The organism is Streptomyces sp. NPDC093111 (assembly GCF_040683955.1).
GTDB lineage: Bacteria > Actinomycetota > Actinomycetes > Streptomycetales > Streptomycetaceae > Streptomyces.
The window spans coordinates 1-57,671 of record NZ_JBFBNW010000002.1; the positions used below are offsets into that span (position 1 = coordinate 1).

Sequence of the window (57,671 nt, forward strand, 5' to 3'; positions counted from 1 at the left end):
CAGGGGGGACCCTGTGGGAGAGTAGGACGCCGCCGAACAATCATTGTGGGAAAGCCCCGCACCTTATGGTGCGGGGCTTTTCTGCGTTTACGGGCAGTTTTCTCGACCCATGACCCACCGCGTCCCTGTCCCTGTCCCTGTTCACGTACCCCTGTGGGGCTCCGTGAGCCCGGACCCCACAGGGGTGTGTCAGAGGCGGCCGGCGGCCTTCAGGGCCAGGTAGGCGTCCGCGAGGGCGGGGGCCAGGTCGTCCGGCGTCGCGTCCACGACCGTGACCCCGTGCCGCCGAAGCTGGTCCGCGGTCCGCAGACGCTGAGCCTGGTCCTGCGTGGCCGCCGCGGCCTCGTAGACGCCCTCGACCGTGCCACGGGCGCCGGCCATGCGGGCGACGTGCGGATCGGCGACGGAGGCCACCAGCACCGTGTGGCGCTGGGTGAGCTGCGGCAGGACGGGCAGGAGGCCCTCCTCGATCGGGGCCGCGTCCAGACCGGTCAGCAGGACGATCAGGGACCGGCGGGGAGCGCGCGCGAGTGCCGTGGCCGCCAGGCCGCGGGCGTCGGTCTCGACGAGCTCGGCTTCGAGCGGCGCCAGAGCGTCGACCACGGCCGGCAGCACGTCGCTCGCGGAACGGCCCTGGACCTGGGCGCGGAGGCGGCGGTCGTAGGCCAGGAGGTCCACGCGGTCGCCGGCACGGGAGGCCAGGGCGGTCAGCAGGAGCGCGGCGTCCATCGAGGCGTCGAGCCGGGGGACGTCGCCGACGCGACCGGCCGACGTACGGCCGGTGTCTAGGACGATCAGGATGTGCCGGTCCCGCTCGGGACGCCAGGTGCGGACGGCGACCGTCGTCCGGCGGGCGGTGGCCCGCCAGTCGATCGAGCGGGTGTCGTCCCCGGGGACGTACTCGCGGAGGCTGTCGAACTCCGTGCCCTCACCCCGCGTCAGAACACTGGTGCGGCCGTCCAGTTCACGCAGCCGGGCCAGGCGCGACGGCAGGTGCTTGCGGCTGGCGAACGGCGGCAGGACCCGGACCGTCCACGGCACCTCGTGGTTGCCCTGACGGGCGGCCAGGCCGAGCGGGCCGTACGAACGCACGGTGACGCGCTCGGCGCGGTGGTCGCCGCGGCGGCTGGGTCGCAGGGCCGTGGCGAAGCGGCGGCGCTCACCGGCCGGGACCGTCAACTCCTGGCGCGCGGGAGCCTGGGTGCTGCTCGGGGGCCAGGCGTCGCGGAGTCGGGCCCGCAGGCGGCGGCGGGACCGGTTGGTGACCGTGAGCAGGACGTCCGCGCCGTCACCAAGTCGAACGCTTGTGTCACCACTTCGAGTGAACTGGAGCGTTCTCACTGGCGCGGCCAGCGCGTAGTCGCACAGAATTGCTAGCGAGAGGGGCGCGTTCACGGCGAGCATCCCCGTCCAACTGGGGGCGAGGAGACCGACGGGAAGCGATCCGAGGGCGGCGAGCAGCGCGGTGCGTCCGGTGAGGGCCATGGGGCGCCGTTCTCAGCGGGGTACGGGGACGTGGGCGAGGATCGAGTTGATGACGGAGTCGGAGCCGACTCCCTCCATCTCGGCCTCGGGCCGCAGTTGGACGCGGTGACGGAGGGTCGGCAGGGCCAGGGCCTTCACATCGTCCGGGGTGACGTAGTCCCGGCCGGTGAGCCAGGCCCAGGCGCGGGCCGTGGAGAGCAGGGCGGTGGCTCCTCGGGGGGAGACGCCGAGAGTGAGCGAGGGGGATTCACGCGTGGCACGGCAGATATCGACGACATAGCCGGCGATCTCGGGGGAGACCGCCACCTTGGCGACCGCCTCGCGGGCGGCCTCGAGTTCGGCGGGGCCGGCGACCGGGCGGACACCGGCGGCCTTCAGGTCACGAGGGTCGAAGCCCTCGGCGTGACGGGTCAGGACGCTGATCTCGTCCTCGCGTGAAGGCAGCGGGACCGTCAGCTTGAGCAGGAAACGGTCGAGCTGGGCCTCGGGCAGCGGATAGGTGCCCTCGTACTCGACCGGGTTCTGGGTCGCGGCGACCAGGAACGGCTCGGGCAGCAGCCGGGGTTGACCGTCCACGGTGACCTGACGCTCCTCCATGGCCTCCAGGAGCGAGGACTGGGTCTTCGGGGGGGTGCGGTTGATCTCGTCGGCGAGCAGCAGGTTGGTGAAGACCGGGCCGGGCTGGAAGGAGAACTCGGCGGTCCTGCTGTCGTACACGAGCGATCCCGTGATGTCGGCCGGCATCAGGTCGGGGGTGAACTGGACGCGCTTCGTGTCGAGTTCGAGAGCGGAGGCGAGCGCCCGGACGAGGAGGGTCTTCGCGACACCGGGCACGCCTTCGAGGAGGACGTGCCCCCGGCAGAGCAGGGCGACGACGAGACCGGTGACGGCGGGGTCCTGGCCGACCACGGCCTTGCCGATCTCGGTGCGCAGGGCCTCCAGGGAGGCGCGGGCGCTGTCCGAGGTCGTGACGGTCTCGGGGGTCGGGGCGCTCATGAAGTGCGTACCTCTCTTTCGAGGGCGTCGAGTTGGTCCGCCAGGCGGACGAGGGCGGCGTCGTCGGCGGGAGCCGTGCCGAAGAGAAGGTCCCGGTGGTCCGCGGCGGCGGCCGGGACACGGGTGGAGAGTGCGGGAAGGAGGAGTTCGGCCGTGTGGGCGTCCTGGACGGGGACGCCGAGGAGCGGCGCGAGCCGGAGGCGGGTCGCGGTCCGCAGCACGGTCGCGGCGCGGTCGCGGGCGTCGGTCTTGCGGTAGAGGCGGGCGCGGCCCTCGGTGGCCTCGGAGGCGCGGACGGCGACCGGGAGGCGTTCGGCCACGAGGGGGCCGAGCCGGCGGGCCCGCCAGACGGCGGCGAGCAGGGCCGCGACGGCGAGCTGCAGGGTGCCCCACAGCCAGCCGGACGGGATCAGGTCGAGGAAACCGGTGCCGGTGTCCTCGGACCCGGCGTCGGCCGGGACATCGGCCAGTGAGGGGAGGTACCAGACGAGATGGGGCCGGGAGCCGAGGAGTTGCAGCGCGAGGGAGGCGTTGCCCCGCTGGTCGAGCCGCTTGTTGGAGAGGAGTTCGGGGGAGCCGAGCAGCACGGTGTCGGCGGTGCCCTGGCCGGGGACGCGGACCAGGGTCGGCAGGCCGTCCGCGTAGTAGCAGCTGTCGGCGGTCGTGCGGCCGGTGACGTAGCGCTCGCCGCCGAGGTCGACGCTGCCGGCGCGGGTCGCGGCCGTCAGGGTGCAGGCGGGTTCCAGGGCGCCCACCGGGGCGTCGCCGCTGGTGGTGAGGCCGGGGACCAGGGTGCCGAGGGACGGGGTGCCGGCGCCCAGCAGGACGGTGCGGGCTGCCGAGCCCTTCATCGCCGCATGCAGGGTGGACCGCTGGGTGCCGGTGAGCAGGTCCGGTGCCGTGACGAGGAGCGTGGTGTCCGCGCCGGTGGCGGCGGTGGCCCCGGCGAGGGTGGTGGTCACCTCGACGGTGACGCCCTGTGCCTTGAGGAGTTCGGCGAGGGCGCGGCTGCCGGACGGGTCGGCCGAGCGCGGGTCGAGGATGCCGTGGTGGTCGGACGAGTGCATCGTCGCGAGGACGAGGCCGCCGGTCAGGACCAGGGCGAGGAGCAGCAGGGCGCCGCGCGCGCGGGCCCAGAGCTGGCGGGGGGTGAGCGAGGTCGAGGTGGTGGCGGCGGCCGGCCGGCTCATCGGGGGGCCTCCGTGAAGGCGGTGGCGAAGGCGGCCGGTTCGAGGGACGGCCTGGTCCGTTCCACGGCGGTGTCCAGCTGCTCGACGCGCCGGTACGCGGGCTCGTCGGCGGTACGGCCGCCGTACGTCACGTCGTCGAAGGCGCGGGCGGCGGAGCGCAGGCCGTCGGCGTGGGCGGGCAGCGACCGGCCGGCCTCCGCGGCGGCCTCGTCGGCGGTGCGGCCGGGGCGCGGGTCGAGCAGGGCGCGCTCTTCGAGGGAGCGGACGATGGCGCGCATCCGCTCCTGGACGGCCTGGTTCCACTGGCCGGCGGCGGCGTGCCGGGTGGCGGCCGCGCGGTGTTCGGCGGCGGTCCGGGGGCCGTCGTCGAAGAGGGAGTCGCCGCCGCCGGTGGCGGCGGGCGAGCGGCGGGGGGTGCCGAGGCGCCACCACAGGGCGCCGATCACGGCGAGCACGACGACGACGATGGCCACGACGCCGACCACGCCCCCGGGGGTGACCCCGGAGGCCGAGTCGAAGAGGCGTCCGACCCAGTCCCAGAAGCGGTCGAGGCCGCGCTGGAGCAGGTTGGGATCGTTCTCGTGGTACATCGGTTTGGACAGTTCCCGCTCCGCCGCCTCCTGGGCGGGGACGCGGGGGATGTCCACCGGTACGTCGCCGGCCGTGCCCCCCGTGAGCGTCACGCCATCAGCCCTCGTAGCCGGGCAGACCGGCGGCCCGGGCGAGCTCCAGGTCGAGGGCCTCCCGGCGGATGCGCTGGTCGACGTAGAGGAGCGCGGTGACGCCGGCCGAGATCGGGTAGGTGATCGCGTTGACGATCACTCCGCCGATGCCCGTGATGATCAGGAACGACCAGCTGTTCTCGGGCGTGGTGCCCGAGAGGAGGCCGCTGAAGCCGGCGTCGCTGGTGCCTACGGCGATGGCCGCGACGGGGATCGTGATGATCATCGCGACGAGGAAGATCAGCAGCTGGGTGAGGATCGTGATGCCGAAGATGCGCCACCAGGAGCCCTGGACCAGCTTGGCCGAGCGCTTCAGCGACGTGAGCACGCCCTGGCGCTCCAGCATCAGGGCGGGGGAGGCGAGACTGAAGCGGATCGTCAGCCAGACGACCGCCGCGAAGGCCGCGAGCCCGCCGAGGCCGGAGAGGGCCGCGCCGCCCGCCCCGCCGAGGAGCAGCCCCGGCAGCAGGCCGACGAACACGAGGCCGGCGCTCATCACGACGATCAGCAGGGTCAGCCCGAGCAGCGGGAGCAGCCGAGGCCGCGCCTCCCGCCAGGCGGTGCCGAGGGTGACGGGCCGGCCCAGGACGGCGCGGCTGATCACCACGGTGAGCAGGGCGGCGCACACCAGGGTGGCCACCAGCATGATCAGGTAGGCCGGGCCCATGCCGATCAGGCTGTTCTGCATGGCGTCGGCCGACTGCTGAAGCTGCTCCGACGGGCTCGCGTCCGGGTTCACGGCCGGGGCGGCGGGCACGAGATAGCGCTGCGCGAGGATGTCGGCGACCTGGCCGATCACGGCGACCGTGACCGAGATGGTCAGCACCGTCTGCCAGTAGCGGCGCATCGTCGTGACGGCGCCGTCGAGGATCTCGCCCATGGTGAGCGGGCGCAGCGGGATCACTCCCGGCTTCGCGGCCGGCGGCCGGCCCCACTGGTTGTACGGCGGCTGCGGGCCGCCCCGGCCGGGGCCGGACTGCGCCCGGGCCGGCGTCGGGACGCCGGGGGCCGGGGCGGTCGGCGGCTGCCACTGGCCGGCCGGCGGCTGGTCCTTGGACCACTGGGGGGCGGAGCCGTTCACGTCGCCGGGCGAGGCGGGCCGGGGAACACCGGAGCCGTCCTGGCCGTCGGAGGGAGCAGATCCGGGCGAGGTCCAGCCCGGAGTGTCGTTCACGGTCGTCCACCTCGAGGAATGGTCGCGGGGCCGGATCGGCGAACCGGCTCGGTCACTGCGGCCTCCCGCCTGGTACGGCGACGGGCCGGGAGCCATCGTGCCACGCGTGACCCGCCCGCGGGCGGGCCCTGTCCCACCTGGTGCCCTCCGCCCCGGGCGCCGGGAGGCCCGCCGCGCGCGGGAGGCCGGTCGTAGCGTCTCCGCACCATGGGGGAGGGCGGCTGTCGCGCGAAGGGGGCGGAGCACCCGCTCCCGGTCGCCGCGTCGGACGATCTTCGGCGGCTGGCGTGCGGGACGACGGTGTCGGCGTCGGCACGAGCCGTGACGACCGAGGCACGACCGGCAGCGGTCCCGCCTCCTCGGCTATGGGCCGCGGCGGGCGCCGCAAGGTACGGTTCTGGGCGACCACGGGGGTCACGGGCTGGCATGCGTGTCTGACATCAGCACCCACGGACACCGGCGGTTCACGGACGGCGAAGTCGGACGTCGCCGCAGGTCGGTGAGGTATCTCACCAGTCGCCTTGAGACTGATACGGAAATGGGATGTTGTCGGAGCGACCGACGGCGACGGCCCCTCCACCAGCGGGTATCCGCGAGCGAAGGGGCCGTGACATCCATCTCTGACATCAGTTGAGGATTTCGGAGTCCGTGACCGAGTCGGCGAGCCGCCGGAGCGCGGCCGGCTGACGCAACAGCCGGTCGAGCTGACCGACGGCGGCGATCACATCCGGGTCGAGCGCCTCCGCGTAGATGTCGAGCGTTGTCGCGATCCGGCTGTGCCGCAAGATCGAGGCCGTGTCCTCGCCGGCGAGAACGTACTCGTGGGTGCTTCGACCGCGAGGGGCGGGGGCCAGTCGAGTGACCGTCCGGGGGTGGCAGGAGACAGGCTTCGGGGCGTGACGCTCTCTGGTGCGCGTGATGGCGCGGCGGATACGGTTGAGCACGCTGATCAGCTCCTATCGCTGATGGCCGGGTCCCCGGACATCGCCCGTCGCGGGGACCACCTTGCGTACGATGGCCCATAGGGTGCGGCCGCCAAGGCTGGTGGCGAGGAGCCCGAACCGGTCTGCCTGCGCCACCACTTCCAGGACCTCCCGCCATGTCTCGGCCGGGAGGGATTCCGGCACCTCCGCTTCGATCGACGTGTGTCTGACGTGCTGCTCCACGCGTGCGGTGAGTCCGATGGCGGACAGCCGGGCAGCGAGGGCCTCCGCGCGTACTTCTGGAGCAGGCACAGGGCAGCCTCCGTCACCGGCGATCACTTTCAGTGAAGCTAGTTAACTAGATTAGAGCTAGTGGACTAGATTTTCCATATGCCTGAGCAGCCGCCTTACTTGCGCATCGCCGACGAACTCCGCAGGCGGATCGCGGAGCGCGAGTGGACGCCCGGAGACCGGCTTCCTTCCCGTGCTCAGATCGGCCAGGAGTGCGGGGTCGGTGAGAACGTCGTTCGCCGCGCGCAGGAGCTCTTGATCTCCCAGGGCGTGCTGGAGGGGCGGGCCGGGTCGGGGACGTACGTGGCCGAGCCCCGGCAGCGGGTGCGGATGGTTCGGTCCGCAGCTCGCGAGCAGCCCGACGGGTCGCCGTTCCGGGCGGACATGAAGGCCCTGGGGAAGCGGAGCGGCTGGGAGAGCCGGACCGATGCCAAGGTGCCTGCGCCGGCGGAGATCGCTGCTCGGCTCGGGATCGGCGAGGGCGACTTGTGTGTCCGGACCGCTTACGAGTTCCTTGCCGATGGGCGGCCCGTGCAGCTGTCGACGAGCTGGGAACCGTACGACCTCACCGCGGGCACTCTCATCGTGCTTCCCGAAGGCGGGCCCCACGCGGGGGCCGGGGTCGTGAACCGGATGGCCGCGATCGGTGTCACGATCGGCCATGCCGTCGAGCAGCCGGAGCCCCGGCAGGCGACGGCCGAGGAGGCCTCGCTGCTCGGGATTCAGAAGGCTGCTCTCGTCACGCACATCCGGCGGACGTACTACAGCGACGAGGGTCGGCCTGTGGAGACGGCCGACATCGTCGTGCCCGCAGCGCTCTGCGAGATCGTCTACGAGGTGCCGGTCGGGCGGTAGGGCGACGACAGTCGCCTCCGCCCGTGTGGCCGACTCGCTGTAGCGTCTCCGCACAACCAGGGGAGGGGTGGCATGGCGGGTGATCTCCAGTTCAGCTGGGAACTGAGTGGTTCGGGCTGGGCTACATGCCGTGTTGCTGATCGCGATGCCGAGCGGGTGGACGTGGTCAGCTACCTCACGGACGCACTCGGCGACATGCTTCGCGGTGTCGCGGGTCTCTACGGGCCGGCGGCGGTCCAGCGGGTGTCCTTCGAGCTTGAGCCGGCCGAGGTGCGATGGGTTCTCCGGGGGCGAGGCTCCCACGTGGAGATCGCGATCTACGAGTTCCCGGACATGATGGCGAGCTGGAACGCGCCTGACGAGCAAGGCACTCTTGTGTGGAGATCCACGCAGTCCCGCCGCGAGCTTGGCCATGCCGTTGTGGAGGCCGCGCAGGCAGTGCTCTCGCGTCACGGGGAAGGCGGCTATCGAGCGAAGTGGGTGGAGCACCCCTTCCCCGTGGCCGCGCTGAATGATCTTCGGCGGCTGCACGTGAGTGGCGACCGGTGTCAGCTCCGGCATGGGACCTGACGGCCGGGCCGGCGGTCGTCGGGTTCCCTGGCTATGGGTTGTGGTCGGCGCCGCAAGGTACGGTTCGGGGCGACCACGGGGGTTACGGGGCTGACATCCAAGTTGACATCAACACCCACAGACACCGGCGGTAAACGGTGGGCAATCGGGGACGTCGCCGCAGGTCAGTGAGCTATCTCACCAGCCGCTTTGATACTGATACGGAAATGGGATGATGTCGATATGAAGGGACGCGTTCTTGTCGTCGATGACGACACCGCACTGGCCGAGATGCTCGGGATCGTGCTGCGTGGTGAGGGTTTCGAGCCGTCGTTCGTTGCGGACGGTGACAAGGCACTCGCCGCTTTTCGGGAGGCCAAGCCGGATCTCGTGCTGCTCGATCTGATGCTGCCCGGTCGGGACGGTATCGAGGTCTGCCGCCTGATCAGGGCCGAGTCCGGGGTGCCGATCGTCATGCTCACGGCCAAGAGCGACACGGTCGACGTCGTGGTGGGCCTGGAGTCCGGGGCCGACGACTACATCGTCAAGCCGTTCAAGCCGAAGGAGCTCGTCGCCCGGATCCGGGCGCGGCTGCGGAGGTCCGAGGAGCCCGCGCCGGAGCAGCTGGCCATCGGTGACCTGGTCATCGACGTGGCCGGGCACTCGGTGAAGCGGGACGGGCTGGCGATCGCGCTGACGCCGCTCGAGTTCGATCTGCTGGTGGCGCTGGCGCGCAAGCCGTGGCAGGTGTTCACCCGTGAGGTCCTGCTGGAACAGGTCTGGGGCTACCGGCACGCGGCCGACACCCGGCTGGTGAACGTGCACGTGCAGCGGCTGCGCTCGAAGGTCGAGAAGGATCCGGAGCGCCCCGAGATCGTCGTGACCGTCCGCGGTGTCGGTTACAAGGCAGGACCGAGCTGAGATGAGCGCAGGCAGTACTGCTCCGAAGCCCGGGGATCCGGGAGTCCGTACGGGGCGGGCTGCCGGACCGGGGCGGGGGGGCTCGCGTTTCGGCCGTCTGCTCCAGGACGGTGCGTCGGGCGGGCCCGCGTTCCGGCTCGTCGCGCGCTGGGTGCGCCGGCCGCTGCTGCCCGCCGTACGGCTGTGGCGGCGCAACCTCCAGGTGAGGGTGGTCGCGGGCACCCTGCTCATGTCGCTCGGCGTCGTGCTCCTGCTCGGCCTGGTCGTCATCGGCCAGGTGCGCAACGGGTTGCTCGACGCCAAGGAGAGGGCCGCCCAGAGCCAGGCCGCCGGTGGTTTCTCGGCCGCCCAGGACAAGGCGGCGACCACGCCGTCCGCGCCGGGCGCGCAGGACGGCGGTCGCACCGGAGCGTCGGTGAACTGGCGCTCGACGCTGGTCGAGCAGCTGGCGAGCGGCGGCCAGAGCGCGTTCAACGTGGTCGCGCTGTCGCTGGAGACCGGGAACACGGCCAGCCGGGGCGCCCGCGCCTCCGGTGAGGTCGATCCGACCACCAGCATCCCCGCCGAGCTGCGGCACAACGTCGCGCAGGGCACCAGCACCTTCCAGCAGCCCGCGCGGATCCACTACACCAGCGGCAAGGAGTCCGAGCCCGGCCTGGTGATCGGCAAGCGGCTCAACGACGCCGACGGCACGCCGTACGAGCTGTACTACCTCTTTCCGCTGACCCAGGAGGAGGACTCCCTCTCCCTGGTCAAGACCACCCTCGCGACCGCCGGACTGTTCGTCGTGGTGCTCCTCGGCGCCATCGCCTGGCTGGTGGTGCGCCAGGTCGTCACCCCCGTACGGATGGCCGCCGCGGTCGCCGAGCGGCTGTCGGCCAGCGGGCTCCAGGAACGCATGAAGGTCACCGGCGAGGACGACATCGCGCGCCTCGGCGAGGCCTTCAACAAGATGGCGCAGACCCTCCAGCTCAAGATCCAGCAGATGGAGGACCTGTCGCGGATGCAGCGGCGCTTCGTCTCGGACGTCTCGCACGAGCTGCGCACCCCGCTGACGACGGTCCGGATGGCGGCCGACGTCATCCACGAGGCCCGGGTCGACTTCGACCCGATCACCGCGCGCTCCGCCGAGCTCCTCGGGGACCAGCTCGACCGGTTCGAGTCGCTGCTGTCGGACCTGCTGGAGATCAGCCGCTTCGACGCGGGCGCCGCGGCCCTGGAGGCCGAGCCGATAGACCTGCGCCAGGTCGTGCGCCGGGTCATCGGCGGCGCCGAGCCGCTGGCCGAGCGCAAGGGCAGCCGGATCGTCGTCATCGGCGACGAGCAGCCCGTGGTGGCCGAGGCGGACGCCCGCCGGGTCGAGCGGGTGCTGCGCAACCTGGTCGTGAACGCCGTCGAGCACGGCGAGGGCCGGGACGTGACCGTGCGGCTGGCCGCCGCCGGCGGGGCCGTGGCCGTCGCCGTGCGCGACTACGGCATCGGGCTCAAGCCCGGCGAGGCGACCCGGGTCTTCAGCCGGTTCTGGCGGGCCGACCCGTCCCGCGCGCGCACCACCGGCGGTACGGGCCTCGGCCTGTCGATCGCCGTCGAGGACGCGCGGCTGCACGGCGGCTGGCTCCAGGCCTGGGGCGAGCCCGGTGGCGGCTCGCAGTTCCGGCTGACCCTGCCGCGCACCGCGGACGAGCCGCTGCGCGGTTCGCCGATCCCGCTGGAGCCGGAGGACTCGCGGCGCAACCGCGAGCAGGCGGCGGCCGGGGCACGCCTGACGGCGGTGCCCGCGCAGCCCGCCGGGGAGCACCCGGCGCTGTCCGTGCCGCCGCGGGGACCGGCCGTGCCGCGCGGGACGGTGGATCCGACGGCGCTGCCGGGCAGCGGCGCGCGGGTGGTCCCGCGGCCCGCGGCGGGTGGAGACGAGGAAGCGGGTGCCGGGGGCGAGCCGATGGCGTCGTCGCGCGCCGAGCAGGAGGGCGGGACACGTGGGCGCTGACCTTCGAGGGACGCGGGAGGCCCTGGGGCGGGGACGGTCGGTGCGCGGGGTGGTGCTGCTGGCCTGCGGCTCGCTGCTGGCGGCCGGCTGCGCGAGCATGCCCGACAGCGGGGACGTACGGGCGGTGAAGGCGTCCAACGCGGGCGACTCGCAGGTGCGGGTGTACGCGGTCGCGCCCCGGGACAACGCCGACCCGGAGGAGATCGTCGACGGCTTCCTGGAGGCCATGACGAGTGACGACCCCGGCTTCTCGACGGCGCGGAAGTACCTGACCCGGCAGGCGGCGCGCACGTGGCGGCCGGAGGCGAGCATCACCGTGCTCACCAACGCGCCCGACCGCGACCAGGCCGACCGGATGGCCGACACGGAGAACCAGGGGCGGTCGTACCCGATCTCCGGGCGGCGGATCGCGAAGGTCGACGCCCGGCACGCGTACCGGCCGGAGGTGCCGGCCGAGTTCAACGAGTCGATCCACGTGGTGCAGCAGCCCTCGCCGGACGGCAAGGGCAAGGAGTGGCGCATCGACAGCCTGCCCTCGGGCCTGGTGCTCGGTGAGGCGGACTTCCTGCGCAACTACCGCTCGGTCAACAAGTACTACTTCGCCTCCGGGGAGAACTGGGTCGTCGCCGACCCGGTCTACATCCGGCAGCGGCAGGACCCGGTCACCCGGATGGATCCGGTGACGCAGACGGTGAAGGCGCTCCTGGAGGGCCCGACGGGCTGGCTCGGGCCGGCCGTCGACTCGCGCTTCCCCTCCGGCACGGAGCTGAAGAAGGGCGTCACGACCCTCACGACCGACGACCAGTCGACGCTGAAGGTCCCGCTCAACGCCAAGGCCGACCACGTCAGCGCCCTGGTGTGCAAGGGCATGGCGGCGCAACTGCTCTTCACCCTCGGCGACCTGACGTCGGCACGGGTGGAGCAGGTGGAGCTCCAGGGCAGCGACGGCAACCGGATCTGCATGCTCGGCAAGGGGCAGGCCATCGAGGAGTACTCGGCGGTGCGCGACCCGGGCCGGGGCGAGAACCCCTTCTTCGTCGACGAGCACGGCAAGCTGATGATGCTGTCGGTCGCCTCGAAGCAGCTGGACAAGCCGGTGGAGGTGCCCGGGCCGTTCGGCCGGGGCACGCTGCCGCTGACGTACGTGGCGGTGGACCGCGAGGAGAACCGGGCGGCCGGGGTCGTGCAGGAGGGCCGCGCGCTGCGGGTCGCGTCGATCACCTCCGACGAGGAGCCGGCCGCGCCGATCGTGACCAGCGCCGGACTGCGGCGCGAGGACCGTCTGTCGGCGCCGAGCTGGGACGGCCACGGCGACCTGTGGGTCGCCGACCGCAACCGGGCCAAGCCGCGCCTGTGGATGGTGCCCGGCGGCCAGGGCGATCCGGTCGAGGTCAGCACGCCGTGGCTGAAGGACGGCGCGCGGATCGAGTCGCTGCGGGTCTCCGCCGACGGGGTGCGGATCGCGCTGCTCGTGACGAAGGACGACCGCACGACCCTCCAGATCGGCCGGGTGGAGCGCACCCGCAGCGAGGGGCACGAGAGCGTCTCCGTCGAGTCCCCGCAGCGCGCGGCGCCGCGCCTGGAGTCCGTCACCGCCGTGTCCTGGGCCGGACCGAGCCGCCTGGTCGTGGTCGGTACGGAGGCCGGCGGGGTGCAGCAGGTGCGGTACGTGCAGACGGACGGGTCGACGTCGGCGACCTCGGTCCTGCCGGGCCTGAACGGGGTCACGGCGGTCGCCGCGCCGCACGGCGAACAGTCGCCGGTGGTCGCGGACTCCGACAACGACGGCATCGTGCGGCTGGTGCCCGGGGCGAACTGGCAGCCCATCGTCAAGGCGGGCCGGCAGCCGGTCTATCCGGGCTGACGGCGGTTTTCCACAGGGGTGGCCGCGGGGGCTCCGCGGGAGGACAGTGGAGCCATGCGGGGGTGGTGGCGCGAGATCGCCGGGCTGGTGCTGCCGGTCGCCTGCGGAGGCTGCGGGAGGCCCCGTACGGCGCTGTGCCCGCGCTGCGGGACCGGGCTGACCGGCGCCGGTCCCCGCAGGGTGCGCCCGTGGCCCGAGCCCCCGGGGCTGCCGGTCGTCCATGCCGCCGCGCCGTACGAGGGTGCCGTGCGCGCGCTGCTCCTCGCCCACAAGGAGCGCGGGGCGCTGCCCCTCGCCGGAGCCCTCGGCGCCGCGCTGGCGGGGGCCGTGGAGGCCGCTGCCGGGCCCTCTGAGGCGTTCGGGGGCGGACCGCTGCTCCTGGTACCGGTGCCTTCCTCGCGGCGCTCCGTGCGCGCGCGTGGCCACGATCCGACCCGGCGGATCGCGCTGGCCGCGGCGGCCCGGCTGCGCCGTACGGGACGGGCCGCGCGGGTCCTGCCGGTGCTGCGCCAGGGCAGGGCGGTCGCCGACCAGACGGGGCTCGGGGCGCGCGGGCGGTTCGCCAACCTGGCGGGGGCACTGGAGGTCGCCCCGGCCGGCGTACGGCTCCTGGACGAGGCCGCGCGCAAGGCCGCGCGATGCGTTCTCGTGGACGACCTGATGACCACGGGGGCTTCGCTCGCGGAAGCGGCGAGGGCACTGAGTGCCGCACTCACTCACGTACACCCGTTGTTCATTCCCGGATTACCGGACAGCCCGAAGAGACGAGGGACGGAAAGCCTTTTCGAACAGCCCGCGGCGGCTGTGGTCGCATCCTCTCCGGCTTCGTTCGAAATAAACCGGAACTCCCGGGGAACTTGCATCGTTGCAGGTGGTGAGAGGTAAGAACACCCGAATGGAGGTAAGTCCCGTCAGCGGGTGACGACACCCGTCCGAACGAGCTATGTTCGGTTGTGAGGAATGGCGAAGGCTACGCCTCACGCTCATGCACGGGTGCGCCTACAGGACAGGAGTTCAGGGCGAATTAACCTCTTGCTCGATGGGGTGGGGTGCTTGTCGACTGGGGAGGAGAGGGGCGAAGTCGCCAAGTCCGAGACCCCGGCAATCGCCGGAGTCTGGTGCAAAGGGAGATGCTCGACGGCCAAGGAGCCGTAGTGAGCGATCCGGGAACGGAGTTCTGCGTGGACATCGTCGTCAAGGGCCGCAAGACCGAGGTGCCCGAGCGGTTCCGTAAGCACGTGGCCGAGAAGCTGAAGCTGGAGAAGATCCAGAAGCTCGACGGCAAGGTGATCAGCCTCGACGTCGAGGTGTCCAAGGAGCACAACCCGCGGCAGGCCGACCGGTCCGACCGCGTGGAGATCACCCTCCACTCCCGAGGCCCGGTGATCCGGGCGGAGGCGGCGGCAGGCGACCCGTACGCAGCGCTCGACCTCGCCAGCGACAAGCTGGAGGCCCGACTGCGCAAGCAGCACGACAAGAGGTTCACCCGCCGTGGCAACGGCAGGCTTTCGGCGGCGGAGGTCGCCGACGTGGTGCCGGGCGTCGCGTCGCTGAACGGCAACGGCGAGGTGGTGCCGGAGAAGACCGGCACCGTCCCCACCACGATGATGGGTTCGATCGAGGTCCAGGGCGAAGGACCGCTGGTGGTCCGCGAGAAGACCCACAAGGCCGCCCCCATGACGCTCGACCAGGCGCTCTACGAGATGGAGCTGGTCGGGCACGACTTCTACCTCTTCGTCGACTCCGACACGAAGCAGCCGAGTGTCGTCTACCGGCGGCACGCCTACGACTACGGCGTCATCCACCTGGAGAGCGACCCGCTCGCGGGTGAGGACCTCGGTGGTGCGGGCGGTGCGCTCGGCGGCTGATCCGGCCCGCCCGAGCCCGCTCGTCGGCCGAGCCGCGGTCGCGGTTCCGACCTGGTGCCCCTGGAGCGCCCCCCGCGCTCCCAGGGGCACCCCTGTGCGACCGGAAGTGACGGAATGCGACCGCGTGCGACCACGCGTTCACCGCGAGGGCGCCGAGGCATGAAATCATGTCGTGCACGCCAACCGGAGCTCCCCGAGCAGCGGTTGGAGGGCCGAAAGCGATGCAGTAAACAACTTCAGGCCACGGCCTTCAGGGGGAGGAACGATGGCGGACAGCTTCGGGCCGGTGCACGGCGGGCGAGAGTCTCTGGGCACGGTGAACCCGGAGGGATCGGATTCGGCCGTCGGCGCGTCACGCGACGAGCCGATCCGGGTCCTCGTCGTTGACGATCACGCCCTTTTCCGCCGCGGTCTGGAGATCGTCCTCGCGCAGGAGGAGGACATCCAGGTCGTCGGCGAGGCCGGGGACGGGGCGGAGGCCGTCGACAAGGCGGCCGATCTGCTGCCCGACATCGTGCTGATGGACGTGCGGATGCCCAAGCGCGGCGGGATCGAGGCCTGCACCTCCATCAAGGAGGTCGCCCCCAGCGCGAAGATCATCATGCTGACGATCAGCGACGAGGAGGCCGACCTCTACGACGCGATCAAGGCGGGCGCCACCGGCTATCTCCTGAAGGAGATCTCCACCGACGAGGTCGCCACCGCGATCCGGGCCGTCGCCGACGGCCAGTCGCAGATCAGCCCGTCGATGGCGTCGAAGCTGCTCACCGAGTTCAAGTCGATGATCCAGCGCACCGACGAGCGCCGCCTGGTGCCCGCGCCCCGGCTGACCGACCGCGAGCTGGAGGTCCTCAAGCTGGTCGCGACCGGGATGAACAACCGGGACATCGCCAAGCAGCTGTTCATCTCCGAGAACACTGTGAAGAACCACGTGCGGAACATCCTGGAGAAGCTCCAGCTGCACTCCCGGATGGAAGCCGTGGTCTACGCGATGCGGGAGAAGATCCTCGAGATCCGCTGACGGACCGGCCCCGGCACCACCGACGGACCGGCCCCGGCGGCCCCTCTCAGCCGAGCGACTTGACGAGCTCTGCCGTGAGTTCCGGAGCATCCACGCGCTCCACCGCCACCGCGTCGCAGCCCACCCACTCGGCCGCCTCGCGCAGCGCCCGTGCCACCGCGGGCACCGCCTTCGGGCCCTCCAGGGACACCTGCCGGGCGACCAGCGTCCCGCCCTCACGCGCCGGGTCCACCCGGCCGACCAGCCGGCCGCCGGACAGCACCGGCATGGCGAAGTAGCCGTACACCCGCTTCGGCTTCGGCACGTACGCCTCCAGGCGGTGCGTGAAGCCGAAGATGCGCTCGGTGCGGGCCCGCTCCCAGATCAGCGAGTCGAAGGGCGACAGCAGCGTCGTCCGGTGCCGCCCGCGCGGCTCGCTCGCGAGCGCCGCCGGATCCGCCCAGGCCGGCTTCCCCCAGCCCGCCACGGTCACCGGGACGAGCCCCGAGTCCGCCACCACCGCGTCGAACGCCTCGCCCTTGATCCGGTGGTAGTCGGCGAGGTCCGCGCGGGTGCCGACGCCCAGCGCCTCGCCCGCCTGCCGCACGAGCCGCCGCAGGCACTCCGTGTCGTCCAGGTCGTCGTGGAGCAGCGCCGCCGGGACGGCGCGCTCGGCCAGGTCGTAGACCCGCTTCCAGCCGCGCCGCTCGGTGACCACCACCTCGCCGTACATCAGCGCCCGCTCGACGGCGATCTTCGCGTCGGACCAGTCCCACCACTCGCCCTTGTTCTTCGCGCCGCCGAGCTCGGTCGCCGTCCGCGGGCCCTCGTCCCGCAGCTGCCGGATCACGGCCTCGTACGCCCCCTCCGACAGCTCATGGCCCCAGTGCGGGCGGTCGCGGTAGGCGCGGCGGCGGAACGCGAAGAGCGGCCACTCCTCGATCGGCAGGATGCAGGCGGCGTGCGACCAGTACTCGAAGGCGTGGCCCTCGGTCCAGTACGCGTCCTCGACCGTGGTGCGGCCGACGGCGCCCAGACGCGCGTACGGGATGAGCTCGTGCGAGCGGGCCAGCACGGAGATGGTGTCCAGCTGGACCTGCCCCAGGTGGCGCAGCACCCCGCGCACCCCGGCCCGGCGGTCGGGGGAGCCGAGGAAGCCCTGGGCCCGCAGGGCGATCCGGCGGGCGTCGTCGGCGGACAGTTCGGCGGCGGGGCGCGGGGCGGTCGTCATGATCCGACCCTAGAGGGCGGCACCGACAACGACCGGGCCCGCCGTCAGCCGCCGTGCCGGAGGTACGGCAGCTTCGACGGCAGGCCCAGGTCGGACGGGAGCAGCGAGCCGATCCAGGAGTCGCGGACCGTGCCCTTGTTGACCAGGCCCGCCCGCTCGACGCCCTCCACGGTGAAGCCGGCCCGCTCGGCCACGGCCCGCGAGGGGGCGTTGCCGACCTCGGCGCGCCACAGCAGGCGGTGACAGCCGAGCGCGGTGAAGGCCCAGTGGGCCACGGCGCGGACGGTCTCGGTCATGTAGCCGTGGCCGCGGTGCTCCTCGGCCAGCCAGTAGCCGACCTCCAGGACGCCCTCCCCGCGGGTCATCAGACCGGTCGCGGCCAGCAGCGGCCCGCCCTGGACCGGCTCGACGGCGAAGGTGTACTCCCGGTCGGTGCTCCAGCCCTCCGGCACCAGACGGGTGACGAAGAACTCGGCGTCGTGACGCGTGTACGGCGAGGGGACCGTGGTCCAGCGCTGGATGGCGGGGTTCTGGCAGGCGGCGTGGACCGCGTCGGCGTCCTCGGGGGTGAAGAGGCGCAGACGCAGTCGTTCCGTGGTCAGCGTGATGGGCTCCATGACGGAATTGTGGTGACCCGCCCGACCCGATGCGAACACTTTTCGGTAAGGGGGCGGCACCTTACGGTGGCCTCGTGCGTTCTCTCTGAGGGAGGCCTCACGGGCGGTAGCGGGGCTTCGGCACAGCGGGCCTCCCTCCGCGAGGGCGGTCTCGCTTACGATGGCCGTTGCGGTGGGGACCACCTGCCGTGCCCGCGCCCGAGTCATGACAAGACCCAGTGCCAGGCCCGACCGGCAAGGAGACCAGCCTCAGTGTCCGTCTTCAACAAGCTCATGCGTGCAGGCGAAGGCAAGATCCTGCGCAAACTGCACCGCATCGCGGACCAGGTCAGCTCCATCGAAGAGGACTTCCAGAACCTCTCCGACGCCGAGTTGCGGGCGCTCACGGACGAGTACAAGCAGCGCTACGCCGACGGCGAGAGCCTCGACGACCTGCTCCCGGAGGCCTTCGCCACCGTCCGCGAGGCCGCCAAGCGCGTCCTCGGTCAGCGCCACTACGACGTCCAGATCATGGGCGGCGCCGCCCTCCACCTCGGTTACGTCGCCGAGATGAAGACCGGTGAGGGCAAGACCCTCGTCGGTACCCTCCCGGCGTATCTGAACGCGCTGTCCGGCAAGGGCGTGCACCTGATCACGGTGAACGACTACCTGGCCGAGCGCGACTCCGAGATGATGGGCCGGGTGCACAAGTTCCTCGGCCTGGAGGTCGGCTGCATCCTGGCCAACATGACGCCGGCCCAGCGTCGTGAGCAGTACGCCGCCGACATCACGTACGGCACGAACAACGAGTTCGGCTTCGACTACCTCCGCGACAACATGGCGTGGTCCCAGGACGAGCTCGTCCAGCGCGGCCACAACTACGCCTGTGTCGACGAGGTCGACTCGATCCTCGTCGACGAGGCCCGTACGCCGCTGATCATCTCCGGCCCGGCCGACCAGGCCACCAAGTGGTACGGCGACTTCGCCAAGCTGGTCACCCGCCTCGCCAAGGGCGAGCCCGGCAACCCGCTGAAGGGCATCGAGGAGACCGGCGACTACGAGGTCGACGAGAAGAAGCGCACCGTCGCCATCCACGAGGCCGGTGTCGCCAAGGTCGAGGACTGGCTGGGCATCGACAACCTCTACGAGTCGGTGAACACCCCGCTCGTCGGTTACCTGAACAACGCCATCAAGGCGAAGGAACTGTTCAAGAAGGACAAGGACTACGTCGTCATCGACGGCGAAGTCATGATCGTCGACGAGCACACCGGCCGTATCCTCGCCGGCCGCCGCTACAACGAGGGCATGCACCAGGCGATCGAGGCGAAGGAAGGGGTGGACATCAAGGACGAGAACCAGACGCTCGCCACGATCACCCTCCAGAACTTCTTCCGCCTCTACGACAAGCTCTCCGGCATGACCGGTACGGCCATGACCGAGGCCGCCGAGTTCCACCAGATCTACAAGCTGGGCGTCGTGCCGATCCCGACGAACAAGCCCATGCAGCGCAAGGACCAGCCGGACCTGATCTACCGGACCGAGGTCGCCAAGTTCGCCGCCGTCGTCGACGACATCGCGGAGAAGCACGAGAAGGGCCAGCCGGTCCTCGTCGGCACCACCTCGGTCGAGAAGTCCGAGTACCTGTCGCAGCAGCTCAGCAAGCGCGGCATCCAGCACGAGGTGCTGAACGCCAAGCACCACGAGCGCGAGGCCGTGATCGTCGCGCAGGCCGGCCGCAAGGGCGCCGTCACCGTCGCCACCAACATGGCCGGCCGTGGTACCGACATCAAGCTGGGCGGCAACCCGGACGACCTCGCCGAGGCCGAGCTGCGCCAGTCCGGCCTGGACCCGGTCGAGCACGTCGAGGAGTGGGCCGCGGCCCTGCCGGGCGCCCTGGAGCGTGCCGCGAAGGCCGTGAAGGCGGAGTTCGAGGAGGTCAAGGACCTCGGTGGGCTGTACGTCCTGGGCACCGAGCGCCACGAGTCCCGCCGTATCGACAACCAGCTCCGCGGCCGTTCCGGCCGTCAGGGCGACCCGGGCGAGTCCCGCTTCTACCTGTCGCTCGGCGACGACCTGATGCGCCTGTTCAAGGCCGCCATGGTCGAGCGCGTGATGGCGATGGCGAACGTGCCGGACGACGTGCCGATCGAGAACAAGATGGTCACCCGCGCCATCGCCTCCGCGCAGGGCCAGGTCGAGAGCCAGAACTTCGAGACCCGCAAGAACGTCCTGAAGTACGACGAGGTGCTCAACCGCCAGCGCGAGGTCATCTACGGCGAGCGCCGCCGCGTCCTGGAGGGCGAGGACCTCCAGGAGCAGGTCGGCCACTTCATGGACGACACGATCGACGACTACATCCGCCAGGAGACCGCCGACGGCTTCGCCGAGGAGTGGGACCTGGACCGGCTGTGGAACGCCTTCAAGCAGCTCTACCCGGCCAAGGTCACGGTCGACGAGCTGGAGGAGGCGGCCGGGGACCGGGCGGGCATCACCGCCGAGTTCATCGGCGAGTCCGTCAAGGACGACATCCACGAGCAGTACAACGCCCGTGAGACCCAGCTCGGCTCGGACATCATGCGCGAGCTGGAGCGGCGCGTGGTCCTCTCCGTGCTCGACCGCAAGTGGCGCGAGCACCTCTACGAGATGGACTACCTGCAGGAGGGCATCGGCCTGCGGGCGATGGCCCAGAAGGACCCGCTGGTCGAGTACCAGCGCGAGGGCTTCGACATGTTCTCCGCGATGATGGAGGGCATCAAGGAGGAGTCCGTCGGCTACCTGTTCAACCTGGAGGTCCAGGTCGAGCAGCAGGTCGAGGAGGTCCCGGTGCAGGACGCGCCGTCCCTGGACAAGAAGGACGCCGTCCCGGCCGGCGCCGGCCGCCCGGAGATCCGCGCCAAGGGCCTGGACGCCCCGCAGCGCCCGGACCGGCTGCACTTCTCCGCGCCCAAGGTCGACGGTGACGGCTCGGTCGTCGAGGGCGACTTCGCCTCCGACGGCGGCGAGGCCGCCGGTGACGGGCTGACCCGCGCGGAGCGCCGCAAGGCCCAGAAGAACGCGGGCGGGCGTCGCCGCAAGAAGTAGGCGGCAGTACGCGACGGAGGGGCCGGTCACCGCATGCGGTGACCGGCCCCTCCGCGTCGTCCACGGCTACGCGGCCAGGCCGTCCAGCTCCACCGCGGCGCAGCGCCAGCGGTGGTCCCGGCCGCGCTCCAGACGGAAGGCCATGGCCCGGACCCGCTCGCCGGTCGCGATCGTCGCGCAGGCCTCGACCGCGTCCGGTCCCGGCGGGCGGGCCGAGCAGTGGCGCAGCACGGGGCGGGGGCCGCAGGAGCGCAGCGGGGTCGCCGGGGCGAGCCGGACGAGCTGCTCGTACGCCTCGCCGATGGTGTGGCCGAGCATCCAGTGCACCGGGCGCTCCCCGCTGAGCACGGCGAGCAGTTTCTCGGCGAAGAGGACGTGCGGCGGCATGCGGCGCGGGCCGGTGCCCGCCCGGCCGCGGGGGCCGGTGCCGGCGGGGCCGCCGGGGCCGGGGCCGCCGGGGCGGGAGTGCGTGGGGGCGTGGTGGTGGGTGTGCGTCGTCATGCCGGTCCCCGTTCGTCGCGCTGAGTCATCGAGCCGTACCAGTCGGTAACTACTGGGGATCTTGTACGGGGACGGCGCCCGCCCGGGCAAGGGGCGCGCACCCGTGTGCGGGCGCACGGGGAGGTTCACCTATCAGGGTGACGCGGGGGCTCCTGGGGCCTGCGGGGCCTGGGGGGCGTGCTCCCCGGGGTGACGGGGCGAGGGGCTGGGTCGGGGGCCCCGAAGGGGGACTCCGCACGTATCCTGAGGGCGTCTCCGACTACGAAAGCGGCCAGCCATGCGCGTCTACGTCCCCCTGACCCTTCCCGGTCTCGCACAGGCGCACAAGGCGGGCGAGCTCGGGCCCGGGCCCCTCACCGCCTACGCCGTCACCCCCGCCCTGCGCGAGTGGTACGTCTCCGACGACATCGAGGAGCTGGAGTACGCGGCCCTCAACCGCGCCGCCGCCGCCTCGCTGCGGCTGCTCGCCGGTGACCCCGGGGCCGCGCGGCGCCGGATCGTCGTCGCCGTGGACGTCGCCGACAAGGACGCGGCCGTCGACCCCGACCGGGGGCTCGACGCGGGCGCGCTCGGCGAGGTGCGGATCGCCGGAGCCGTACGGCTGGCCAAGGCCGCGGCCGTGCACGCCGACGCCGACGACGCCCGGGCCGACGTCTCGGCCGCCGCGGACGCGCTCGGGGCGGCGGACCAGGGCGACGACGACGCCCAGTTCGTCGTGGACGGCGCCGAGGACCACGAGCTGCTCTGGTACGGGGTGCAGGAGATTCCGGGCCTGCTCGACTGAGCCCGCGACCGGTACCGTGTTCCCCCATGGGGAAGCGTGAGAAGCACGGAAAACACCTGGTCTGGGACTGGAACGGCACCCTGCTCGACGACATCGGGGCGGTGATCGGAGCGACCAACGCGGCCTTCGCCGAGCTGGGGCTCGACCAGATCACCCTGGACCAGTACCGCGAGCTGTACACGGTGCCGGTGCCGAAGTTCTACGAGCGGCTGATGGGGCGGCTGCCCACCGCCGACGAGTGGACCGTCATGGACGGCGCCTTCCACCGGCACTACTGGCAGCGCGCCGAGGGCTGCGGGCTCACCGCGGGGGCCGCGGAGCTGCTGGCGGCGCGGCAGGCGTCCGGGTTCACCCAGTCGCTGCTGTCGCTCGCGCCGCACGAGGAGCTGGTACCGCTGGTGCGGCGGCACGGGATCGCGGAGCGGTTCCTGCGGGTCGACGGGCGGGTGGACCGGGCCTCCACGGACGGAAAGTCCGGGCACATGGTGCGGCACCTCGCGGCGCTGGAAGGGGTGCCGGCGGAGCGGGTCGTCGTCATCGGGGACGCGGCGGACGACGCGGTGGCGGCGTTGCACGTGGGGGCGCGGGCCGTGCTGTACACCGGGGGGTCGCACAGTCGGGCTTCGCTGGAGCGGGTGGGGGTGCCGGTGGTCGACTCGCTCGCGGAGGCGGTCGCCGTGGCGGAGGAGCTGGTCTAGGCGGGTTCCCGGCGCGGTGCCGCGCGGTGGGGCTGCGCCCGGCCTCCGGCCGGGCTGGGGTTCCCACCCGCACCACCCGTGCAGCTCGGACGACGCCTGCGGGCCTCCCCGTGGGGGCGGGACACCGCCGGCGGCTGCGGCTGCACGGGCGGGTGGGCGGGCGGGAGAGCGGGCACCTGCCGGCGGCTAGGCGTTCGCCTCCCGGCGGCTGTGCGGGCGTTCCCGCCCGGCTGGGCGTCGGCCTCCCGCCGGTCACGCCTTCGCCCCCCCGGGGCGACGATGCGGGCGCCCCTGCCGGCTGTGTGGGCGCCTCCCGGCGGCTAGGCGGGGCCTCCCGCCCGGTTACGCCTTCGCCTCCCGCAGGACCTTCAGGAACTCGCGCATCCAGCTCGGGTGGTCGGGCCAGGCTCGGGAGGAGACGAGGGTGCCGTCCACTACGGCGGCGGTGTCCTGGAAGGTGGCGCCCGCGGCCTGCATGTCGAGTTCCAGGGCCGGGTACGCGGTCACCTGGCGGCCCTCCAGGCTGCCGGTCGCCGCGGTCAGCAGGGGGCCGTGGCAGATCTGGGCGACCGGCTTGTCCGCGTCGAAGAAGGACTTCAGGATCTTGCGCAGCTCCGGGTCGTTGCGCAGGTACTCCGGCGCCCGGCCGCCCGGGATGACCACGGCCACGTACGCGCCCGGGTCGACCTCGGAGAAGGCCAGGTCGGCGGGCCAGGTGTAGCCCGGCTTCTCGGTGTACGTGTCGTAGCCCGGCTCGAAGTCGTGGACCACGAAGCGGAGCTGCTTGCGGGCGGGCGCGGCGATGTCGACCTCGTAGCCCTCCTCCAGCAGGCGCTGGTACGGGTACATGACCTCCAGCGACTCCGCCGCGTCCCCGGTCACGATCAAGATCTTCGCCACTGCGTCTCCCCAAGCACTCTCGTCGGTATGCCCCGGGTAACCATTCGTCGCTGTCCACAGTGTCAAACTTCCCCCCCTGGTTTTGTACACATAAGGACCATGACGACGCGGGGGGCAACAGCGATAGGCTTTTCCCGTGATCAGCGCGATACGCCGAGGGGGCAGTGCAGCCCCCGGCTTCCGCCCGGCTCGCCACAGCGACCGGGCCGATGGCGCGTTCGCCGATCCGTTCCGTCCGGGCGCGACGGCCCGAGTGGCCGATATGCACCCGGACATCTCTCATCGCGGCATAACGTCGACCCTGACCGGTACCACCGCGTCGTGGCGTTGTGCCCTTTCTTCCACCGACGTCACGCAATGGCGCGCGACAGGAGTCAGAGGACATGCAGACCAAGCTGGACGAAGCCAAGGCCGAGCTGCTCGATCGGGCCGCCCGGGTAGCTGAGAACAGCCCGGTCGGGGGGCGACTTCCGACAGGGCCGGAGAACGGGGAGCGTCCGGACCGTGACACCCTGCTCGACTACCTCCAGCGCTACTACCTGCACACGGCGCCAGAAGACCTGACGGACCGCGACCCCGTCGACGTCTTCGGTGCCGCGCTCTCGCACTACCGCCTCGCGGAGAACCGCCCCCAGGGCACCGCGAGCGTCCGCGTCCACACGCCGACGGTGGAGGAGAACGGCTGGACCTGCAGCCACTCCGTCGTCGAGGTGGTCACCGACGACATGCCGTTCCTCGTGGACTCCGTGACCAACGAGCTGTCCCGCCAGGGGCGCGGCATCCACGTCGTCATCCACCCGCAGGTCCTGGTCCGCCGCGACGTGACCGGCAAGCTGATCGAGGTGCTCACCGAGCAGCCGAAGGGCGCCCTGCCGCACGACGCGCTCGTCGAGTCCTGGATCCACGTCGAGGTCGACCGCGAGACCGACAAGGCCGACCTCAAGCAGATCACCGCCGACCTGCTGCGCGTCCTGTCCGACGTCCGCGAGACCGTCGAGGACTGGGACAAGATGCGCGAGGCCGCGCTGCGCATCGCCGACTCCCTGCCCGGCGAGCCCACCCCCGCCGACCTGCGGCCCACCGAGGTCGAAGAGGCCCGCGAGCTGCTGCGCTGGCTCTCGGACGACCACTTCACCTTCCTGGGCTACCGCGAGTACGAGCTGGTCAACGGCGACGCCCTGTCCGCCGTGCCCGGCACCGGACTCGGCATCCTGCGCGCCGACCCGCACCACAGCGACGACGACCCGCACGCCCACCCCGTCTCGCCGTCGTTCAGCCGGCTGCCCGCCGACGCCCGCGCCAAGGCGCGCGAGCACAAGCTGCTGGTCCTGACGAAGGCCAACAGCCGCTCGACCGTGCACCGCCCCTCGTACCTCGACTACGTCGGCGTGAAGAAGTTCGACGCCGACGGCAACGTCGTCGGCGAGCGCCGCTTCCTCGGCCTCTTCTCCTCGGCCGCGTACACCGAGTCCGTGCGCCGCGTGCCGGTCGTCAAGCGCAAGGTCCAGGAGGTCCTGGAGGGCGCCGGCTTCTCGCCGAGCAGCCACGACGGGCGCGACCTGCTCCAGATCCTGGAGACCTACCCGCGCGACGAGCTCTTCCAGACCCCGGCCGACGAGCTGCGCTCCATCGTCACCAGCGTCCTGTACCTCCAGGAGCGGCGCCGGCTGCGGCTCTACCTGCGCCAGGACGAGTACGGCCGCTACTACTCGGCCCTCGTCTACCTGCCGCGGGACCGCTACACCACCCGCGTCCGGCTGCGGATCATCGACATCCTCAAGGAGGAGCTGCAGGGCGCCAGCGTCGACTTCACGGCCTGGAACACCGAGTCGATCCTGTCCCGCCTGCACTTCGTCATCCGGGTCCAGCCCGGCACCGAGCTGGCCAAGCTCACCGAGGTCGACGTCGACCGCATCGAGGCCCGGCTCGCCGACGCCGCCCGCTCCTGGGCCGACGGCTTCGGCGAGGCGCTCAACGCCGAGCTGGGCGAGGAGCGCGCCTCCGAGCTGCTCCGTCGCTACGGCAACGCCTTCCCCGAGGGCTACAAGGCCGACCACTCGCCGCGCGCCGCCGTCGCCGACCTGGTCCACCTGGAGGCCCTGGCCGACAGCGACAAGGACTTCGCGCTCTCCCTGTACGAGCCCGTCGCCTCCGGCGCCGGCGAGCGCCGCTTCAAGATCTACAAGACCGGCGACCCGATCTCCCTCTCCGCCGTGCTGCCGGTGCTCAACCGGCTCGGCGTCGAGGTGACCGACGAGCGCCCGTACGAGCTGCGCTGCGCCGACCGCTCGCACGCCTGGATCTACGACTTCGGTCTGCGCATGCCCCTGCCCACCGGCAACGGCGGCGACTACCTCGGCGAGGACGCCCGCGAGCGCTTCCAGGAAGCCTTCGCGGCCACCTGGACCGGCGAGGCCGAGAACGACAACTTCAACTCGCTCGTCCTGTCCGCCGGGCTGAACTGGCGCGAGGCGATGGTGCTGCGCGCCTACGCGAAGTACCTGCGCCAGGCCGGTTCGACCTTCAGCCAGGACTACATGGAGGACACCCTCCGCAACAACGTCCACACCACCCGGCTGCTGGTCAACCTCTTCGAGGCCCGGATGGCCCCGGAGCGCCAGCGCGCCGGCACCGAGCTGATCGACGGCCTCCTTGAGGAGCTGGACGGCGCCCTGGACCAGGTCGCCTCCCTCGACGAGGACCGCATCCTGCGTTCCTTCCTCACCGTCATCAAGGCGACCCTGCGGACCAACTTCTTCCAGCGGAACGCCCAGGGCCGGCCGCACTCCTACGTGTCGATGAAGTTCGACCCGCAGGCCATCCCCGACCTGCCGGCGCCCCGCCCGGCCTTCGAGATCTGGGTGTACTCGCCGCGGGTCGAGGGCGTCCACCTGCGCTTCGGCAAGGTCGCCCGAGGCGGCCTGCGCTGGTCCGACCGCCGTGAGGACTTCCGTACCGAGATCCTCGGCCTGGTCAAGGCGCAGATGGTGAAGAACACCGTCATCGTGCCGGTCGGCGCCAAGGGCGGCTTCGTCGCCAAGCAGCTCCCGGACCCGTCCGTGGACCGGGACGCCTGGCTCGCCGAGGGCATCGCCTCGTACAAGACCTTCATCTCGGCGCTGCTCGACATCACCGACAACCTGGTCGCCGGCGAGGTCGTGCCCCCGGCCGACGTGGTCCGCCACGACGAGGACGACACCTACCTGGTCGTCGCCGCCGACAAGGGCACCGCGACCTTCTCCGACATCGCCAACGGGGTCGCCGAGTCCTACGGCTTCTGGCTGGGCGACGCCTTCGCCTCCGGCGGCTCGGCCGGCTACGACCACAAGGGCATGGGCATCACCGCCCGCGGTGCCTGGGAGTCGGTCAAGCGCCACTTCCGCGAGCTGGGCCACGACACCCAGACCGAGGACTTCACCGTCGTCGGCGTCGGCGACATGTCCGGCGACGTCTTCGGCAACGGCATGCTGCTCTCCGAGCACATCCGCCTCGTCGCGGCCTTCGACCACCGGCACATCTTCATCGACCCGACCCCGGACGCGGCCACCTCGTACGCCGAGCGCCGCCGCCTCTTCGAGCTGCCCCGCTCGTCCTGGGCCGACTACGACGCCTCGCTGCTCTCCACCGGCGGCGGCATCCACCCCCGTACCGCCAAGTCGATCCCGGTCAACGGGCACGTGCGGGCCGCCCTCGGCATCGAGGACGGGGTCACCAAGATGACGCCGGCCGAGCTGATGAAGGCCGTCCTGCACGCCCCGGTCGACCTGCTGTGGAACGGCGGCATCGGCACGTACGTGAAGTCCTCGGCCGAGACCAACGCCGAGGTCGGCGACAAGGCCAACGACGCCATCCGCGTCGACGGCCAGGACGTCCGCGCCCAGGTCGTCGGCGAGGGCGGCAACCTCGGCGCCACCCAGCTGGGCCGCATCGAGTTCGCCCGCTCCGGCGGCCCCGAGGGCACCGGCGGCAAGGTGAACACCGACGCCATCGACAACAGCGCCGGCGTCGACACCTCCGACCACGAGGTCAACATCAAGATCCTGCTCAACGGTCTGGTCGCCGAGGGCGACATGACCGTCAAGCAGCGCAACAAGATCCTCGCCGAGATGACCGACGAGGTCGGCGCGCTCGTGCTGCGCAACAACTACGCGCAGAACACCGCCCTGGCCAACGCGGTCGCCCAGTCGCCGTCCCTGCTCCACGCCCACCAGCGCTTCATGCGCCGTCTGGGCCGCGACGGGGCGCTCGACCGCTCGCTGGAGTTCCTGCCCAACGACCGGCAGATCCGCGAGCTGCTCAACGGCGGCCGCGGGCTCAGCCAGCCGGAGCTCGCCGTCCTCCTCGCGTACACCAAGATCACGGTGGCCGACGAGCTGATCGGCACGCAGCTGCCGGACGACCCGTACCTGCGCGGGCTGCTCCACGCGTACTTCCCGACGCTGCTGCGCGAGCAGTTCACCGAGGCCGTCGACAACCACGCGCTGCGCCGCGAGATCATCACGACGGTCCTGGTCAACGACACCGTCAACACCGGCGGCTCGACCTTCCTGCACCGCCTCCGCGAGGAGTCCGGCGCGTCGATCGAGGAGATCGTCCGGGCGCAGGCCGCGGCCCGCGCGATCTTCCGCCTGAGCGAGGTCTGGGACGCCGTCGAGGCGCTCGACAACAAGGTGCCCGCCGAGTTCCAGACCCGGATGCGCCTGCACTCGCGCCGCCTGGTCGAGCGCGGCACGCGCTGGCTGCTCAACAACCGGCCGCAGCCGCTCCAGATCGGCGAGACCATCGAGTTCTTCGCGGAGCGGGTCGAGCAGGTCTGGGACAAGCTGCCGCAGCTGCTGCGCGGTGCCGACCTGGAGTGGTACGAGTCGATCCTGGCCGAGCTGACCGAGGTCGGCGTCCCGGAGGAGCTGGCGCTGCGCGTGGCCGGGTTCTCCTCCGCCTTCCCGACGCTGGACATCGTCGCGATCGCGGACCGCACGTCCAAGGACCCGCTGGCGGTCGCCGAGGTCTACTACGACCTGGCCGACCGGCTGCGGATCACCGACCTGATGGACCGGATCATCGAGCTGCCGCGCAGCGACCGCTGGCAGTCGATGGCCCGCGCCTCCATCCGCGAGGACCTGTTCGCCGCGCACGCCGGGCTCACGAACGACGTCCTGGCGGCCGGGAACGGCGCGGCGACGCCGGAGGAGCGGTTCAAGGCCTGGGAGGACGAGAACGCGGCGATCCTGGGCCGGGCGCGCACCACCCTGGAGGAGATCCAGGGCTCGGAGGGCTTCGACCTGGCGAACCTCTCGGTCGCCATGCGGACGATGCGCACCCTGCTGCGGACGCACAGCTAGTCGAGGCAGCACACGAAGGGGGCGCCCCCGCCGGTCCGTACCGGCGGGGGCGCCCCCTTTCCGTCTCCGTCCCCGCGTCCCCGCCCGTCAGTCGGGGACGCCGACCGAGCCGGTCCACAGCCGCCGGGCCGCGAGGGCCGCCGCCGCGAGCAGCAGGCCGTTGCGGAGCACCATCACGGCGATCCCCGTCCAGGTGCCGGCGGCGACATCCGCGTACAGCACGGGGTACGCGAGGGCGCTCAGCGAGGCGGCGGGGAGCAGCAGGAAGGCGACCGGGCGCATCACCGAGCGCCGGGAGGTGAGGCAGACGGCGGCCAGACCGAGCAGCCAGATCATGTACTGGGGGCTGATCACCCGGCTGGTGACGGTGAAGAGCAGCACGGCGGCGAAGGCCGCGTCGAACGGGGTGGCCTCGGTCCAGGCGCGGGCGCGCACCCGCCACAGCAGCAGCCAGCCGAAGGCGGCGACGGTCAGCAGCAGGGCGACGTGCCCGACGGTGGAGACGTAGGGCCCGACGTACTCGTAGGCGCCGTAGCGGAACTGGACGGACCCCGGCCAGAGTCCGGCGGCCCGGGCCAGGGCGAGGCCGGTGCCGCCCAGCGACTCGATCTGGATGCCCCGGCTGCCCTGCTGGCGCAGGAAGCCCAGCGCGTCGGAGAACAGCAGCGTCAGGGTGACCAGGAGGGCCGCGGCGGTGACGGCGGCGGCGGTCCAGGCCTCGCGGGTGGTGCGGCCGCGCGGGGTGCCGATCAGGGTGAGGGCCGGCCAGACCTTGACCAGGGCGCCGAGCCCGGCGAGCGCCCCGCCGATCCGGTGGGCGGCGGGGGAGCGGGCCGCGAGGGCGAGCAGGGCGAGCACGGCGAGGGCGGTGGTCTGCACGTCGTAGCGGGCGAGCGGGATGTGCAGGAGCAGGGGGAGGCCGAGGACCCAGTACCAGGCGCCGTGGGTGAGGCGGGCGCCGTCGGCGCGGGCCAGGGCCACGGCGACGGCCGCGTCGGCGAGGAGGGTGAGCAGGACGAAGCCCTGGAAGTAGCTCAGCCAGGGCAGGATCCCGGGCGACATGATGACCAGGCCCGCGCCGGGCGGGTACTGCCAGGTGACGTCGCCGGGCGGGAAGGTGCCCTGGGCGAACAGGCCGTACCAGTGCCGGTAGAGGATGTGCACCTCGCTGGCGACGCCGCCGATGCCGAGGTCGTCGCGGTGCAGCAGGTAGAGCATCCCGGCGCGGGTGAGCAGCCAGAGCGCGGCGAGGGTGAGGCGGGGGCCGAGGCCGACGGTCACGAAGGTCGCGGAGGTGAAGGTCTCCGACTCGAAGGGGGAGCGGGTGAGGGCGGGCGGCGCGGACTCCGTACGGGCCGTGCCGGGCGCACCGGGCGGGGGCGGCGGGTCGGTCGTCATCCCTTCGCACTTTAGACAGGTTTGTCCGGGTTCTTCCTTGTCTTGGCATCCGTACTGGTGAACGGGCGGGGCGCGGTGAACTCCTCGTACGCCGCCACGACCTCGTCCGCCGGTCCGTCCATCCGCAGCGTCCCCGCCTCCAGCCACAGGGCCCGGTCGCAGGTCTCGGTGATGGTGGAGTTCGAGTGGCTGACCAGGAAGACGGTGCCCGCCTCGGCGCGCAGCTCGTCGATCCGGCGCTGGCTGCGGCGCCGGAAGCGCGCGTCGCCGGTGGCGAGGGCCTCGTCGATGAGCAGCACGTCGTGGCTGCGCGCGGCGGCGATGGAGAAGCGGAGCCGGGCGCCCATGCCGGAGGAGTACGTGCGCATCGGCAGCGACATGAAGTCGCCCTTGTCGTCGATCCCGGAGAACTCGACGATGCCGGCGTAGCGCTCGCCGATCTCCTTGCGGCTCATGCCCATCGCGAGCCCGCCGAGGATCACGTTCCGCTCGCCCGTCAGGTCGCTCATCAGGGCCGCGTTGACCCCGAGCAGCGCGGGGTGGCCGCGCGTGTAGATCCGGCCCGCGCTGGTCGGCAGCAGGCCCGCGACGGCCTTGAGGAGGGTCGACTTGCCCGATCCGTTCGAACCGATCAGGCCGATCGCCTCGCCCCGGTACGCCGCGAAGCCGACGCCCTTCACGGCGTGCACGGTGTGCGGCCTGCGCCCGGCGCCGCCGCGCTCGGTGTACGTGACGTGGACGCCGTCGGCGATGACGGTCGGCTCGCGCTCGGGGGCGGCTCCGGCGCTCGCGGGGGCGGCTCCGGTGTGCTCGCGCTCGGGCGTGGTTCCGGGGTGCTCAGCCGCGGCCATAGGTCTCCTCCGCCTTCCAGAAGTAGACGAACCCGCCGGCGAAGGCGAGCAGCGCCCAGCCGGTCGCCACCGCCCAGACGTGCGGCGGGAGCTGGGCGCCCGTGAAGCTCTCGACCAGCGCGAAGCGCAGCAGGTCGATGTACACGGCCGCCGGGTTGCACTGCAGGGCCACCACCACGAGGTGCGGGAAGCGCCCGTTGCCCGCCAGGTGCTGGATCGACCACATCACCCCGGAGGCGTACATCCAGGTGCGCAGCACGAACGGCATCAGCTGCGCGATGTCCGGGGTGCGGGCGGCGATCCGGGCCATCACCAGGGCGAGCCCGGTGCCGAAGAGCGTCTGGAGCAGCAGGGCGGGGACCGCCAGGAGCCAGGCGGCGCGCGGGAACTCGCCGAAGCAGAGCAGGATCACGACCAGCGCGCCCAGGGAGAAGGCCAGTTGCTGGAGCTGCTGGAGGGCGAGCGCGATGGGCAGCCCGGCGCGGGGGAAGTGCAGGGCCCGGACCAGGCCGAGGTTGCCGCTGATCGCCCGGGTTCCGGCCATGATCGTCTGCGAGGTGAAGGTCCACGCGAAGACGCCCGTGATCAGGAACGGGACGTAGTCGGGGACGCCCCGCTGGACGTCCATGAGGACGCCGAAGATCGCGTAGTAGACGGCCGCGTTGAGCAGCGGGGTCATCACCTGCCAGACCTGGCCGAGCCGGGCCTGGCTGTACTGCGCGGTCAGCTTGGCCGTCGCGAACGCGGTGATGAAGTGCCGCCGGGCCCAGAGCTGCCGGGTGTACGCGGGGAGCGAGGGGCGGGCCCCGCTCACGGTCAGGCCGTGGCGCAGGGCGAGGGCGCGGAGCTCCTCGGAGGTGAGGGGCGCGGGGGGCGTGGGCGGCGCGGGGGGTGCCTGGGCCGGGCTGGTCGAGCCGGCCGGGGCGGTCGGTCCGGCCGCCGGTGCCGCTTGCTCGGCCGCCGGTGCCGGGGGTTCGTCGAGGGTGTGGGTCGTCACGGGGATCGCCTTCGCTCTCGGCTTCGATGGAACGGGTCCGTATCGTCGCTACGGGGAGAGTAGGGCGCTTCGACGTCGGAACGCAACCGTGTCGTCGTGACGTTTACGCGCAGGTAATCACTGGCTAAAATCCTGGGCATGACGACACCTTCCGGAACCCCTCGCCGCACCCCCGCGGGAGCCGCCGTGCTCCGGGAGGACGTCACCGAGGCCATCCGCGCCGCCGTCTTCGAGGAGCTGGCCACGGTCGGCTTCGCCCGGATGTCCATCGAGGGCATCGCCCGCCGCGCCGGGGTCGGCAAGACCGCCGTCTACCGCCGCTGGAAGTCCAAGCTCTCCCTGGTCCTCGACCTCGTCGGCGCCGTCGCCGTCCAGGGCCTGCCCGCGCCGGCCACCGGCTCGCTCCACGGGGACGTGCGGGCCCTCCTGGAGGTCGCCTCGCACGCCCTGCGCCACCCGGTGGCCTCGCAGGTCATCCCGGACCTGCTGGTCGAGTCGGTGCGGAACCCCGAGATCGCCGACGCCATCAAGGCCGCCCTCCTCGACAGCCAGCAGGGCGTCGTCGCCCAGGTCGTCCGCGAGGCCGTCGCCCGCGGCGAACTGCCCGAGGGCGCCGACCCGGACCGGGCCCTGGACCTGGTCGTCGGCCCGCTCTACTGGCGGCTCGTCGTGGTCCGCACCGCGACGCCGAAGGGCTACCTCGACGACCTCGCCCGGTCGGCGGTGGCGGCGCTCAAGGCGTAGTTCCGCTCCGGGGGCCCTACTTCACCGCCCCCGCCATCACGCCCGACACGAACTGCCGCTGGAAGGCGAAGAAGACCAGCAGCGGGATCACCATCGACACGAACGCCCCCGGCGCCAGCACGTCGACGTTGTTGCCGAACTGGCGTACCTGCTGCTGGAGCGCGACCGTGATCGGCGGCGACTGCGCGTCCGCGAAGATCAGCGCCACCAGCATGTCGTTCCACACCCACAGGAACTGGAAGATGCCCAGCGAGGCGACCGCGGGCCCGCCCAGCGGCAGCACCACCCGGGTGAACAGCCGGATCTCGCCGGCCCCGTCGAGCCGGGCCGCCTCCAGGAGCTCGCGCGGGATCTCCGCGAAGAAGTTCCGCAGCAGGAAGATCGCGAACGGCAGCCCGAAGGCCGTGTGGAACAGCACCACGCCCAGCGTCGTCTCGAAGATCCCGACCGTGCCGAACAGCTTCGACACCGGCACCAGGGCCACCTGCACGGGCACCACGAGCAGCCCCACGACCACCAGGAACCACCAGTCCCGGCCGGGGAAGTCCAGCCAGGCGAAGGCGTACCCGGCCAGCGCGCCGATCACGATCACCAGGAGCGTCGCCGGGACGGTGATCAGGACCGTGGAGACGAGCGAGCCGGTGATCGTCTCGTCGGCGAGGAGGTGCCGGTAGTTCTCGGTGGTCAGCCGCGCGGGCGCGGCGAAGACCTGCCACCAGCCGTCCGAGGCGATGTCGGACGGGGAGCGCAGCGAGGAGAACAGCAGCCCCACCGTCGGCATCAGCCAGAACAGGGCGACCAGGACGAGGAAGACCCGTACGGCACCCCCGGCGGCACGGGCGGCGATCCGGGACCCCAGGGGGCGGGCCGGGCGGCTCATCGGCGGGTCTCCCTTCGCGTACGGCGCATCCGGCGGATGTTGAAGGCCATCACCGGCAGCACCAGGAGCAGCAGCAGGACGGCGATGGCCGAACCCACCCCGAGGTCGGCGTCCGTCCCGAACGACGAGCGGTACAGCTGGAGCGCGAGCACGTTGGCGTCGTCCTGCGCCGAACCCGGCGCGATGATGAAGACCAGGTCGAAGACCTTCAGCACGTTGATCATCAGGGTCACCAGGACGACCGCGAGGACCGGTGCGAGCAGCGGGACGGTGATCCGCCGGAACACCTGCCACTCGTTCGCCCCGTCGACCCGGGCCGCTTCGAGGAGCTCGCGCGGCAGCCCCGCGAGCCCGGCGGCGATCAGCACCATCGCGAATCCGGCCCACATCCACACGTAACTGCCGATGATCGCCGGCGTCACGAGCGACGGGCCGAGCCACGCCACCCCGTCGTACTGCTCGCGGAAGTTGCTCGCGGGGAGCCGCAGGACGGCCCCGTCGGCGGCCCTCGGCAGGCTGAACGTGCCGTCGGCGGCGGCCGTGGCGCGCGCGACGACCTGCCCGTCCCGCACCGCCTCGATCCGCAGCCCCTTCAGCCCGAGCTCCTTCGGGTCGACGACATCGGGCCGCCCGCCGCCGCCCCGGGTGAAGTCCAGCCAGGCGGTGCCGCTGATCCCGTCGGCGGCCGGCGCGGGGGTACGGGCCGGGCGGGCGCCCTCGGGCATCTGGGCCGGCGCGACGCCGATCAGCGGCAGCCGGGCCACCTCCCCGGCACGGACCGGGGCTTTGGTGACGTACGCCCCGCCGCCCGCGTCCTTCAGCGGGTGCACCGGCAGCGGGCGGGCCCGCGGGAAGCCCGAGGACTCGGCGAAGGTGTCGTGCACGCCGACCCAGACCGCGTTGGCGACCCCGCGGTCCGGATCCTGCTCGTACACCAGCCGGAAGATGATCCCGGCGGCGAGCATCGAGATGGCCATCGGCATGAAGACGACCAGCTTGAACGCCGTCCCCCAGCGCACCCGTTCGGTGAGCACCGCGAAGACCAGGCCGAGCGCCGTCGCCACGGTGGGGGCGACCACCACCCAGATCAGGTTGTTGCGGACGGCGGTGCGGATCGACTCGTCCGTGAACAGGGTGACGTAGTTGTCCAGGCCCGCGAAGGAGTCGCCTGCCTTGTCGAACAAGGAGCGCTGGACCGAGTAGCCGATGGGGTAGACGACCAGCGCGCCCAGCAGGACGAGGGCGGGCAGGAGGAAGGCGGCGGCGGTGAGGCCGACGCGGGGCCCGCGCCGGGAGCCCGTACGGGGCCGGGCGCGGGACGCGGTGTCCGGACGGGTCGGCGTGCCTGCGCTGCCCATCGGTCAGTCCCGGTACGCCTTGGCGGCCTCGGCCTCCAGTCTGGCCTGGGTCCCGGCGACGTCCTTCGGGTTCTTCAGGAAGTCCTGGAGCGCCTTCCACTCGCCCTTGCCGGGCGTCCCGCCGAACGACTGCGGCATCTGGTCCGACATGTCGAAGCGGAAGTCGTCGCCCGCCCCGATCAGCGCCGCCGCGATCTCCCGCTGCACGTCGTTCGGGTACGCGGCCTTGTCCAGGCCCTCGTTGGGGGAGAGGAAGCCGCCCTCGGCCGCCCAGATCCGGGCCGCGGCGGGCGAGGCGAGGAAGGTCAGCAGGGCCTGCGCCCCCTTGCCGTCCTTGAGCGCCACGGCCGCGTCGCCACCGGTCACCACCGGGGCCGTGCCGCCGTCGCCGACGGCCGGGAACGGGAACACCTTCGCGTCCGTGCCGATCTTGGCGCCGGTCTGCGCGATGTTGACTGCCGAGAAGTCGCCCTCGAAGACCATCGCGGCCTTCGCCCGGTCGCCGCCGGTGAAGGTCTGCGTCACCGAGACGGGGAACTCCGTCTGGAGCGCGCCGTTCGTGCCGCCCGCGAGCAGCGCCGGCTTGCCGAACAGCTCGGCGAGCGTCGTCAGGGCGCGGCCGACCGACGGGTCCGTCCACTTGATCGTGTGCTTCGCCAACCGGTCGTACTTCTCGGGACCGGCCTGGGAGAGATAGACGTTCTCGAACCAGTCGGTCAGCGTCCAGCCGTCCGCGCCGCCCACGGAGACCGGGGTGACGCCCGAGGCCGAGATCGTCTCGGCGGTCGCGAGGAACTCCTTCCACGTCTTCGGCTCGCTCGCGCCCGCGTTCTCGAAGACGGCGGTGTTGTACCAGACCAGGGACTTGTTGGCGGCCTTGAAGTACACGCCGTACGGGGTGCCGTCGACCGACCCGAGGTCCTGCCAGCCCTGGGAGTAGTTCTTCGCCAGCTGGGCCTTGACCTCCGGGCCGAGCGGCTTGAGCCACTTCTGCGTGACGGCCTGCCGGATCGCGCCGACCTGCGGCAGCAGGGCCACGTCGGGCGGCGAACCGCCGGCGATCTTCGTGCCGAGGAAGTTCACGATCGGGTCCTGCGCCGGCACGAAGACGACGGTCGCGCCCGTGCGCTTCTCGAACTCCTTCAGGACCTTGACGAAGTTCTCCTGCTCGGGGCCGGTCCAGACCGCGGCGACCTCGATCTTCTGGCCCGCCAAGGACGGTAAGGAGAGCCCGTCCGCGGCGTCGCTCGGCCGCGGCGCCGGGCCGGGGAGCGTGCTGTCGCCCCCGCCACAGGCGGTCGCCGTGAGCACGGCGACCGCCGCCACCGCGACGATCCGAAGACTTCTGCTGCCACGCATCCGAGCCCCGCCTCTCCCGCGCTTCCTGGTCCCGTGGGCTCAGGTCTACGCCCGGTGACCGGGGCCCGCAATACCGCCTTCCGTGACAAGCGGGGGATCGTGATGGGCTCGTGACGTGCCGTCAGGCGTGCGTGGGAGACGTCAGCGGCGGTACGGGCGTGGCCTCCACGGACCGGGCGGCCCGGTCCAGGGCGCTGGCGAGCAGGGCCAGATCCGTCGGGCCGTTGCCCAGCTCGCGGACCGGGCGGCGGGTCGGCGGATCGCCCATCCGCTCCCACTCCAGCGGGACCACCGTCGGCCGCAGGGTCGCCGTGCGCGGGATGCGCCCGGTGACCCGGCCCGTCTGGAAGGGCGTCACCCGGCCGTCCGGATGCCCGAGGCGACCCCGGCCCGGCTGCGGCTCGTCGGGGCCGGCCGCCGCGGGCGGCGGATCGAGCACGATCCGCAACCGCGCGCCGTGCGCCAGCTCCGTGTCCACCGTCCGGTCCGGCCGCGCCGACGCGGCGATCAGGTGCACCCCGAGCCGTGCCCCGTTGCGCGCCACGGCCTCCAGGGCCCGCACCACCGACCCGGCCGCCGGCCGCCCCGGCGCGCCGAGCGCGGGCGCGACCAGCGCGTCGAAGTCGTCCACGAGCACCACGAGCCGCGGCAACGAACCCGCGCCCTCGGCGGCGGGCTGCGGAGGACCCGCCACCACACCGCTGTCGACCCGCCCCGTGCGCCCACTGGGCAGATACGTGAGGTCGTCGGCCCCCGCCCGGTGCGCGCGCGCACCCGGCCGGTCCCCCGCCTCCCCCGCCCCGGACCGGGACAGCCGCCCGCTCGGCGAGTCGCCGAGGAGATCGGACCCGGGAGGCGGGGTGTGGGGGCCGCTGCCCGGGTACGGGGTGCGGCTGCTCGGGCGGTCGTTGAGGTTGCCCGTCCCGGGACGGGGCAGGCGGGCACTCGGGCTGTCCCCGAGATCCCCGCCACCGGCACGGAGGGTGCGGCTGCTGGGGCGGTCGCCGAGGTGGTCGGAGCCGGGGGGTGGGGTGTGGTGGGTGTTGCCGGGGTAGGAGGTGCGACTGCTCGGGCGGTCGCCGAAGTGGTCCGAGCCGGGGGGTGGGGTGTGGGGGCCGTTGCCGGGGTAGGGGGTGCGGCTGCTGGGGCGGTCGCCGAGGAGGTCCGAGCCGGGGGGTGGGGTGTGGGGGCCGTTGCCCGGGTACGGGGTGCGGCTGCTCGGGCGGTCGTTGAGGTGGCCCGAGCCGGGGCGGGGCGGACGGCTGCCGGCGTGGTCGCCGAGGTCGCCCGTCCCCGGGCGGGGCAGGCGGGCGCTCGGAGTGTCGCCGAGATCGCCGCCGCTGGTGCGGAGGGTGCGGCCGCTCGGGCGGTCGGACAGGTCCGCCGCGCCCGCGCGGGCGTCCGGGACGCGCGCGGTCGCTCGGGCCGTCGGGGCGACGGACTCGGCGGCGCTCGCGGCGCGCTGGCCGATCAGGCGGCCGGAGCGGCGGTCCGCGAAGTGGGTGTCGCCCAGCAGCTCCGCGCGGCGCTTCAGCTCGCCGCCCAGCGCCTGCGCGAACTCCCGCATCCGCACCGGGTCGGAGGCGACCAGGTGCTCCGTCACGTGCGGCAGCTCCGTACAGGCCGCGAGGCCCTCGCCGCGCTCGCCGCCCGCGCCGTCCACCAGGAGCAGCCCCAGCCGGTCCGGGCGCCCGCCCGCCGCCAGGGAGGCGGCGATGGCCCGCAGCAGCTCGGTCCTTCCGCTGCCCGCCGGGCCCTCGATCAGCAGGTGCGGGCCCTCCGCCGTGAGGTCCACGGCCACCGGCCCGCGCGGGCCCGCGCCCAGGACCGCCGTACCGTCCGAGGCCGAGGCCCAGCGGGCCATCAGCGACGCCGGGGTGGCCCGGGCCAGGCCCAGCTCGTCCAGGAGCCGCGCCGAGGGCGGCAGCGCGGCGGACCGCCCCTGGCCGGCACCCGCGGCCGTCTCGGTACGCAGCGGGGCCAGCGCCCGGCCGAACCGCTCGGCCCACGCCACCGAGACCGCGTCGACCACGCCGACCGTGCCGTGCCCCGCGACCCGGCCGCCGGCCGTCCGCAGCAGCCGCAGCGCCGTGGCCACGTCGCCGCTGAGCAGCGCCGCCGCCCCGCACTCGCGGAAGGCGAAGGAAGCGGCGCACGCCTCCTCGTAGGTCGCCGCCACCGGGGAGGCGGGCGAGGCGGAGGGTGCCTCGGCGAGGCAGATCAGATGGATGCCGGAGGCCGCGCCAGCCGCGGCGAGCCGCGCCGCCGTCTCGCGCAGCGCCGCGGAGCCGGGGTCGCCGTCCACGATGACGACCGTCGCCGGCCCCTCGTGGTGCGCGGCGGCCTCGGCGACCGTCGCCCGGTCCGCGCTGGGCCAGCCCGCGCCCAGCGGGCCGTCGTCCAGGCGCCGGGTGAGCTCTGTCAGGCGCGCCCGCGCCTGCTCCCGGTCGTACGCCAGGAGCAGCCGGCAGTCCTGGCCGTGCACCGGCCGCACGTGCGGGAGCCAGCCGAGCCAGCCCCAGGCCCGGCGCCGCTCCTCCAGGGGGCGGTTCCGGTCGGCGCTGATCAGCACGATCTCCAGGTCGCCGGGGGAGTGCAGGGCGGCCAGCTGGGCGACGACCGACCGGGCCAGACCGGCGAGCCGCGTGCCGGGACCGGCGAGGCCCAGCGAACCGGCCTCGCGCAGTCCGACCGTGACCGGCACCCCGGACAGCTCGGCGCGGTCCGTCGTGCCGAGCCGGACCACCAGCGCCTCGGGGTGGTCGAGGTCCCGCTCCCACAGGCGCCCGCCGGGGCCGAGCGCGGTGAGCAGGACGGCGGCGGGGTCGGGCCAGCTGTCGGGCGAGGGGACGGGACCCGCCGCGGCGGTGCCGGGCAGGCTGCCGGGTCTGGTCTCGGCGAAGGCGGCCACCGGAATCACGCCGTACTCGCCGGTCTCGCCGGTCCGCGCGTCGTCCTTGCCGCCCGCGAGCCGACGGGCCCAGGCCCCGAGCCCGCGCTTGCGGGTCTGCCGGGTGCGGCTGTGCGCCTCGATCCCGGGCTCGCCCTCGGAGCCGGCGGGCTCCTGCGCGCGTGCGTGGCCGTCGCCGGGGGCGTCGGGGCCGGGGTCGAGGGAGATGCCGCGGGCGCCGCCGTAGGTGGCGCCTTCGGAGACCGTGCCGGGGGCGTAGGGCGAGGCGTACGCCGTGGGGCGCGTCCCCTGTCCCGTATCGCCGGGGGTGCCCGGGCCGTCGGGGCCGGGGGCGCCGGGGCGGCGCACGCGCAGGTGGCCCTCGCCGTCCGGGGCGGTCGGGAGGGTGTCGTCGCCGGGCGGGGCGGCGGAGGGAGCCGCGGCGGAGGCCCGGGTGCCGGAACGGTCGGTGCTCCTGGAGCCGCCCGTACCGCTGCTCGTACCGCCGCCGGGGCCGCCTCCGCCGGTCAGGCGCAGCGCGGACTCGCCGACGCGCAGCACGGCGCCCGGGGGGAAGCGGACGGGCTGCGGGCCGACCGGGGCGCCGTCGAGGGTCGTCCCGTTCGTGGAGCCCCGGTCCGTGACCGTGACGCGGCCGTCGGGGCCGACCGTCACCGTGCAGTGGGCCCGCGACACGTCCGGGTCGTCGAGCGGCACGTCCGCGTCGACGGAACGGCCGATTCTGATCGCTCCGCCGTGCAGGAGGTGCACACCGCCGGCGTCCGGTCCCGCCACCACGTGCAGCCGGGCCGGGGCGCCCTCGGCTATCCCGTCGTCCGGTCCGGGGACCTGGAGGGAGAGCACCGCCCCGTCGACCAGCGGCGGCTCGCCCAGCACGCAGCGCCGGGTGTCCAGCCGTTCGACGCCCGCGTAGAGCACGGTCGTGCCGGAGGAGGAGGTGTCGGGGCCCGAGACGGCCGCGGCGAGGGAGGAGGCCACGGCGGCCAGCTCCGTCCCCGCGGGGGCGGTGACGAGCACGTCGCAAGCGCGCCCCGCGCCGTGGCCGGCGTGCGGCGCGAGAACGGTCAGCCGGATCTGCATCGCCGTCAGCGGTCCCTTCTGCGCGGCGCGCCCGGCGGGGGAACTGCCCACTGACTCCCCCCACCCGGCACGGACGCGTCGTCCGGTTCAGGTCGGCACGGCGCGAGGGCTCCCGACCCTCGACACGACGTGCTGTACGCATCCTCGCACCTGCCGCTGACAACCCGCCCACGGGTCGACCAGAAGTGATCTTGTCCGATCGCACGGCGACGCGAAAACGCCTGGTTGCGTATGTCTCGCGTCGCTTCCGGCAACCTCCGCCGCGTACCGGGCGTCTCCATTCCGGACAGGCCAGGCCCCGTTCCCCCGCGGGCCGGACCGGGCCGCGTCCCCCGGCCGGCCCCGCCCGGCCCACCGGAATACGCCCTCCCGTGCACGGTCGATGACCCGTACGGCGGCACTAAAGTGGGTCGGACACCCGGACGGGTCACAGAACACACAGGAAACCCGGGAAGCCTCTTCGGACCCACCCGAGGTGTCCCAGGACCACGATCAGCAGGGAGCGCGTGACGTGCGGCCTATCGGCAGCAAGTACCTGCTCGAGGAGCCGCCGCTCGGCCGCGGCGCCACGGGCACCGTCTGGCGAGCCCGCCAGACGGAGGCGGCCGGCGCCGACGCCGCCGTGCAGGGCCGGCCCGGCGAGGCCGTGGCGATCAAGGTCCTCAAGGAGGAGCTCGCCAACGACCCGGACATCGTGATGCGCTTCCTGCGCGAGCGGTCCGTGCTGCTCCGGCTGACCCACCCCAACATCGTGCGCACCCGCGACCTCGTCGTGGAGGGCGACCTCCTCGCCCTCGTCATGGACCTCGTCGACGGCCCCGACCTGCACCGCTACATCCGCGAGAACGGCCCGCTCACCCCGGTCGCCGCCGCGCTGCTGACCGCGCAGATCGCCGACGCGCTCGCCGCGAGCCACATCGCCGGCGTCGTCCACCGCGACCTCAAGCCCGCGAACGTGCTGCTCGACGAGCGCGACGGCGCCATGTTCCCGATGCTCACCGACTTCGGCATCGCGCGGCTCGCCGACTCCCCGGGCCTGACCCGCACCCACGAGTTCGTCGGCACCCCCGCGTACGTCGCCCCGGAGTCCGCCGAGGGCCGCCCGCAGACCTCCGCCGTCGACATCTACGGCGCTGGCATCCTGCTGTACGAGCTGGTCACCGGCCGCCCGCCGTTCGCCGGCGGCACGGCCCTGGAGGTCCTGCACCGGCACCTGAGCGAGGAGCCGCGCCGCCCCTCGACCGTGCCCGGTCCGCTGTGGACGGTGATCGAGCGCTGCCTGAGCAAGGACCCGGACCGGCGCCCCAGCGCCGAGAACCTGGCCCGCGGCCTGCGCACGGTCGCCGCCGGCATCGGCGTGCACGCCACCCCCGCCCAGATCGAGGCCGCGGACGGCGTGGGCGCCCTGCTCGCCCCCGACCCGGCCCCGGCGCCCGTCCCGCAGACCCCCGGCGTGGACCCGGCCGGCGCCACCCAGGTGCTGCCGAGCGGCGCCGGTCAGTACGACCCGGCGGCGCCGACCAGCGTGATGCCGGCCGGCGGCCCGGCCGGCGCGGCCGACCCGACGGCGGTGCTCCCGGCGACCGGCGCGGCCGACCCGACCGCCGTGCTGCCCCCCGTACCCTCGCAGCCGCCGCAGGCGCCGCAGAACGACGGGCCGCACCCCTGGGAGAGCCAGCTGCGCGCGGTCCGCGACCGCAACGAGCAGACGCAGATGCAGTACCTGGACCCCAGCGAGGACCCGCTGCGCCGCCGCCCGCAGCGGCAGCCGCAGCAGTACCCGCCGCAGCCGCCGCAGGGGCAGCAGCAGGGCCGGCCGCCGCAGTACCAGCAGCGGCCCCCGCAGCATCAGCAGCCGCCGCAGTACCAGCAGCCGCAGCGGCCCCCGCAGCACCAGCAGCCGCAGCAGTACCAGCAGCAGCCCCAGCCGTACGCGCCCCAGCCGCCCCAGCGGCAGCAGTACGCGCCGCAGCCGCCCCAGCAGCAGTACGCGCCGCCGCAGCCGCCTCCGCAGTCCGGGCCGCCCGCCCAGGCGCCCCGCGAGCCGCGTCCGCCGCGCCAGCGCGGCGCCAACCCGATGCGGATCCCCGGCCTCGGCTGCCTGAAGGGCTGCCTCTTCACGATCGTGCTGTTCGTGGTCGCGGGCTGGCTCGTCTGGGAGCTCACCCCGCTCCAGGACTGGGTCGCCCAGGGCAAGGGCTACTGGCAGGCGATCGGCGACGGGATCAGCTCGATCTCCGACTGGGTCTCGTCGATCGGCGATTCCACCGGCGGCAGCGGTACTACCGGCGGTACGGGCCAGTAGCGCGGGGCCGTACCGCAGGGGCGGCCGACCCCGCGCGGGTGCCCATGGTGTCTCTTTGTCGACTTCCGAGGGGTGATTTCCCCTCGGAAGTGCCGGTGGGCGCCCTCGGCCGCGTAACTTTGACGCGAACCGCAGCCGCTGAGGGAGCAGTCTTGGCACGGAATATCGGCAGCCGCTACACGGCCCACCAGATCCTCGGGCGGGGCAGCGCGGGCACGGTGTGGCTCGGCGAGGGACCCGAGGGGCCCGTCGCCATCAAGCTGCTGCGCGAGGACCTCGCCTCCGACCAGGAACTCGTCGGCCGCTTCGTCCAGGAGCGCACCGCCCTGCTCGGACTCGACCACCCGCACGTCGTCTCCGTCCGCGACCTCGTCGTCGACGGCAACGACCTGGCCCTGGTCATGGAGCTCATCCGCGGCACCGACCTGCGCACCCGCCTCGACCGGGAACGCCGGCTCGCCCCCGAGGCCGCCGTCGCGATCATCGCCGACGTCGCCGACGGCCTGGCCGCCGCCCACAAGGCCGGCGTCGTCCACCGGGACGTCAAACCCGAGAACATCCTGCTCGACATGGAGGGCCCGCTCGGCCCCGGCGGCGCCCACCCCGCCCTCCTCACCGACTTCGGCGTCGCCAAGCTGATCGACACCCCCGGCCGCACCAAGGCCACCCGGATCATCGGCACCCCCGACTACCTCGCGCCCGAGATCGTCGAGGGCCTGCCGCCGCGCGCCGCCGTCGACATCTACGCCCTCGCGACCGTCCTGTACGAGCTGCTCGCCGGCTTCACGCCCTTCGGCGGCGGCCACCCCGGCGCCGTACTGCGCCGCCATGTCACCGAGACCGTCGTCCCGCTGCCCGGCATCCCCGAGGAGCTGTGGCAGCTGATCGTCCAGTGCCTCGCCAAGGCGCCCGCCTCCCGGCTGCGCGCCTCGGAGCTGGGCACCCGGCTGCGGGACGTGCTGCCGCTGCTCAAGGGCATCCCGCCGCTGGACGTGGACGAGCCCGACGCGGACCCGGCGGCGGAACCCGCGTACGAGGAAGACCCGTTCCCGACCGGCACCGGCGAGCCCGCGCCGCGCCGGGCGGCCGTCCCCCTCGTCCCCGGCGCCTCGACCGACTCCAACCGGGACACCCACACCTCCATGCGGGTCCCCGCCCCCGACGAGCTCTCCGGCGGCCCGCTGGGCACCGCCCGCGCCCCCCGCTCGGCGAGCGCCAGACGGCCCGGCTCGGCCCGGCACAAGGCCGAGACGGTCCGCAAACGCCGGATCACGCTCACCGTCGCCGCGGTCGTCCTGGCGGGCGCGCTGGGGGCCGGCGGCTACCTGGCGGTGTCCGGGGACGCCGAGGCCCCGCCGCAGGACTCGAAGCAGTCCTCGCAGCCGTAGGCGGGCGCGGGTCCGGCTCCGGGCCGGGAGCCGTTACGCTGGACGCGTGGCAGTCGTCGATGTATCCGAAGAGCTGAAGTCCCTCTCCTCGACCATGGGGTCGATCGAGGCCGTTCTGGACCTCGATAAGTTGAGGGCAGACATCGCCGTGCTCGAAGAGCAGGCCGCGGCCCCGTCCCTCTGGGACGACCCGGAGGCGGCGCAGAAGATCACCAGCAAGCTGTCGCACCTCCAGGCCGAGGTGCGCAAGGCCGAGACGCTGCGTGGCCGCATCGACGACCTCGGGGTGCTCTTCGAGCTCGCCGAGGAGATGGACGACCCGGACACCCGGGCCGAGGCCGAGACCGAGCTGACGGCGGTCCGCAAGGCGCTCGACGAGATGGAGGTCCGCACCCTCCTCTCCGGCGAGTACGACGAGCGCGAGGCGCTGGTCAACATCCGCGCCGAGGCCGGCGGCGTCGACGCCTCCGACTTCGCCGAGCGCCTCCAGCGCATGTACCTGCGCTGGGCCGAGCGGCACGGCTACTCGACGGAGATCTACGAGACCTCGTACGCGGAAGAGGCCGGCATCAAGTCGACCACCTTCGTGGTCAAGGCCCCCTACGCCTACGGCACCCTCTCCGTCGAGCAGGGCACCCACCGGCTGGTCCGCATCTCGCCCTTCGACAACCAGGGCCGTCGCCAGACCTCCTTCGCCGGTGTCGAGATCCTCCCGGTCGTCGAGTCCTCCGACCACGTCGAGATCGACGACTCCGACCTCCGCGTCGACGTCTACCGCGCCTCCGGCCCCGGCGGCCAGGGCGTCAACACGACCGACTCGGCCGTGCGCATCACGCACATCCCGACCGGCATCGTGGTCTCCTGCCAGAACGAGCGCTCCCAGATCCAGAACAAGGCGAGCGCCATGAACGTCCTCCAGGCCAAGCTGCTGGAGCGCCAGCGCCAGGAGGAGCGCGCCCGGATGGACGCCCTCAAGGACAGCGGCAGCTCCTGGGGCAACCAGATGCGCTCCTACGTCCTCCACCCGTACCAGATGGTCAAGGACCTCCGCACGGAGTTCGAGGTCGGCAACCCGCAGTCCGTCCTGGACGGCGAGATCGACGGCTTCCTGGAGGCGGGCATCCGCTGGCGCAAGCAGCAGGAGCAGGCGAGCTAGTCGCCCCTCGTCCTCAGGTGTCGGGCCCACTCCCCACGGGAGTGGGCCCGACCCTTTTGCGTACTCCGCGCACATGGGCCGGATTCGCGGGAGCAAGCGGGCGTAACGCGCGTCTGACGCTTTGTCGACATGGGAACTGGCCCTGCGGGAGCGGAAGTTCCGCGTTTACGTCACAGTTGCATCGCCGCATGCAGGGCAACTGGTGATCTTTCGGGCATCGCACGCGCAACGACCTTGACTGGTCATCGGAAACTCGGAAGGGTGGCACGCGGCATGCGTGTTACTGGGGCGCGTGTGAACGGGGGCAGGTCCAGCGAGTCGCTTCGACCGTGCCCAGCGTCCGAGCCCCGAGCGCAGCTCTACAGACGATTGAGCTACTGGGGGTAGCAGCCAGATGACGAAGAAGACGCGGGTTCGGGTCGCGCGGATAGCGGCCGGTGCGGTCATCGCCGCCGGCGCCTCGCTCACCGCCGCCGGTGCCGCCCAGGCCGTGGGCGTGAGCATCGGCTTCAGCACCGAGGTCACCAGCGAGGACCCGGGTTGCGAGATCGACCCGACGCTCTGCCCGGAGCCGACGAAGACGACGGACCCGGAGCCGACCAAGACGACGGACCCCGAGCCGACGAAGACCACGGACCCGGAGCCGACCAAGACGACGGACCCCGAGCCGACGAAGACCACGGACCCGGAGCCCACCAAGACGACGGACCCCGAGCCGACCAAGACGTCGAACCCGGAGCCCACCAAGACGTCGAACCCCGAGCCGACCAAGACCTCGGAGCCGGGCCCGACGGACTCCCCGAAGCCGACCGGTCAGCCGTCGACGCCGGGTGACGGCGACAACGACAACGGCGCCGGCACCTGCACCGTCGACCTCGACGGTGCCGAGTGCGTGGACAACGGCACGGACACCAACAACGCCGGCTCGCAGCCCGTCGAGCAGGGCAAGGCCAAGGAGGAGCTGGCCGAGACCGGCGCCGCCGAGACCTCGTTCCTGATCATCGGTGCGGCGACCATGATCGCCGGCGGCATCGGCTTCCGTATGCTGCCGCGCCTCGTGGGTGGCGGTCGCGCCGCCGTCTGAGCGGGCGCGTACGGCCGGTAGGGCGTGACGAGAGGGCCGGGGGTTCCGTGAACCCCCGGCCCTTCCTCTTGCGCGCTCTTCGGCTCGCCCGCGGGCTGCTACGCCCCCCGCAGCGCCGCCAGCAAGGCCATCGTCGCCACCAGGGCGAGGATCAGGGTCAGGAGCATGGCCGGGGTCAGACCCGTCGGCTGGGGCAGGCGCTCTCGGTTGGCGCGGCAGACGGGGCAGCGGCCCTCCGCGACGGGGGCCGCGCAGTTGGCGCACACCAGTCGGTCGTAGGTCATGCGCTCTCCTCCTCCCGCGCGGGGATCCTTGCGATCCGCACGAGCCTGGTGATCTTGACGATCCTTCGACCCCTTACCAAGGAGAACGGGCCGGGCCTTCCGGGCGTTCCCTTACCACTGTGCCAGCTCCGGCGGTTTTCGGCGCGCCCCGTGTGAGGGAGTACCGACGGGCGAAAAGGATAAAGCACACAAGTCCGGACCGCGACTGCGCGGGCCATCCCCGTTCGCGTATGGTCACGCACACCTACTCCCGGCCGACCGTGGTGCATCCGTGATTCGATTCGACAACGTCTCCAAGTCCTATCCGAAGCAGAACCGCCCCGCGCTCCGGGATGTGTCCCTGGAGATCGAGAAGGGGGAGTTCGTCTTCCTCGTCGGTTCCTCCGGCTCCGGAAAGTCGACCTTTCTGCGGCTGATCCTGCGCGAGGAGCGCACCAGCCAAGGTCAGGTGCACGTCCTGGGCAAGGACCTCGCCCGGCTGTCCAACTGGAAGGTGCCGCACATGCGGCGCCAGCTGGGGACGGTCTTCCAGGATTTCCGGCTGCTGCCGAACAAGACCGTCGCCGAGAACGTGGCCTTCGCCCAGGAGGTCATCGGCAAGCCGCGCGGCGAGATCCGCAAGGCCGTCCCCCAGGTGCTCGACCTGGTCGGCCTGGGCGGCAAGGAGGACCGCATGCCGGGCGAGCTGTCCGGTGGTGAGCAGCAGCGCGTCGCCATCGCGCGGGCCTTCGTCAACCGGCCGATGCTGCTGATCGCCGACGAGCCCACCGGCAACCTCGACCCGCAGACCTCCGTCGGCATCATGAAGCTGCTCGACCGGATCAACAGGACAGGGACCACCGTCGTCATGGCGACCCACGACCAGAACATCGTCGACCAGATGCGCAAGCGCGTCATCGAGCTCGAGAAGGGCCGGCTCGTCCGCGACCAGGCGCGCGGCGTCTACGGATATCAGCACTGAGCCGGTAGGGGATACAGACACATGCGCGCTCAGTTCGTGCTCTCGGAGATCATGGTCGGTCTCCGGCGCAATCTGACGATGACCTTCGCGGTCGTCGTCTCGGTGGCCCTCTCGCTCGCCCTGTTCGGCGGTGCGCTGCTCATGCGCGAGCAGGTCAGCACGATGAAGGACTACTGGTACGACAAGGTCAACGTCTCCATCTTCCTCTGCAACAAGAGTGACGGCGCCACCTCGCCCAAGTGCGCGAAGGGTGCGGTCACCGCGCAGCAGAAGGAGCAGATCGAGGCCGATCTGAAGAAGATGGACATCGTCGAGTCGGTCCACCGCGAGTCCGCCGACGAGGCCTACAAGCACTACAAGGAGCAGTACGGCGACACGGCCATCGCCTCGGTCGTCACCCCGGACCAGATGCAGGAGTCCTTCCGGGTCAAGCTGAAGGACCCGGAGAAGTACAAGGTCGTCGCGACCGCCTTCGCCGGGCGGGACGGCGTCGAGTCCGTCCAGGACCAGCGGGGCATCCTGCAGAACCTGTTCGACCTGATGAACGGCATGAACGTCGTCGCGCTGTACGTGATGGCGCTGATGCTGGTCATCGCGCTGATCCTGATCGTCAACACGGTGCGCGTCTCCGCCTTCAGCCGACGGCGTGAGACCGGCATCATGCGGCTGGTCGGCGCGACCAACTTCTACATCCAGATGCCGTTCATCATGGAGGCCGCCTTCGCCGGTCTCCTCGGCGGCGCCGTCGCCTCGGTGATGCTGCTGGTCGGGCGGTACTTCCTGATCGACCACGGCCTCGCGCTCGCCGACAAGATGGCCCTGGTCAACTTCATCGGATGGGACGCGGTGCTCTCCAAGCTGCCGCTGGTGATCGCGGTGGGCCTGCTGATGCCCGCCCTTGCCGCCTTCATCGCGCTGCGCAAGTACCTGAAGGTGTGACAGTCCACTCGGGGTGAGCGAATGGCGTCGTCCGGTCAACAGCCGTACGGCGCCATTCGCTTGTCCTAGAGTGGGCCGCATGCGTGCCGGTGCCGGCCCCGAGTTCTGTCGACGGCCCCGCGGAGTCCTCCGTGGGGCCGCTCTGACGTTGGTCTTCGCCGGGGTGCTCGGCACGGCGGCGGCCACCGGCTCGCTGCCGCGCCGGGAGCAGGCCCGCGAGCTCCTGCCGGCCCCCGCGGCGAGCCGCGCGACCGTCGACCGGGCGGCGCTGGCCCGCGCCGCCGCCGAGGCCGTCGCCGACGGCAAGTCCGGCAAGAAGGCCGCCGAGGAGTTCGTCAGCCGCAGCGGCGACCGCTGGGGCGCGGTGTACGACAAGCACGAGTACGCCGAGTTCGAGCAGGCCCTCGACGGCGCCTACACGGGCGTCGGCCTGTCCGCCCGCAGGACGGCCGGGGACCGGGTCGAGATCAGCCGGGTCCAGGGCGGCGGCCCGGCGGAACGGGCCGGGCTGCGCCCCGGCGACCTGCTCACCGCCGTCGACGGGCGCCCGGTCGCCGGCCTGTCCGTCTCCGAGGTCGTGTCGCTGCTGCGCGGCGAGGGCGTCTCCGGCTCCGCCGTCACCCTCGGCGTGGAGCGCGGTCGCGCCTCCTGGACGCAGGACCTGCGCCGGGCCCGGCTCACCACCCAGCCCGTCACCGTCCGCCGGCTCGACGACGGCACCGTGCTGATCAGGGTGGCCGCCTTCACCAAGGGCACGGGGGAGCGGGTCCGGGCGGCCGTGCGCTCGGCACCGTCCGGGGCCGGGGTCCTGCTCGACCTGCGCGGCAACGCCGGCGGCCTGCTCGCGGAGGCCGCGGTCGCCGCCTCCGCCTTCCTCGACGGCGGTCTTGTGGCCACGTACGACGTGGACGGCGAGCAGCGCGCGGTGTACGCGGAGGGCGGCGGCGACACCGTACGGCCGCTGGTGGCGCTGATCGACGGCGGCACCATGAGCGCGGCCGAGCTGCTGACCGGCGCCCTGCAGGACCGTGGCCGGGCCGTCACGGTCGGCTCCCGCACCTTCGGCAAGGGCTCGGTGCAGATGCCGAGCACGCTGCCCGACGGTTCCGTCGCCGAGCTCACCGTCGGCCACTACCGCACGCCCGCCGGGCACGCGGTGGACGGCCGGGGCATCACGCCGGACCTCACGGCGGGCGATCGGGCCGAGGAACGGGCCCGTACGGTATTGAGTGGCCTCGGAGGGGCCTCGTAGTGCGAAAATGAGCGCACTATGGCAAAGGGACTCGTCAACGTGCAGGGCAAGCCTGCGAACAAGAAGAGCCAGGACAAGGCGCCGGAGCGCAAGCTGATCGCGCAGAACAAGAAGGCGCGGCACGACTACCACATCATCGACACCTACGAGTGCGGTGTGGTGCTCATGGGCACCGAGGTGAAGTCGCTCCGGATGGGCCGGGCGTCGCTCGTCGACGGCTTCGTCCAGATCGAGGGCAACGAAGCCTGGCTGTACAACATCCACGTGCCCGAGTACATGCAGGGCAGCTGGACCAACCACTCGGCGAAGCGGAAGCGCAAGCTGCTGATGCACCGGGAGGAGATCGACAAGCTGGAGCAGAAGGCGTCCGAGACCGGTCACACGATCGTGCCCCTCGCCCTCTACTTCCTGGGCAGCCGGGTGAAGTGCGAGATCGCGCTCGCCAAGGGCAAGAAGGAGTACGACAAGCGGCAGACCCTGCGGGAGCAGCAGGACACCCGCGAGACCAACCGGGCCATCGCCGCGGCCAAGCGGCGTCAGCGGGCGAGCCAGGTGTAGCCGCCCGGGGTTAATACGCTGGCAACCGCGGCCCCCGGTCACGTACGATGGGGTCTGCACCTCACAGCGGGTGCGCAGTTTGAAAAATCAACATGGGGATGATCGGTTTCGACAGCGGATGTCGAAGCAGGGGAAGCGTGTCGAGGAAGCGGCAATGATCTCGTAAACCATATGTCGCAACCAATAATCGCCAACTCCAAGAGCGATAACTCCCGCTTCGCCCTCGCTGCCTAATTTTAGGTAACGAGTAGAAGCCTCTGTGAGGAGCGTCAGCCCGGGGGTGGTCCCGACCCGGATCCTGGCGTCATTTAGGGATCTAAACCTCTAGCCCCGGTCGCGGGGGCCTGAGGGAAATCAAACAGTGACTGAGCCCGTTCCGGACTTGTCTGGGTGATCCGGAGGGCTGAGAAACTCGTACCAGACTGCACACGGAGAAGCCCTCTTTCTGCACCGTTGGACGCGGGTTCGATTCCCGCCATCTCCACTCATCCCATGTGGGCGAAGGCCCGGTGGTCGTCATACGACCGCCGGGCCTTCGTCATGTCCGGACGCTCACAGCACCCGCGCGCTCCGGGTGAGAGCAAGGTTCCGCACCCGTCACCTCCCGCCACCGCCCTGAAACGCGGGCTTCCTAGCGTCGCCGTCATAGGGACACGACACCGTGGAGGTACGACATGGGCGGCCGGTGGATCGAACGGTGGGAGCCGGAGGACGAGGCGTTCTGGCGGGAGGGGGGCGAGCGGATCGCCCGCAGGAACCTGTGGTTCTCCGTGCTCGCCGAGCACATCGGCTTCTCGGTGTGGAGCCTGTGGTCCGTCATGGTCCTCTTCATGGGACCCGGGTACGGCGTCGACCCGGCCGGCAAGTTCTTCCTGATCGCGACCGCCACCCTGGTCGGCGCGTTCGTCCGCATCCCGTACACCTTCGCCGTCGCCCGCTTCGGCGGGCGCAACTGGACCGTCCTCAGCGCCCTGTTGCTCCTGCTGCCGACGGGCCTCGCCTACGCGGTGATGGAGCCGGGCACCTCGTACGGCACCTTCCTGCTCGTCGCCGCGCTCACCGGCGTCGGCGGCGGCAACTTCGCCTCCTCCATGACCAACATCAACGCCTTCTTCCCGCTGCGGAAGAAGGGCTGGGCACTCGGCCTCAACGCGGGCGGCGGCAACATCGGCGTCCCCGTCGTCCAGCTCGTCGGCCTCCTCGTCATCGGCACCGCCGGCGCCCTGCACCCGCGGCTCGTCCTCGGCGTCTACCTGCCGCTGATCGCCGTCGCGGCCGTGTGCGCCGCCCTGTTCATGGACAACCTCGCCCCCGTCAGGAACGACACCGGCGCCGTGCGGGAGGCCGTGACGGCCCGGCACACCTGGATCATGGCCTTCCTGTACGTGGGGACCTTCGGCTCCTTCATCGGCTACGGCTTCGCCTTCGGCCTGGTCCTGCAGACCCAGTTCGGGCGCACCCCGCTCCAGGCCGCCTCGCTCACCTTCATCGGCCCGCTGCTCGGCTCGCTCGTGCGGCCCGTCGGCGGCGCGCTCGCCGACCGGCACGGCGGCGCTCGCATCACCCTCGTGACCTTCGCCGCGATGGCCGCCGCCACCGGCGTCGTGATCTACGCGTCGGTCGTCGGATCGCTGAGCGTGTTCCTCGTCGGCTTCATCGCGCTCTTCGCCCTCAGCGGGCTCGGCAACGGCTCCACGTACAAGATGATCCCGGCGATCTTCCTCGCCCAGGCGCACCGCGAGGGCCTCGCGGGCGAGGCGGCCGAGGCGTACGGGAGGCGCGTCTCCGGGGCCGCCATGGGGCTCATCGGCGCGGTCGGCGCACTCGGCGGGCTCGGCATCAACCTGGCCTTCCGGCAGTCCTTCCTGACCGTCGGCAGCGGCACCGGGGCCTTCGTCGCCTTCCTCGCCTTCTACGCGGTGTGCATGGTGGTGACCTGGGCGGTATACCTTCGCCGGCCGTCCGGGACGGCCCCCGTGCCCGACACCGCGGCCGGCGCCGCCCAGGAGCCGACGGCCCGGCTCGGTTACGCCGAGGTGTGAGTCACCATGGCCCCGCACGGCCGTAACGACCAGGAAATGCGCGCGAACCGAGACCGACACGCGACCCCGGCAGTCTCGGGCGACATGGACGAGCAAGAGCGCGGCACGCAGGACCAGGGGCCCCTCGCCGGGTTCACCGTCGGAGTCACGGCGGCCCGGCGCGCGGACGAGCTGATCGCGCTGCTGCGCCGCCGCGGGGCGGCCGTCGTCCACGGGCCCGCGCTGCGGATCGTGCCGCTCGCCGACGACGCCGAACTCCTCGCCGCCACCACGGACCTCATCGACCACGCCCCGGACGTCGTCGTCGCCACCACGGCGATCGGCTTCCGCGGCTGGGTCGAGGCGGCCGACGGCTGGGGCTGCGGCGACCGGCTCCTCGACGTGCTCGGCGGGGTCGAACTCCTCGCCCGCGGCCCCAAGGTGAAGGGCGCGGTCCGCGCGGCCGGGCTCACCGAGTCCTGGTCGCCGTCCTCCGAGTCGATGGCGGAAGTCCTCGACCGGCTGCTCGCCGAGGGCGTCGCGGGGCGCCGGATCGCGCTCCAGCTGCACGGCGAGCCGCTGCCCGGGTTCGTGGAGGCGCTGGAGGAGGGCGGCGCGGAGGTCGTCGTCGTGCCCGTCTACCGGTGGATGCCACCCGAGGACACCGGACCGCTCGACCGGCTCCTGGACGCCGTCGTCGCCCGCGGCCTGGACGCGGTGACCTTCACGAGCGCCCCCGCCGCCGCCTCGCTGCTGCGCCGGGCGGAGCTACGGGGAGTCCTCGACGAGCTGGTCGCCGCGCTGCGCCACGGGGTGCTCGCGGTCTGCGTGGGGCCCGTGACCGCGCTCCCGCTCCAGGCGCTCGGCATCGACACGTACCAGCCCGAACGCTTCCGGCTCGGACCGCTGGTCGGCCTGCTCTGCCGGGAGCTGCCGGCCCGGGCCCGGGCGCTTCCGGTGGCCGGGCGCCGGATCGAGATCCGGGGGCACGCGGTCCTCGTCGACGACGCGCTGCGGCCGGTGCCGCCGGCCGGGATGGCCCTGCTCGGCCTGCTCGCCCGCCGCCCCGGCTGGGTGGTCGGCCGCGCGGAGCTGCTGCGGGCGCTGCCGGGCGCGGGGCGCGACGAGCACGCCGTCGAGACGGCGATGGCCCGGCTGCGGGCGGCCCTCGGCGCACCGAAGCTGATCCAGACGGTGGTCAAGCGCGGCTACCGGCTGGCGCTCGACCCGGTGGCGGAGACGAAGTACGAGGCGTAGGACGAGGCGTGGGGGGTCCCTCGTACGGAGGAACCCCCGGGGCCCCGTACGTGGGACCCCCGGAGGCCCCCGTCGCGCGACCCCCTACGGACCCGACCCCCTACGGACCCGACCCCTACAGATCCACCCCTACAGATCCACCCCTACGGATCCGCCCTGAGCATCGGTGTCCGCTCGTGGGCCTTCTGGCGGCCCGGGCGGAACAGCATGATGATCAGCCGCGAGCCCGGGGCCGTGAGCGGCTGGGCGGCGCAGATGGTGACGTGGCCGGTGCCCAGCAGGGCGTGGTGGAGGGGGCGCTCGTCGCCGTCCGGGTGGATGTGGGCCCCGCCCGCCTCCCACAGCGGGCCGAGGTCGGGGTCGGCGCGGACCTCGGCCTCGATCGCGCGCAGCGTCCCGTCCTCGGGGCGGACGGCGAGCGCGGCCCGCAGCTGGGGCAGGATCAGCGGCGCCCACACGGTCCGCCAGTCGACCAGGGTGGTGTCGCGGGCGGACCGGTCCAGGAGCATCCAGCGCATGGTGTTGGCGGGGGCCAGGCCGTCCGGGTACATCGCGGCGAAGTGCCGGTTGTGGGCCAGCAGGTTCCAGGACGCGTCGGTGATGTACGCCATGTGCCCGATGCCGTCCACGGCCTCCTGCCACACGCCGGGGACCTCCAGGCCGGAGGACGGGTGCAACGGGCCGGGCGGGTCGCCTATGCCCGCGTAGCGGCAGAGCGAGACCCACTCCTGCTCGTTGAGGCCGAAGAGCCGGGCGACCTGGCGCAGGTAGTCGGCCGGCGGATGGAGGTAGCGGCCGGTCTCCAGCCGGTTGTACGTGTCGACCGCGCGGCAGGTCAGCTCGTCGACCTGCTGCTGGGAGAGGCCGCGGGCACGCCGGCCGCGGCCGGTGGGCCGGGACAGCCCGTGGGCCTCGGGCGCGATCAGCGCGCGGCGTTCGCGGAGGAGGGCCCGGAGCCCGGTCCTGTTCACGCGCGCCCCCTGAATAAGTCAGTGCTTCATTTCCTAGGAAAAACAGTCCGTAGATAATAAACAGTTGAACATTGATGCTGTGGGGGCGTCCGCGCTGACCTGCGAGGACGCCTTCGGACGACCGGACGGTGCTTCCCCCGCGCCGCGCCGGTCCCGGCCGGCCCGGGCGGCTCCCCCGTACGCCCGGGCCGGCCCCCTTCGGGACCGTCGGCCACTCGGCCGGGAACCCGGGACGTCCGGCCTGACACATGGCCCCCTGGTGGCGTACGCTCGACGGCTGCCCAGTGCACGTCAGAAGGGGGCCCCTGTGGCCGCGCAGGAAGCCGTCGACACGGTCGGAGACCGTGAGATCGGTGTCGAACAGGAACATCTGGATCAGGTCTACCGCCGCCTCGAGGAGAAGATCCACGAAGCCGAGTTCCTGATGAACGACGCCGCACAGCGGGGTCAGGTCGGAACGCCCGGCGCGCTCGCCGAACGTGACGCACAGGTGTTCCGGGCCGGCATCCACCTCAACCGGCTCAACAACGAGTTCGAGGACTTCCTCTTCGGCCGGATCGATCTCCTCTTCGGCAAGGACGGGAAGAAGGGGCCCGACGGCGCCTACACCTCCGTCGAACCCGCGGAGGACGCCGTGCGGACCGAGGACGGCCGGCAGGTCGCCGAGATCGGCGAGACCCTCCACATCGGCCGGATCGGCGTCCTCGACGCCGACTACTCGCCGCTCGTCATCGACTGGCGGGCACCCGCAGCCGCCCCGTTCTACCGCTCGACCCCGGTGGACCCCGGCCGGGTGGTGCGCCGCCGGGTCATCCGCTCCAAGGGCCGCCAGGTCCTCGGCGTCGAGGACGACCTCATGCGCCCCGAGCTCACCGCCACCCTCGACGGGCACGAGCTGCCCGTCATCGGCGACGGCGCGCTCATGGCCGCCCTCGGGCAGGCCCGCAGCCACACCATGCGGGACATCGTCGCCTCCATCCAGGCCGAGCAGGACCTGGTCATCCGCGCCCCCGCCGCCTCCGTCACGTACGTCGAGGGCGGCCCCGGCACCGGCAAGACCGCCGTCGCCCTGCACCGCGCCGCCTACCTGCTCTACCAGGACCGGCGCCGCTACTCGGGCGGCATCCTCATCGTCTCGCCGACCCCGCTGCTCGTCTCGTACACCGAGGGCGTGCTGCCCTCGCTGGGCGAGGAGGGGCAGGTCGCCATCCGCGCCCTCGGCAGCCTGGTCGACGGCGTCGAGGCCGACGCCTACGACGAGCCCTCCGTCGCCCGGATCAAGGGCTCCTCCCGGATGCTCGCCGTGCTGCGCAAGGCCGCGCGCGGCGCCCTGGAGAACCCGCCGCCCAGGGCGCAGCTCGCCCTCGGCGACCCGGACGACGACGAGCACGACGGGAACGAGAACGACGGCGGCCCCGGCAGCGGCGCCGCGACCGGTACGCCCACCCTGCTGCGGGTCGTCGCCTTCGGCCGGCGCCTGGAGCTCGGCCCCGAGGACCTCAAGCGCATCCGCCACAACGTCCTCGGCGGCACCGCCCCCGTCAACCTGCTGCGCCCCCGCGCCCGCCGGCTGCTGCTCGACGCCCTGTACGCCAGGTCCGGCGCGGTCGGCCGGCACAGCGACCCCGAGCTCGCCGCCGAGCTGCGCTCCTCCTTCGACGAGGACGTGTCGACGGAGGACTCCTTCCTCGGCTTCCTCGACGCCTGGTGGCCCGAGCTCACCCCGCGCGGCGTCCTCGACGCCATGGGCGACGAGCGGCGGCTCGGCCGCTGGGCCCGCCGGGTGCTCAACCCGGGCGAGGTGCGCCGCCTCGCCCGCTCGCTGCGCCGCCCGGGGCTCTCGGTGCACGACGTGGCCCTGCTCGACGAGCTGTCCACGCTCCTCGGGGCACCGGCCCGGCCGCGCAGGAAGCGGGAGTACGACCCGCTGGACCAGCTCACCGGTCTGGAGGAGCTGATGCCCGTACGGGAGGAGACCCAGCGGGAGCGGGCCGAGCGCCTGGCGGCCGAGCGCACCGAGTACGCGCACGTCATCGTCGACGAGGCGCAGGACCTCACGCCCATGCAGTGGCGGATGGTCGGCCGCCGCGGCCGGCACGCCACCTGGACGGTCGTCGGCGACCCGGCCCAGTCCTCCTGGTCCGACCCGGACGAGGCCGCCGCGGCCCGCGACGAGGCCCTCGGCACCCGGCCGCGGCGCCGCTTCGAGCTCACCGTGAACTACCGCAACCCGGCGGAGATCGCCGAGCTCGCGGCGAAGGTGCTCGCGCTCGCCATGCCCGGCAAGGAGTCCCCCCGCGCGGTGCGCTCCACGGGCATCGAGCCCCGCTTCGTGGCGGTCGGGGGCGCGGAGAAGCCCGAGAAGGGCGCCTTGGCCGAAACCGTACGGTCGGAGGCCGAACGGCTCCTCGCACAGGTGGACGGAACGGTCGGCGTGGTCGTCGCGATGAACCGGCGCGCGGAGGCCGCGCGCTGGCTCGCCGGGCTGGGTGACCGGGTGGTGGCGCTCGGCTCCCTGGAGGCGAAGGGCCTGGAGTACGACGCCACGGTGGTGGTCTCGCCCGCGGAGATCGCGGACGAGTCGCCGGCCGGCCTGCGGGTGCTCTACGTGGCGCTCACCCGCTCCACGCAGGCGCTCACGGTGGTCTCGGGCGACCGTGACCTGCCGGACGGGGACGGGGTGCCGGACCTGCTGCGGGACTGAGGCCGGGCGGCACGCAGGGCCGCCCGGGGGCTCATTTCCGGTCAACTCGTGCCGCAGGAATCACTTGCCAGGGCGGTTTGTTAGCCTGGTCGTGACACCGGCTCGATCCAAGCCCCCGGGCCCAACCTTCGTCCCTCAGAGGGACCACTTGCCGCGAGGCGAGCATGGCGGGCCGGTGTCGCTCACGTGGGAGAGGTCCTCGTCGCCTTCGGGCGACGGGGGCCTCTTCCGTTTCCCCGGGTCTCTTCTGTTTCC

The 57,671-nt window shown here is 72.6% G+C and carries 44 protein-coding genes and 1 other RNA gene; 25 read left to right on the forward strand and 20 right to left on the reverse strand.

What is annotated here, in order from left to right; genetic code table 11:
• Nucleotides 1-189: 189 nt before the first annotated feature.
• The 7 genes from AB0Q96_RS02530 to AB0Q96_RS02560 form a co-directional block, all read right to left on the reverse strand.
• On the reverse strand, nucleotides 190-1,485 hold the full coding sequence (locus AB0Q96_RS02530; RefSeq protein ID WP_365321188.1) for a DUF58 domain-containing protein: 1,296 nt from the start codon (nucleotides 1,483-1,485) through the stop codon (nucleotides 190-192).
• Between the two features lie 12 nt (nucleotides 1,486-1,497).
• Nucleotides 1,498-2,481 carry a MoxR family ATPase gene (locus AB0Q96_RS02535; protein ID WP_365321189.1) on the reverse strand — a complete coding sequence of 328 codons (984 nt, stop codon included), beginning with the start codon at nucleotides 2,479-2,481 and terminating at the stop codon, nucleotides 1,498-1,500.
• Nucleotides 2,478-3,671 (reverse strand): DUF4350 domain-containing protein, encoded by a 1,194-nt coding sequence (locus AB0Q96_RS02540; RefSeq protein ID WP_365321190.1) that lies wholly within the window; start codon nucleotides 3,669-3,671, stop codon nucleotides 2,478-2,480. Before AB0Q96_RS02540 ends, AB0Q96_RS02535 begins: the two co-directional genes overlap by 4 nt.
• Nucleotides 3,668-4,354, reverse strand: a complete 687-nt coding sequence (locus AB0Q96_RS02545) for a DUF4129 domain-containing protein (protein ID WP_365321191.1) — start codon at nucleotides 4,352-4,354, stop codon at nucleotides 3,668-3,670. The genes AB0Q96_RS02540 and AB0Q96_RS02545 overlap by 4 nt, the downstream gene beginning before the upstream one ends.
• Before the next feature lie 4 nt (nucleotides 4,355-4,358).
• Nucleotides 4,359-5,567 carry a hypothetical protein gene (locus AB0Q96_RS02550; RefSeq protein ID WP_365321192.1) on the reverse strand — a complete coding sequence of 403 codons (1,209 nt, stop codon included), beginning with the start codon at nucleotides 5,565-5,567 and terminating at the stop codon, nucleotides 4,359-4,361.
• A 626-nt stretch (nucleotides 5,568-6,193) separates the two neighbouring features.
• The gene (locus AB0Q96_RS02555) at nucleotides 6,194-6,511 is read right to left on the reverse strand and encodes a hypothetical protein (RefSeq protein WP_365321193.1); all 318 of its coding nucleotides are present in this window, start codon (nucleotides 6,509-6,511) and stop codon (nucleotides 6,194-6,196) included.
• A gap of 12 nt (nucleotides 6,512-6,523) precedes the next feature.
• Nucleotides 6,524-6,802 carry a hypothetical protein gene (locus AB0Q96_RS02560; protein WP_365321646.1) on the reverse strand — a complete coding sequence of 93 codons (279 nt, stop codon included), beginning with the start codon at nucleotides 6,800-6,802 and terminating at the stop codon, nucleotides 6,524-6,526.
• 78 nt (nucleotides 6,803-6,880) lie between these two features.
• On the opposite strand from AB0Q96_RS02560, the gene AB0Q96_RS02565 reads away from it, so the two are divergent.
• The 8 genes from AB0Q96_RS02565 to AB0Q96_RS02600 all read left to right on the forward strand — a co-directional run bounded on the left by AB0Q96_RS02565 (nucleotide 6,881) and on the right by AB0Q96_RS02600 (nucleotide 15,846).
• Nucleotides 6,881-7,636 (forward strand): GntR family transcriptional regulator, encoded by a 756-nt coding sequence (locus tag AB0Q96_RS02565; RefSeq protein WP_365321194.1) that lies wholly within the window; start codon nucleotides 6,881-6,883, stop codon nucleotides 7,634-7,636.
• Between the two features lie 72 nt (nucleotides 7,637-7,708).
• Nucleotides 7,709-8,206 carry a hypothetical protein gene (locus AB0Q96_RS02570; protein WP_365321195.1) on the forward strand — a complete coding sequence of 166 codons (498 nt, stop codon included), beginning with the start codon at nucleotides 7,709-7,711 and terminating at the stop codon, nucleotides 8,204-8,206.
• Between the two features lie 222 nt (nucleotides 8,207-8,428).
• On the forward strand, nucleotides 8,429-9,106 hold the full coding sequence (gene mtrA / locus AB0Q96_RS02575) for a two-component system response regulator MtrA (protein ID WP_365321648.1): 678 nt from the start codon (nucleotides 8,429-8,431) through the stop codon (nucleotides 9,104-9,106).
• 1 nt (nucleotide 9,107) lies between these two features.
• Nucleotides 9,108-11,093: an MtrAB system histidine kinase MtrB gene (mtrB, locus tag AB0Q96_RS02580; protein WP_365321196.1), complete on the forward strand. Its 1,986-nt coding sequence runs from the start codon at nucleotides 9,108-9,110 to the stop codon at nucleotides 11,091-11,093.
• A 97-nt stretch (nucleotides 11,094-11,190) separates the two neighbouring features.
• Nucleotides 11,191-12,957: an LpqB family beta-propeller domain-containing protein gene (locus AB0Q96_RS02585; RefSeq protein ID WP_365321650.1), complete on the forward strand. Its 1,767-nt coding sequence runs from the start codon at nucleotides 11,191-11,193 to the stop codon at nucleotides 12,955-12,957.
• A gap of 54 nt (nucleotides 12,958-13,011) precedes the next feature.
• The gene (locus tag AB0Q96_RS02590; RefSeq protein WP_365321197.1) at nucleotides 13,012-13,842 is read left to right on the forward strand and encodes a ComF family protein; all 831 of its coding nucleotides are present in this window, start codon (nucleotides 13,012-13,014) and stop codon (nucleotides 13,840-13,842) included.
• A gap of 245 nt (nucleotides 13,843-14,087) precedes the next feature.
• Nucleotides 14,088-14,825, forward strand: coding sequence for a ribosome-associated translation inhibitor RaiA (raiA, locus tag AB0Q96_RS02595; RefSeq protein ID WP_365321198.1), 738 nt, complete (start codon nucleotides 14,088-14,090; stop codon nucleotides 14,823-14,825).
• A gap of 265 nt (nucleotides 14,826-15,090) precedes the next feature.
• Nucleotides 15,091-15,846 (forward strand): response regulator transcription factor, encoded by a 756-nt coding sequence (locus tag AB0Q96_RS02600; RefSeq protein ID WP_365321199.1) that lies wholly within the window; start codon nucleotides 15,091-15,093, stop codon nucleotides 15,844-15,846.
• Between the two features lie 46 nt (nucleotides 15,847-15,892).
• Here AB0Q96_RS02600 and AB0Q96_RS02605 read toward each other — a convergent pair whose 3' ends face one another.
• Both AB0Q96_RS02605 and AB0Q96_RS02610 read right to left on the reverse strand, forming a co-directional pair.
• Complete coding sequence (locus tag AB0Q96_RS02605) at nucleotides 15,893-17,056, reverse strand: crosslink repair DNA glycosylase YcaQ family protein (RefSeq protein ID WP_365321200.1); 1,164 nt, start codon at nucleotides 17,054-17,056, stop codon at nucleotides 15,893-15,895.
• A 44-nt stretch (nucleotides 17,057-17,100) separates the two neighbouring features.
• The gene (locus tag AB0Q96_RS02610) at nucleotides 17,101-17,673 is read right to left on the reverse strand and encodes a GNAT family N-acetyltransferase (protein ID WP_365321201.1); all 573 of its coding nucleotides are present in this window, start codon (nucleotides 17,671-17,673) and stop codon (nucleotides 17,101-17,103) included.
• Nucleotides 17,674-17,925: 252 nt separating this feature from the next.
• Here AB0Q96_RS02610 and secA point away from each other — a divergent pair, with 252 nt between their 5' ends.
• On the forward strand, nucleotides 17,926-20,733 hold the full coding sequence (secA, locus tag AB0Q96_RS02615) for a preprotein translocase subunit SecA (RefSeq protein WP_365321202.1): 2,808 nt from the start codon (nucleotides 17,926-17,928) through the stop codon (nucleotides 20,731-20,733).
• Between the two features lie 66 nt (nucleotides 20,734-20,799).
• Here secA and AB0Q96_RS02620 read toward each other — a convergent pair whose 3' ends face one another.
• Nucleotides 20,800-21,120: an Rv3235 family protein gene (locus tag AB0Q96_RS02620; RefSeq protein WP_365321652.1), complete on the reverse strand. Its 321-nt coding sequence runs from the start codon at nucleotides 21,118-21,120 to the stop codon at nucleotides 20,800-20,802.
• Nucleotides 21,121-21,511: 391 nt separating this feature from the next.
• Between AB0Q96_RS02620 and AB0Q96_RS02625 the strand changes: the two genes are divergently transcribed.
• Complete coding sequence (locus AB0Q96_RS02625; RefSeq protein ID WP_365321203.1) at nucleotides 21,512-22,018, forward strand: hypothetical protein; 507 nt, start codon at nucleotides 21,512-21,514, stop codon at nucleotides 22,016-22,018.
• 26 nt (nucleotides 22,019-22,044) lie between these two features.
• A complete protein-coding gene (locus AB0Q96_RS02630; protein ID WP_365321204.1) occupies nucleotides 22,045-22,716 on the forward strand; it encodes an HAD hydrolase-like protein in 672 nt (223 codons plus the stop codon).
• Nucleotides 22,717-23,058: 342 nt separating this feature from the next.
• Here AB0Q96_RS02630 and AB0Q96_RS02635 read toward each other — a convergent pair whose 3' ends face one another.
• Nucleotides 23,059-23,616, reverse strand: coding sequence for a DJ-1/PfpI family protein (locus AB0Q96_RS02635; protein ID WP_365321205.1), 558 nt, complete (start codon nucleotides 23,614-23,616; stop codon nucleotides 23,059-23,061).
• A gap of 383 nt (nucleotides 23,617-23,999) precedes the next feature.
• Between AB0Q96_RS02635 and AB0Q96_RS02640 the strand changes: the two genes are divergently transcribed.
• The gene (locus AB0Q96_RS02640; protein WP_365321206.1) at nucleotides 24,000-28,958 is read left to right on the forward strand and encodes an NAD-glutamate dehydrogenase; all 4,959 of its coding nucleotides are present in this window, start codon (nucleotides 24,000-24,002) and stop codon (nucleotides 28,956-28,958) included.
• A gap of 87 nt (nucleotides 28,959-29,045) precedes the next feature.
• Here AB0Q96_RS02640 and AB0Q96_RS02645 read toward each other — a convergent pair whose 3' ends face one another.
• From AB0Q96_RS02645 to AB0Q96_RS02655, 3 genes are read right to left on the reverse strand one after another with little or no spacing between them, the layout of a single operon-like run.
• The gene (locus AB0Q96_RS02645) at nucleotides 29,046-30,356 is read right to left on the reverse strand and encodes a glycosyltransferase 87 family protein (protein ID WP_365321207.1); all 1,311 of its coding nucleotides are present in this window, start codon (nucleotides 30,354-30,356) and stop codon (nucleotides 29,046-29,048) included.
• 11 nt (nucleotides 30,357-30,367) lie between these two features.
• On the reverse strand, nucleotides 30,368-31,207 hold the full coding sequence (locus AB0Q96_RS02650) for an ABC transporter ATP-binding protein (RefSeq protein WP_365321208.1): 840 nt from the start codon (nucleotides 31,205-31,207) through the stop codon (nucleotides 30,368-30,370).
• Nucleotides 31,194-32,204: an ABC transporter permease gene (locus AB0Q96_RS02655; protein WP_365321209.1), complete on the reverse strand. Its 1,011-nt coding sequence runs from the start codon at nucleotides 32,202-32,204 to the stop codon at nucleotides 31,194-31,196. The genes AB0Q96_RS02650 and AB0Q96_RS02655 overlap by 14 nt, the downstream gene beginning before the upstream one ends.
• A gap of 138 nt (nucleotides 32,205-32,342) precedes the next feature.
• Here AB0Q96_RS02655 and AB0Q96_RS02660 point away from each other — a divergent pair, with 138 nt between their 5' ends.
• Nucleotides 32,343-32,948 (forward strand): TetR/AcrR family transcriptional regulator, encoded by a 606-nt coding sequence (locus AB0Q96_RS02660; protein WP_365321210.1) that lies wholly within the window; start codon nucleotides 32,343-32,345, stop codon nucleotides 32,946-32,948.
• A gap of 16 nt (nucleotides 32,949-32,964) precedes the next feature.
• Here AB0Q96_RS02660 and AB0Q96_RS02665 read toward each other — a convergent pair whose 3' ends face one another.
• From AB0Q96_RS02665 to AB0Q96_RS02680, 4 genes are all read right to left on the reverse strand, one after another.
• Complete coding sequence (locus tag AB0Q96_RS02665) at nucleotides 32,965-33,828, reverse strand: carbohydrate ABC transporter permease (protein WP_365321211.1); 864 nt, start codon at nucleotides 33,826-33,828, stop codon at nucleotides 32,965-32,967.
• Nucleotides 33,825-35,186: a sugar ABC transporter permease gene (locus tag AB0Q96_RS02670; RefSeq protein WP_365321212.1), complete on the reverse strand. Its 1,362-nt coding sequence runs from the start codon at nucleotides 35,184-35,186 to the stop codon at nucleotides 33,825-33,827. Before AB0Q96_RS02670 ends, AB0Q96_RS02665 begins: the two co-directional genes overlap by 4 nt.
• Nucleotides 35,187-35,189: 3 nt before the next feature.
• Complete coding sequence (locus AB0Q96_RS02675) at nucleotides 35,190-36,545, reverse strand: ABC transporter substrate-binding protein (protein ID WP_365321213.1); 1,356 nt, start codon at nucleotides 36,543-36,545, stop codon at nucleotides 35,190-35,192.
• A gap of 121 nt (nucleotides 36,546-36,666) precedes the next feature.
• Entirely contained in the window at nucleotides 36,667-40,536 is a 3,870-nt protein-coding gene (locus tag AB0Q96_RS02680; protein ID WP_365321654.1) for an FtsK/SpoIIIE domain-containing protein, read from the reverse strand.
• 511 nt (nucleotides 40,537-41,047) lie between these two features.
• Between AB0Q96_RS02680 and AB0Q96_RS02685 the strand changes: the two genes are divergently transcribed.
• The 4 genes from AB0Q96_RS02685 (at nucleotide 41,048) to AB0Q96_RS02700 (ending at nucleotide 46,469) form a co-directional block, all read left to right on the forward strand.
• Entirely contained in the window at nucleotides 41,048-42,841 is a 1,794-nt protein-coding gene (locus AB0Q96_RS02685) for a protein kinase (protein ID WP_365321214.1), read from the forward strand.
• 152 nt (nucleotides 42,842-42,993) lie between these two features.
• Complete coding sequence (locus tag AB0Q96_RS02690) at nucleotides 42,994-44,229, forward strand: serine/threonine-protein kinase (protein WP_365321215.1); 1,236 nt, start codon at nucleotides 42,994-42,996, stop codon at nucleotides 44,227-44,229.
• Between the two features lie 46 nt (nucleotides 44,230-44,275).
• Nucleotides 44,276-45,385 carry a peptide chain release factor 2 gene (gene prfB / locus AB0Q96_RS02695; protein WP_365321216.1) on the forward strand — a complete coding sequence of 370 codons (1,110 nt, stop codon included), beginning with the start codon at nucleotides 44,276-44,278 and terminating at the stop codon, nucleotides 45,383-45,385.
• Between the two features lie 394 nt (nucleotides 45,386-45,779).
• The gene (locus tag AB0Q96_RS02700) at nucleotides 45,780-46,469 is read left to right on the forward strand and encodes a hypothetical protein (protein ID WP_365321217.1); all 690 of its coding nucleotides are present in this window, start codon (nucleotides 45,780-45,782) and stop codon (nucleotides 46,467-46,469) included.
• A gap of 98 nt (nucleotides 46,470-46,567) precedes the next feature.
• Here AB0Q96_RS02700 and AB0Q96_RS02705 read toward each other — a convergent pair whose 3' ends face one another.
• Nucleotides 46,568-46,753 carry a hypothetical protein gene (locus tag AB0Q96_RS02705; protein ID WP_365321218.1) on the reverse strand — a complete coding sequence of 62 codons (186 nt, stop codon included), beginning with the start codon at nucleotides 46,751-46,753 and terminating at the stop codon, nucleotides 46,568-46,570.
• Between the two features lie 271 nt (nucleotides 46,754-47,024).
• Here AB0Q96_RS02705 and ftsE point away from each other — a divergent pair, with 271 nt between their 5' ends.
• From ftsE to AB0Q96_RS02740, 7 genes are all read left to right on the forward strand, one after another.
• Nucleotides 47,025-47,714 (forward strand): cell division ATP-binding protein FtsE, encoded by a 690-nt coding sequence (gene ftsE, locus AB0Q96_RS02710; protein WP_046910798.1) that lies wholly within the window; start codon nucleotides 47,025-47,027, stop codon nucleotides 47,712-47,714.
• Nucleotides 47,715-47,735: 21 nt separating this feature from the next.
• Nucleotides 47,736-48,653 (forward strand): permease-like cell division protein FtsX, encoded by a 918-nt coding sequence (gene ftsX, locus AB0Q96_RS02715; protein ID WP_361179564.1) that lies wholly within the window; start codon nucleotides 47,736-47,738, stop codon nucleotides 48,651-48,653.
• 79 nt (nucleotides 48,654-48,732) lie between these two features.
• The gene (locus AB0Q96_RS02720) at nucleotides 48,733-49,905 is read left to right on the forward strand and encodes a S41 family peptidase (protein WP_365321219.1); all 1,173 of its coding nucleotides are present in this window, start codon (nucleotides 48,733-48,735) and stop codon (nucleotides 49,903-49,905) included.
• An 18-nt stretch (nucleotides 49,906-49,923) separates the two neighbouring features.
• On the forward strand, nucleotides 49,924-50,463 hold the full coding sequence (gene smpB, locus AB0Q96_RS02725; protein ID WP_365321220.1) for an SsrA-binding protein SmpB: 540 nt from the start codon (nucleotides 49,924-49,926) through the stop codon (nucleotides 50,461-50,463).
• A gap of 94 nt (nucleotides 50,464-50,557) precedes the next feature.
• Nucleotides 50,558-50,950, forward strand: a transfer-messenger RNA (tmRNA) gene (ssrA, locus tag AB0Q96_RS02730).
• A gap of 187 nt (nucleotides 50,951-51,137) precedes the next feature.
• Complete coding sequence (locus tag AB0Q96_RS02735) at nucleotides 51,138-52,505, forward strand: nitrate/nitrite transporter (protein ID WP_365321221.1); 1,368 nt, start codon at nucleotides 51,138-51,140, stop codon at nucleotides 52,503-52,505.
• An 84-nt stretch (nucleotides 52,506-52,589) separates the two neighbouring features.
• Nucleotides 52,590-53,741 (forward strand): uroporphyrinogen-III synthase, encoded by a 1,152-nt coding sequence (locus AB0Q96_RS02740; protein WP_365321222.1) that lies wholly within the window; start codon nucleotides 52,590-52,592, stop codon nucleotides 53,739-53,741.
• 143 nt (nucleotides 53,742-53,884) lie between these two features.
• On the opposite strand, the gene AB0Q96_RS02745 is transcribed toward AB0Q96_RS02740, so the two are convergent.
• A complete protein-coding gene (locus tag AB0Q96_RS02745; RefSeq protein ID WP_365321223.1) occupies nucleotides 53,885-54,712 on the reverse strand; it encodes a helix-turn-helix domain-containing protein in 828 nt (275 codons plus the stop codon).
• A 307-nt stretch (nucleotides 54,713-55,019) separates the two neighbouring features.
• Here AB0Q96_RS02745 and AB0Q96_RS02750 point away from each other — a divergent pair, with 307 nt between their 5' ends.
• Entirely contained in the window at nucleotides 55,020-57,416 is a 2,397-nt protein-coding gene (locus AB0Q96_RS02750) for a UvrD-helicase domain-containing protein (RefSeq protein WP_365321224.1), read from the forward strand.
• Nucleotides 57,417-57,671: the final 255 nt, after the last annotated feature.

Bases quoted from the DNA above. Each gene is read 5' to 3' on its own strand.
- AB0Q96_RS02680 (WP_365321654.1), bottom strand. From the start codon at position 40,536: ATGCAGATCCGGCTGACCGTTCTCGCGCCGCACGCCGGCCACGGCGCG.
- AB0Q96_RS02600 (WP_365321199.1), top strand. From the start codon at position 15,091: ATGGCGGACAGCTTCGGGCCGGTGCACGGCGGGCGAGAGTCTCTGGGC.
- raiA (WP_365321198.1), top strand. From the start codon at position 14,088: ATGCTCGACGGCCAAGGAGCCGTAGTGAGCGATCCGGGAACGGAGTTC.
- AB0Q96_RS02625 (WP_365321203.1), top strand. From the start codon at position 21,512: ATGCGCGTCTACGTCCCCCTGACCCTTCCCGGTCTCGCACAGGCGCAC.
- AB0Q96_RS02620 (WP_365321652.1), bottom strand. From the start codon at position 21,120: ATGCCGCCGCACGTCCTCTTCGCCGAGAAACTGCTCGCCGTGCTCAGC.
- AB0Q96_RS02530 (WP_365321188.1), bottom strand. From the start codon at position 1,485: ATGGCCCTCACCGGACGCACCGCGCTGCTCGCCGCCCTCGGATCGCTT.
- AB0Q96_RS02645 (WP_365321207.1), bottom strand. From the start codon at position 30,356: ATGACGACCGACCCGCCGCCCCCGCCCGGTGCGCCCGGCACGGCCCGT.
- AB0Q96_RS02660 (WP_365321210.1), top strand. From the start codon at position 32,343: ATGACGACACCTTCCGGAACCCCTCGCCGCACCCCCGCGGGAGCCGCC.
- AB0Q96_RS02665 (WP_365321211.1), bottom strand. From the start codon at position 33,828: ATGAGCCGCCCGGCCCGCCCCCTGGGGTCCCGGATCGCCGCCCGTGCC.
- AB0Q96_RS02535 (WP_365321189.1), bottom strand. From the start codon at position 2,481: ATGAGCGCCCCGACCCCCGAGACCGTCACGACCTCGGACAGCGCCCGC.
- AB0Q96_RS02585 (WP_365321650.1), top strand. From the start codon at position 11,191: ATGCCCGACAGCGGGGACGTACGGGCGGTGAAGGCGTCCAACGCGGGC.
- AB0Q96_RS02700 (WP_365321217.1), top strand. From the start codon at position 45,780: ATGACGAAGAAGACGCGGGTTCGGGTCGCGCGGATAGCGGCCGGTGCG.
- AB0Q96_RS02740 (WP_365321222.1), top strand. From the start codon at position 52,590: ATGGACGAGCAAGAGCGCGGCACGCAGGACCAGGGGCCCCTCGCCGGG.
- AB0Q96_RS02570 (WP_365321195.1), top strand. From the start codon at position 7,709: ATGGCGGGTGATCTCCAGTTCAGCTGGGAACTGAGTGGTTCGGGCTGG.
- AB0Q96_RS02650 (WP_365321208.1), bottom strand. From the start codon at position 31,207: ATGGCCGCGGCTGAGCACCCCGGAACCACGCCCGAGCGCGAGCACACC.
- AB0Q96_RS02735 (WP_365321221.1), top strand. From the start codon at position 51,138: ATGGGCGGCCGGTGGATCGAACGGTGGGAGCCGGAGGACGAGGCGTTC.
- AB0Q96_RS02630 (WP_365321204.1), top strand. From the start codon at position 22,045: ATGGGGAAGCGTGAGAAGCACGGAAAACACCTGGTCTGGGACTGGAAC.
- AB0Q96_RS02605 (WP_365321200.1), bottom strand. From the start codon at position 17,056: ATGACGACCGCCCCGCGCCCCGCCGCCGAACTGTCCGCCGACGACGCC.
- AB0Q96_RS02640 (WP_365321206.1), top strand. From the start codon at position 24,000: ATGCAGACCAAGCTGGACGAAGCCAAGGCCGAGCTGCTCGATCGGGCC.
- mtrB (WP_365321196.1), top strand. From the start codon at position 9,108: ATGAGCGCAGGCAGTACTGCTCCGAAGCCCGGGGATCCGGGAGTCCGT.
- AB0Q96_RS02610 (WP_365321201.1), bottom strand. From the start codon at position 17,673: ATGGAGCCCATCACGCTGACCACGGAACGACTGCGTCTGCGCCTCTTC.
- AB0Q96_RS02705 (WP_365321218.1), bottom strand. From the start codon at position 46,753: ATGACCTACGACCGACTGGTGTGCGCCAACTGCGCGGCCCCCGTCGCG.
- AB0Q96_RS02675 (WP_365321213.1), bottom strand. From the start codon at position 36,545: ATGCGTGGCAGCAGAAGTCTTCGGATCGTCGCGGTGGCGGCGGTCGCC.
- AB0Q96_RS02590 (WP_365321197.1), top strand. From the start codon at position 13,012: ATGCGGGGGTGGTGGCGCGAGATCGCCGGGCTGGTGCTGCCGGTCGCC.
- AB0Q96_RS02565 (WP_365321194.1), top strand. From the start codon at position 6,881: ATGCCTGAGCAGCCGCCTTACTTGCGCATCGCCGACGAACTCCGCAGG.
- smpB (WP_365321220.1), top strand. From the start codon at position 49,924: ATGGCAAAGGGACTCGTCAACGTGCAGGGCAAGCCTGCGAACAAGAAG.
- ftsX (WP_361179564.1), top strand. From the start codon at position 47,736: ATGCGCGCTCAGTTCGTGCTCTCGGAGATCATGGTCGGTCTCCGGCGC.
- AB0Q96_RS02540 (WP_365321190.1), bottom strand. From the start codon at position 3,671: ATGAGCCGGCCGGCCGCCGCCACCACCTCGACCTCGCTCACCCCCCGC.
- AB0Q96_RS02720 (WP_365321219.1), top strand. From the start codon at position 48,733: ATGCGTGCCGGTGCCGGCCCCGAGTTCTGTCGACGGCCCCGCGGAGTC.
- AB0Q96_RS02670 (WP_365321212.1), bottom strand. From the start codon at position 35,186: ATGGGCAGCGCAGGCACGCCGACCCGTCCGGACACCGCGTCCCGCGCC.
- mtrA (WP_365321648.1), top strand. From the start codon at position 8,429: ATGAAGGGACGCGTTCTTGTCGTCGATGACGACACCGCACTGGCCGAG.